Annotated in this window: 44 protein-coding genes, 1 tRNA gene, 1 pseudogene and 1 riboswitch (1 of these 47 cut by a window edge); of the genes and pseudogenes, 23 read left to right on the top strand and 23 right to left on the bottom strand. The window is 59.7% G+C overall.

Going from position 1 to position 57,671, the window contains the following annotated elements:
• A protein-coding gene (ettA, locus tag HUS57_RS06570; RefSeq protein WP_173932062.1) for an energy-dependent translational throttle protein EttA crosses the window boundary here: on the bottom strand, positions 1-1,595 show its 5' portion. The gene continues 55 nt to the left of window position 1, outside the view; only the first 1,595 of its 1,650 coding nucleotides appear in the window; it begins with the start codon at positions 1,593-1,595; the stop codon falls past the left edge of the window.
• Between the two features lie 143 nt (positions 1,596-1,738).
• On the opposite strand from ettA, the gene HUS57_RS06565 reads away from it, so the two are divergent.
• Both HUS57_RS06565 and HUS57_RS06560 read left to right on the top strand, forming a co-directional pair.
• Entirely contained in the window at positions 1,739-2,674 is a 936-nt protein-coding gene (locus HUS57_RS06565; protein ID WP_246727758.1) for an alpha/beta hydrolase, read from the top strand.
• Between the two features lie 98 nt (positions 2,675-2,772).
• Positions 2,773-3,945 (top strand): CaiB/BaiF CoA-transferase family protein, encoded by a 1,173-nt coding sequence (locus HUS57_RS06560; RefSeq protein ID WP_173932060.1) that lies wholly within the window; start codon positions 2,773-2,775, stop codon positions 3,943-3,945.
• 67 nt (positions 3,946-4,012) lie between these two features.
• Here the strand turns inward: HUS57_RS06560 and HUS57_RS06555 are convergent, their stop codons facing one another.
• On the bottom strand, positions 4,013-6,151 hold the full coding sequence (locus HUS57_RS06555; RefSeq protein WP_348640561.1) for a PBP1A family penicillin-binding protein: 2,139 nt from the start codon (positions 6,149-6,151) through the stop codon (positions 4,013-4,015).
• Between the two features lie 720 nt (positions 6,152-6,871).
• Here HUS57_RS06555 and HUS57_RS06550 point away from each other — a divergent pair.
• Both HUS57_RS06550 and HUS57_RS06545 read left to right on the top strand, forming a co-directional pair.
• Positions 6,872-8,200: an aspartate aminotransferase family protein gene (locus HUS57_RS06550; RefSeq protein ID WP_173932058.1), complete on the top strand. Its 1,329-nt coding sequence runs from the start codon at positions 6,872-6,874 to the stop codon at positions 8,198-8,200.
• Between the two features lie 58 nt (positions 8,201-8,258).
• Positions 8,259-9,509, top strand: coding sequence for a Zn-dependent hydrolase (locus HUS57_RS06545; protein ID WP_173932057.1), 1,251 nt, complete (start codon positions 8,259-8,261; stop codon positions 9,507-9,509).
• A gap of 105 nt (positions 9,510-9,614) precedes the next feature.
• Here the strand turns inward: HUS57_RS06545 and HUS57_RS06540 are convergent.
• The 4 genes and pseudogenes from HUS57_RS06540 to HUS57_RS06525 all read right to left on the bottom strand — a co-directional run bounded on the left by HUS57_RS06540 (position 9,615) and on the right by HUS57_RS06525 (position 15,717).
• Positions 9,615-11,691: pseudogene (locus tag HUS57_RS06540) on the bottom strand (ABC transporter ATP-binding protein).
• Between the two features lie 78 nt (positions 11,692-11,769).
• Positions 11,770-12,927, bottom strand: a complete 1,158-nt coding sequence (locus HUS57_RS06535; RefSeq protein ID WP_173932056.1) for an ABC transporter permease — start codon at positions 12,925-12,927, stop codon at positions 11,770-11,772.
• Between the two features lie 11 nt (positions 12,928-12,938).
• On the bottom strand, positions 12,939-13,976 hold the full coding sequence (locus HUS57_RS06530) for an ABC transporter permease (RefSeq protein ID WP_210256057.1): 1,038 nt from the start codon (positions 13,974-13,976) through the stop codon (positions 12,939-12,941).
• A gap of 88 nt (positions 13,977-14,064) precedes the next feature.
• On the bottom strand, positions 14,065-15,717 hold the full coding sequence (locus tag HUS57_RS06525; protein WP_173932055.1) for an ABC transporter substrate-binding protein: 1,653 nt from the start codon (positions 15,715-15,717) through the stop codon (positions 14,065-14,067).
• Positions 15,718-15,939: 222 nt separating this feature from the next.
• A riboswitch (cobalamin riboswitch) is annotated at positions 15,940-16,146 on the top strand.
• Between the two features lie 122 nt (positions 16,147-16,268).
• Between HUS57_RS06525 and HUS57_RS06520 the strand changes: the two genes are divergently transcribed.
• From HUS57_RS06520 to HUS57_RS06500, 5 genes are read left to right on the top strand one after another with little or no spacing between them, the layout of a single operon-like run.
• Positions 16,269-18,173, top strand: coding sequence for a TonB-dependent receptor (locus HUS57_RS06520; RefSeq protein WP_173932054.1), 1,905 nt, complete (start codon positions 16,269-16,271; stop codon positions 18,171-18,173).
• Positions 18,170-19,069, top strand: a complete 900-nt coding sequence (locus HUS57_RS06515) for an ABC transporter substrate-binding protein (RefSeq protein ID WP_246727757.1) — start codon at positions 18,170-18,172, stop codon at positions 19,067-19,069. The genes HUS57_RS06520 and HUS57_RS06515 overlap by 4 nt, the downstream gene beginning before the upstream one ends.
• Positions 19,066-20,058, top strand: coding sequence for an iron ABC transporter permease (locus HUS57_RS06510; protein WP_173932053.1), 993 nt, complete (start codon positions 19,066-19,068; stop codon positions 20,056-20,058). The genes HUS57_RS06515 and HUS57_RS06510 overlap by 4 nt, the downstream gene beginning before the upstream one ends.
• Positions 20,058-20,894 (top strand): ABC transporter ATP-binding protein, encoded by an 837-nt coding sequence (locus tag HUS57_RS06505; protein WP_173932052.1) that lies wholly within the window; start codon positions 20,058-20,060, stop codon positions 20,892-20,894. The genes HUS57_RS06510 and HUS57_RS06505 overlap by 1 nt, the downstream gene beginning before the upstream one ends.
• Complete coding sequence (locus tag HUS57_RS06500; RefSeq protein ID WP_173932051.1) at positions 20,891-22,066, top strand: energy transducer TonB; 1,176 nt, start codon at positions 20,891-20,893, stop codon at positions 22,064-22,066. The genes HUS57_RS06505 and HUS57_RS06500 overlap by 4 nt, the downstream gene beginning before the upstream one ends.
• A gap of 1,005 nt (positions 22,067-23,071) precedes the next feature.
• Here the strand turns inward: HUS57_RS06500 and HUS57_RS06495 are convergent.
• The gene (locus tag HUS57_RS06495) at positions 23,072-25,132 is read right to left on the bottom strand and encodes an OmpA family protein (protein WP_173932050.1); all 2,061 of its coding nucleotides are present in this window, start codon (positions 25,130-25,132) and stop codon (positions 23,072-23,074) included.
• A 115-nt stretch (positions 25,133-25,247) separates the two neighbouring features.
• Here HUS57_RS06495 and HUS57_RS06490 point away from each other — a divergent pair, with 115 nt between their 5' ends.
• The 3 genes from HUS57_RS06490 to HUS57_RS06480 all read left to right on the top strand — a co-directional run bounded on the left by HUS57_RS06490 (position 25,248) and on the right by HUS57_RS06480 (position 26,576).
• Positions 25,248-25,691, top strand: coding sequence for a YcgN family cysteine cluster protein (locus HUS57_RS06490; protein WP_173932326.1), 444 nt, complete (start codon positions 25,248-25,250; stop codon positions 25,689-25,691).
• Positions 25,688-26,101 carry a nuclear transport factor 2 family protein gene (locus tag HUS57_RS06485; RefSeq protein ID WP_173932049.1) on the top strand — a complete coding sequence of 138 codons (414 nt, stop codon included), beginning with the start codon at positions 25,688-25,690 and terminating at the stop codon, positions 26,099-26,101. The genes HUS57_RS06490 and HUS57_RS06485 overlap by 4 nt, the downstream gene beginning before the upstream one ends.
• A 115-nt stretch (positions 26,102-26,216) precedes the next feature.
• Complete coding sequence (locus tag HUS57_RS06480; RefSeq protein ID WP_173932048.1) at positions 26,217-26,576, top strand: hypothetical protein; 360 nt, start codon at positions 26,217-26,219, stop codon at positions 26,574-26,576.
• A gap of 99 nt (positions 26,577-26,675) precedes the next feature.
• Here HUS57_RS06480 and HUS57_RS06475 read toward each other — a convergent pair whose 3' ends face one another.
• On the bottom strand, positions 26,676-27,401 hold the full coding sequence (locus HUS57_RS06475) for an SIMPL domain-containing protein (RefSeq protein ID WP_173932047.1): 726 nt from the start codon (positions 27,399-27,401) through the stop codon (positions 26,676-26,678).
• Positions 27,402-27,509: 108 nt separating this feature from the next.
• Here HUS57_RS06475 and HUS57_RS06470 point away from each other — a divergent pair.
• The 4 genes from HUS57_RS06470 (at position 27,510) to HUS57_RS18135 (ending at position 31,321) form a co-directional block, all read left to right on the top strand.
• A tRNA-Ile gene (locus HUS57_RS06470) sits at positions 27,510-27,586 on the top strand.
• 881 nt (positions 27,587-28,467) lie between these two features.
• Positions 28,468-30,075 carry a DUF262 domain-containing protein gene (locus HUS57_RS06465; RefSeq protein ID WP_173932046.1) on the top strand — a complete coding sequence of 536 codons (1,608 nt, stop codon included), beginning with the start codon at positions 28,468-28,470 and terminating at the stop codon, positions 30,073-30,075.
• A gap of 273 nt (positions 30,076-30,348) precedes the next feature.
• Positions 30,349-31,050, top strand: coding sequence for an isoaspartyl peptidase/L-asparaginase (locus tag HUS57_RS06460; protein WP_348640557.1), 702 nt, complete (start codon positions 30,349-30,351; stop codon positions 31,048-31,050).
• A complete protein-coding gene (locus HUS57_RS18135) occupies positions 30,932-31,321 on the top strand; it encodes an isoaspartyl peptidase/L-asparaginase (protein ID WP_348640556.1) in 390 nt (129 codons plus the stop codon). The genes HUS57_RS06460 and HUS57_RS18135 overlap by 119 nt, the downstream gene beginning before the upstream one ends.
• Positions 31,322-31,362: 41 nt before the next feature.
• Here the strand turns inward: HUS57_RS18135 and HUS57_RS06455 are convergent, their stop codons facing one another.
• Positions 31,363-34,035 carry a tetratricopeptide repeat-containing sulfotransferase family protein gene (locus tag HUS57_RS06455; RefSeq protein ID WP_173932045.1) on the bottom strand — a complete coding sequence of 891 codons (2,673 nt, stop codon included), beginning with the start codon at positions 34,033-34,035 and terminating at the stop codon, positions 31,363-31,365.
• Between the two features lie 306 nt (positions 34,036-34,341).
• Between HUS57_RS06455 and HUS57_RS06450 the strand changes: the two genes are divergently transcribed.
• Both HUS57_RS06450 and HUS57_RS06445 read left to right on the top strand, forming a co-directional pair.
• Complete coding sequence (locus HUS57_RS06450) at positions 34,342-37,608, top strand: autotransporter outer membrane beta-barrel domain-containing protein (RefSeq protein WP_173932044.1); 3,267 nt, start codon at positions 34,342-34,344, stop codon at positions 37,606-37,608.
• A gap of 411 nt (positions 37,609-38,019) precedes the next feature.
• Positions 38,020-38,559 carry a hypothetical protein gene (locus tag HUS57_RS06445; protein ID WP_173932043.1) on the top strand — a complete coding sequence of 180 codons (540 nt, stop codon included), beginning with the start codon at positions 38,020-38,022 and terminating at the stop codon, positions 38,557-38,559.
• Positions 38,560-38,648: 89 nt separating this feature from the next.
• On the opposite strand, the gene HUS57_RS06440 is transcribed toward HUS57_RS06445, so the two are convergent.
• Positions 38,649-39,242: a hypothetical protein gene (locus tag HUS57_RS06440; protein WP_173932042.1), complete on the bottom strand. Its 594-nt coding sequence runs from the start codon at positions 39,240-39,242 to the stop codon at positions 38,649-38,651.
• A 9-nt stretch (positions 39,243-39,251) separates the two neighbouring features.
• Here HUS57_RS06440 and HUS57_RS06435 point away from each other — a divergent pair, with 9 nt between their 5' ends.
• Positions 39,252-41,384 carry an autotransporter outer membrane beta-barrel domain-containing protein gene (locus HUS57_RS06435; protein ID WP_173932041.1) on the top strand — a complete coding sequence of 711 codons (2,133 nt, stop codon included), beginning with the start codon at positions 39,252-39,254 and terminating at the stop codon, positions 41,382-41,384.
• A gap of 67 nt (positions 41,385-41,451) precedes the next feature.
• Here the strand turns inward: HUS57_RS06435 and HUS57_RS06430 are convergent, their stop codons facing one another.
• The 4 genes from HUS57_RS06430 to pyrC all read right to left on the bottom strand — a co-directional run bounded on the left by HUS57_RS06430 (position 41,452) and on the right by pyrC (position 44,508).
• Positions 41,452-41,676, bottom strand: coding sequence for a DUF378 domain-containing protein (locus HUS57_RS06430; RefSeq protein ID WP_173932040.1), 225 nt, complete (start codon positions 41,674-41,676; stop codon positions 41,452-41,454).
• A 73-nt stretch (positions 41,677-41,749) separates the two neighbouring features.
• Complete coding sequence (locus HUS57_RS06425) at positions 41,750-42,616, bottom strand: NAD(P)-dependent oxidoreductase (protein WP_173932039.1); 867 nt, start codon at positions 42,614-42,616, stop codon at positions 41,750-41,752.
• Positions 42,617-42,670: 54 nt separating this feature from the next.
• The gene (locus tag HUS57_RS06420) at positions 42,671-43,369 is read right to left on the bottom strand and encodes an orotate phosphoribosyltransferase (RefSeq protein WP_173932038.1); all 699 of its coding nucleotides are present in this window, start codon (positions 43,367-43,369) and stop codon (positions 42,671-42,673) included.
• An 89-nt stretch (positions 43,370-43,458) separates the two neighbouring features.
• The gene (gene pyrC / locus HUS57_RS06415) at positions 43,459-44,508 is read right to left on the bottom strand and encodes a dihydroorotase (protein WP_173932037.1); all 1,050 of its coding nucleotides are present in this window, start codon (positions 44,506-44,508) and stop codon (positions 43,459-43,461) included.
• Between the two features lie 156 nt (positions 44,509-44,664).
• Between pyrC and HUS57_RS06410 the strand changes: the two genes are divergently transcribed.
• The 3 genes from HUS57_RS06410 to HUS57_RS06400 all read left to right on the top strand — a co-directional run bounded on the left by HUS57_RS06410 (position 44,665) and on the right by HUS57_RS06400 (position 47,244).
• Positions 44,665-45,051, top strand: a complete 387-nt coding sequence (locus HUS57_RS06410) for a YciI family protein (RefSeq protein ID WP_173932036.1) — start codon at positions 44,665-44,667, stop codon at positions 45,049-45,051.
• Positions 45,048-46,304 carry an RNA polymerase sigma factor gene (locus HUS57_RS06405; RefSeq protein ID WP_173932035.1) on the top strand — a complete coding sequence of 419 codons (1,257 nt, stop codon included), beginning with the start codon at positions 45,048-45,050 and terminating at the stop codon, positions 46,302-46,304. Before HUS57_RS06410 ends, HUS57_RS06405 begins: the two co-directional genes overlap by 4 nt.
• 481 nt (positions 46,305-46,785) lie before the next feature.
• Positions 46,786-47,244 carry a peptidylprolyl isomerase gene (locus HUS57_RS06400; RefSeq protein WP_173932034.1) on the top strand — a complete coding sequence of 153 codons (459 nt, stop codon included), beginning with the start codon at positions 46,786-46,788 and terminating at the stop codon, positions 47,242-47,244.
• A 138-nt stretch (positions 47,245-47,382) separates the two neighbouring features.
• On the opposite strand, the gene HUS57_RS06395 is transcribed toward HUS57_RS06400, so the two are convergent.
• The 7 genes from HUS57_RS06395 to HUS57_RS06365 form a co-directional block, all read right to left on the bottom strand.
• Entirely contained in the window at positions 47,383-47,679 is a 297-nt protein-coding gene (locus tag HUS57_RS06395; RefSeq protein WP_173932033.1) for an HlyU family transcriptional regulator, read from the bottom strand.
• 80 nt (positions 47,680-47,759) lie between these two features.
• A complete protein-coding gene (locus tag HUS57_RS06390; RefSeq protein ID WP_173932032.1) occupies positions 47,760-48,182 on the bottom strand; it encodes a secondary thiamine-phosphate synthase enzyme YjbQ in 423 nt (140 codons plus the stop codon).
• A 188-nt stretch (positions 48,183-48,370) separates the two neighbouring features.
• The gene (locus HUS57_RS06385; RefSeq protein ID WP_173932031.1) at positions 48,371-49,120 is read right to left on the bottom strand and encodes a carbonic anhydrase; all 750 of its coding nucleotides are present in this window, start codon (positions 49,118-49,120) and stop codon (positions 48,371-48,373) included.
• Positions 49,121-49,261: 141 nt separating this feature from the next.
• Positions 49,262-51,259, bottom strand: a complete 1,998-nt coding sequence (gene rpoD, locus HUS57_RS06380) for an RNA polymerase sigma factor RpoD (protein WP_173932030.1) — start codon at positions 51,257-51,259, stop codon at positions 49,262-49,264.
• A 288-nt stretch (positions 51,260-51,547) separates the two neighbouring features.
• A complete protein-coding gene (gene dnaG, locus HUS57_RS06375) occupies positions 51,548-53,464 on the bottom strand; it encodes a DNA primase (RefSeq protein ID WP_173932029.1) in 1,917 nt (638 codons plus the stop codon).
• Positions 53,465-53,575: 111 nt separating this feature from the next.
• Positions 53,576-53,800: an NINE protein gene (locus tag HUS57_RS06370; protein WP_173932028.1), complete on the bottom strand. Its 225-nt coding sequence runs from the start codon at positions 53,798-53,800 to the stop codon at positions 53,576-53,578.
• Positions 53,801-53,858: 58 nt separating this feature from the next.
• A complete protein-coding gene (locus HUS57_RS06365) occupies positions 53,859-54,308 on the bottom strand; it encodes a GatB/YqeY domain-containing protein (RefSeq protein ID WP_173932027.1) in 450 nt (149 codons plus the stop codon).
• Positions 54,309-54,589: 281 nt separating this feature from the next.
• Between HUS57_RS06365 and carA the strand changes: the two genes are divergently transcribed.
• Positions 54,590-55,789 (top strand): glutamine-hydrolyzing carbamoyl-phosphate synthase small subunit, encoded by a 1,200-nt coding sequence (gene carA, locus HUS57_RS06360; RefSeq protein ID WP_173932026.1) that lies wholly within the window; start codon positions 54,590-54,592, stop codon positions 55,787-55,789.
• Positions 55,790-56,082: 293 nt separating this feature from the next.
• Here carA and HUS57_RS06355 read toward each other — a convergent pair whose 3' ends face one another.
• Together HUS57_RS06355 and HUS57_RS06350 are read right to left on the bottom strand one after the other, a co-directional pair.
• On the bottom strand, positions 56,083-56,595 hold the full coding sequence (locus HUS57_RS06355) for a DUF2937 family protein (protein WP_173932025.1): 513 nt from the start codon (positions 56,593-56,595) through the stop codon (positions 56,083-56,085).
• 23 nt (positions 56,596-56,618) lie between these two features.
• A complete protein-coding gene (locus HUS57_RS06350) occupies positions 56,619-57,503 on the bottom strand; it encodes a neutral zinc metallopeptidase (protein WP_173932024.1) in 885 nt (294 codons plus the stop codon).
• Positions 57,504-57,671: the final 168 nt, after the last annotated feature.

The following is a 57,671-nucleotide window of genomic DNA, read 5'->3' as shown; positions in this document are numbered from 1 at the left end:
AGACGGCGCACTTTATCCGCCTCGTATTCCTGGAAGTTGCCTTCAAACCATTCGACGTGGCTATCGCCCTCAAAGGCAAGGATGTGAGTCGCGAGCCGATCGAGGAACATGCGGTCGTGAGAGATGATCACAGCGCAGCCAGCAAAATTCTCCAGCGCATCTTCAAGTGCCGCCAGCGTTTCAGTATCAAGATCGTTTGTAGGCTCGTCGAGCAGGAGGACATTGGCGCCTTCCTTGAGCAACTTGGCCATGTGCACGCGGTTGCGCTGGCCGCCTGAAAGCGTTCCGACCTGCTGCTGCTGGTCGCCACCCTTGAAATTGAAGGAAGAGCAGTAGGCACGAGAGTTCACCTCATGCTTGCCGAGCTTGATGACGTCGTTTCCGCCCGAAATCTCCTCCCAGACCGTCTTATCTGGTGCGAGTGTATCGCGACTCTGATCGACATATCCAAGCTTCACCGTATCCCCTATTCGGATCGAACCGGAATCGGGCTGCTCCTGCCCGGTGATCATGCGGAAAAGCGTCGTCTTACCGGCGCCGTTGGGGCCGATCACGCCGACGATGCCACCGGGCGGCAGCTTGAAGGAAAGATCCTCGATCAGGAGACGGTCGCCATACCCCTTGCTCAACCCTTCCGCCTCGATCACCACATTTCCCAGACGCTCGCCAGCGGGAATGATGATCTGGGCGTCTCCGGGCCGCCGGTCGCTTGCGGCCTGCACCAGTTCGTCATAGGCGCGGATTCGAGCCTTGGACTTAGCCTGCCGCGCCTTGGGGCTTGCCGAAATCCATTCCCGCTCGCGGGCCAGCGCCTTCTGGCGGGCAGCCTCTTCGCGGCCCTCCTGCTGCATGCGCTTGGCCTTCGCCTCAAGATAGGCCGAATAATTGCCCTGATAGGGAATGCCGCGGCCTCGGTCCAGCTCCAGGATCCAGCCTGTGACATTGTCGAGGAAGTAGCGGTCGTGGGTGATGATCAGCACGGCCCCGGGATATTCGCGCAGATGCCTTTCAAGCCAGGCAGTCGTTTCCGCATCGAGATGGTTGGTCGGCTCGTCAAGCAGAAGCAGGTCTGGCTGGCGCAGAAGGAGCTGGCAGAGCGCGATCCGCCGCTTCTCACCGCCGGAAAGCTTCGTCACATCCGCGTCGCCGGGCGGGCAGCGCAGCGCTTCCATAGCCATTTCCACCTGGCTTTCCAGGTCCCATAGATTCTGGCTGTCGATCTGGTCCTGAAGCTTGGCCGCTTCCTCGGCCGTCTCGTCCGAGTAGTTCATCATGAGCTCGTTGTAACGGTCGAGGATGGCCTTCTTGGCAGCCACGCCCTGCATGACATTGCCCAAGGCGTCCAAAGACGGATCGAGCTGCGGCTCCTGTGGCAGATAGCCCGACGTCGCCCCCTCGGCAAGCCAAGCCTCGCCCGTGAACTCCTTGTCGAGCCCAGCCATGATGCGAAGCACGGTAGATTTACCCGCGCCGTTCGGCCCCAGGATACCGATCTTGGCGTCGGGGTAGAAGGACAGGTTGATGTTGTCCAGGACCTTCTTGGCGCCATAAGCCTTGCTCAGCCCGGACATGTGATAGATGAATTGACGTGCCATGGGGCATACCGCTCCGTGGATGAAACTGAATGGTGAATGGGAGCGGCAAAAGTAGTCATGGCGTAGCCGCTGACCATTCACCACCATTACCAATCACCGGTAAGGTTGCGGCGTATGTAGGCGAAAGCCGTCCGGGGAGCAATGTGGCATTCGACACTGCAACGAAGCTGAGCACGCCAACAGGCGCGTGCCTGCAACTTTACGCCTGCCAAGCGCGGCAGAAGGCGCGAGCAGTCGTCCAGATCAATCACGGCCTTGCCGAACATGCCGGTCGTTACGGGCCCTTTGCTGGTTTTCTTTCAGAACGCGGCTTCCATGTCGTTGCGCACGACCATCGAGGGCATGGCCACACAGTTGCGCCGGGTGCGCCGATGGGCTCATTCGGCCAAGGAAAGGCGGCCGCGAGCCATGTGCTGGAGGACGTGCTTGCGGTGCATGGGCATATTGCCGCTACCTATCCGGGACTGCCCGTCATTCTCTTCGGCCACTCCATGGGCGCGATGATCGCGCTTACTTTTCTTGCCAGGCATTTCCCTCCTGTCGCGGCGGCGGCGCTGTGGAACGTCCCGATCACCACCATTCCAACGGCGCGTGCCGCAAAAATTGTGCTTTCATGGGAGCGGCTCCGCCTCGGATCGGATGTGCCATCCCGGCTGATGCCGCTTTTCACCTTCCACCGCTGGGCGGAAAGCCTGCCTGACGCCCGCACGCAATTCGACTGGATCTCCAGCGATCCTGTAACCATCGAGAAGTACATCGCAGACCCGCTCTGCGGCTGGCTGCCCAGCATCGGAATGTGGAACGCCATTTTCGACTTCAATCTTGCAATCACCCGCCGGCAGTCATTTGCCGCGGTCGACAAGACTCTGCCCATCCAGCTAGCTGGCGGCGGTGCGGATCCTTCCACCGGGAATGGCAAATCCATAAAAGAGCTCGAGAAGCGGCTGCGCCGAAAAGGCTTTTCGAATCTGGAAACAAGGATTTACCCACATATCCGGCACGAATCTCTCAATGAGGTCAACCGGACAGAGGTGATGGATGATTTTGTACTCTGGGCTAAACAGGCGCTGCGCGGCTGATGATCCTTGCGGGTCCATCACCCATATGGCAGATGGCCCGCACTTCTGTTAGTGAGCCCCTGCCGCCGACCGGCAATGCTTTCAAGGAGTTCTAGACCATGACACAACCGCCGCTCCAAGGCGTCCGCGTGATCGAGCTTGCCCGTATTCTTGCCGGACCTTGGGCAGGGCAACTCCTGGCCGATCTTGGCGCCGATGTAATCAAGGTCGAAAATCCCGATGGAGGCGACGACACCCGCAAGTGGGGACCGCCCTTCGTCGAGGGGAAGGACGGCGACAACCTGTCGGCAGCCTATTACCACTCGACCAACCGCGGCAAGCGCTCCATCGCCCTCGATTTCAGCCTTGAGAAGGACCGCGCTGTCCTTCTCAAGCTGATCGCAACGGCCGATGTCCTTATCGAAAACTTCAAGCTCGGTGGACTGAAGAAATACGGTCTCGACTATGAGAGCCTCAAGTCCGTGAATCCCCGCCTCGTCTATTGTTCCATCACCGGCTTCGGCCAGGACGGACCCTACGCGCCACGGGCAGGTTACGATTTCATTATCCAGGGTATGTCGGGGCTGATGTCGATCACGGGGCCGGCCGACGGCGAGCCGCAAAAGGTTGGTGTGGCCGTAACCGACATTTTCACCGGGCTTTACTCTGTAATCGCCATTCAGGCTGCGCTTCGCCACGCCGAGCAGACCGGACAGGGGCAGCACATCGACATGGCCCTTTACGACACTCAGATTTCCGTACTGGCGAACCAGAACCTGAACTATCTCGTTTCCGGCACGGCTCCGGTGCGCATGGGCAACGCCCACCCCAACATTTCACCTTATGAGGTCTTTGAGGTCGAGGACGGCCATTTCATCCTTGCAGTCGGTAATGACGGGCAGTTTGCACGTTTCTGCAACGTGACGGGCCTGGAGGAGCTGGCCACAGACGCACGTTTCTCCACCAATGCCGCACGCGTGGCCAACCGTGCCGAGTTGCGGGCTCGACTGGCTCAGCACCTCAAGACCTTCGCGCGGGATGTGCTGCTCAAGCAGCTTGAGGAGGCCGGCGTGCCCGCAAGCCCCATCAACACGATCGCAGAGATGTTCGACGACCCGCAAACGGCTGCCCGAGGCATGCGTCTTTCGCTCGACGACGGGCGCGGCAATATACTGCCATCGGTCCGCGCGCCAATCGTAATGTCGCAGACGCCGCTAACCTACGAGCGCCCTGCCCCAAGGCTCGGCGAGCACACGGAAGAGATACTGCGCGAGCTGCAAGACGAGGGATGAAGACCGCAAGTCTCTGCAAGTTCGGCATCCGGCGCTAGCCATCAACGTCATACCGAAAAAAAAGCGATCAGCGCTGGCACAGTCTACGCGGACCGCCGCCATAGGGCTGGTAACTGCAGTCGGCTGGCCGGAACGACCGATAATACCGCGAACAAGCGCGGTAGTTGCAAGAAAGAAGTTGCTGCTGGCCGCCGACGGCCTGAACCGGCGCGGCACGCTCGGCTTCGGCGGCCGCCGGCGGTATTGGGCATAACCGGCGGGCGCCTCCACCATAGGGTTGGTAGGTGCAATCCTCCGCACGGAAGGAGCGGTATCTGCGCGAACAGGCATTGATATCGCAAGCAGCCCCGCGCCATACCGCGGGGGCATCCGCCGCCGCCCCTTGGGGTGCGAAATCTGCAAGACCGCTATCGGCCGACACGATGGAGGCACCGCCTGAAGAGGCTGATGGGGGAGGCCGGATAGCATCGCCCTCCTCGCCTAGAACCTGCATCGCCTCGGCCATGAAATCATGCCAGATCCTGGCGGGCAGCCTGCCGCCCGTAACTTCCCGCATCGGCGCGTCGTCATCATTGCCGACCCAGACGCCAGCAACGAGGGACCGCGTGAAGCCGATGAACCACGCGTCGCGAAAATTCTGGCTTGTTCCCGTCTTGCCCGCCGCGAAACCGTCAAGCGCTGCGGCCGTGCCGGTGCCCTGCTCCACCACGAGCTGCAAGAGCCTCACCATATCAGCCTGATACGGCCTGACATCGGTCTCGACAGGCTTCGGCGGCCCAACGCTGAATGCCCGCGGCTGACCCTCGGCCCGGAAGGAAGCGATCCCCCAGGGTTCGATTGGAGCCCTGCCCGCCCTCACCGAGGCATAGGCTCCGGTAAGATCGAGAAGGTTCACTTCATAGCTGCCCAACATAAGGCTTGGTGTCTCGCCTAATGGGGCGTCGATCCCCAGTTCGCGCGCCGCGGCTATGACGTTCTCCAGACCAATCTGTTGCGCCAGCCAGACCGTTGCCGCATTGAGGGAGCGGGTGAAAGCTTCAGCGAGCGTAACCGGACCGAGATAATCATTGCTGAAATTCTGAGGCTCCCAATTGTCTATCTTTATCGGTGCATCCTCCACGATATCGTCCAGCGAATAGCCTGCCTTGAGCGCCGCGTAATATGTAAAGAGCTTGAAAGCCGAACCGGGTTGGCGCTGCGCCGTGACGGCACGATTGAAGCTGCTCTCGTCATAATCGCGGCCGCCTACCATTGCCACGACGCCGCCATCCGGCCGCATCGCCACAAGTGCGGCCTGGGAAGCGCCGGCCGCTGCGCCCTCGCTCTCCAGAAGCTGAACAACAACCCTTTCGGCGATCTCCTGCAGGCGCGGATCGAGGCTGGTTCTGACCCGGATCGTTCCCCGATAAGGCCCGGCGATCTCGCGCGCGGCTTCACTTGCCCAATCGGCAAACCAGCTTCCCGAGCGTGCCATCGGTCTTGTAGGATTCAGTTCGGCAAAATGGCGCTTTGCCTCCTCAGCCACGGAAGAATCGATCTTGCCATCGGCCACCATGGTGGCGAGCACCATTTCCGCCCTTCGCCTTGCCGCCTGGGGATTTTCCAGCGGATTGAGCTGCGAAGGCGCGCGGATGAGACCTGCAAGCAGCGCCGATTCACCGGCATCCAGATCACCCACCTCCTTGTTGAAGTAAACACGGGCCGCCGCCGGCACCCCGGTAGCGCCTGCACCCAGATAGATGTTGTTGAGGTAGCGGGTGAGGATTTCACGCTTGCCGAGCCGGCGCTCAAGCCACAGGGCAATCACGGCTTCCTGCACCTTGCGCTTGAAGGTGCGCTCCTGTTCCAGGTAGCTGATCTTGACGAGTTGCTGGGTGATCGTGCTGCCACCCTCCACGATTGTGCCGGCTTTCAGATTGTTGAGCGCGGCGCGGCCAATGCCGATAGGGTCGAGCCCGAAATGCTCCTCAAAACGCCGATCTTCGGCGCTGATGACGGCATCGACAAGATGTCGCGGAAAATCATCATAGCTGGCATAGGCGCCCTGATAGGGACCATGGCTGACGAGTTCCTGTCCGTCCGAGGCTTCCAGCACCACCACCGGTGCCAGCGACCCGTCCGCAATCTCCTGCCATGGAATGTCGTGCAGCGCCCACACGGCCAAGCCAATCAGCGCAGCCGTGGCAACGACCAGGGCAGCCGCAATTCCTCGCACGGCCCGCAAAACGACGCTGCCTCGCTTCGCCCGTTGGTGTGGGGGCCGGTTTGCTGCCTGTCGCTTCTTCCTGCTCGCGAGCCGGTCGGCTGCGCGCCTCCATGCTGCAGCAATGTCATGACGAAGAGCGGCGCCGAACTGCCTCAAGGCACCCCGGGTCTCGGCAAATCCTGCCTCCTCATCGGCGCGGAGATGGCCGGACCGGTTGAGGCGGCGTGCTGCCTTACCCCCTTCGCTGTGCGAAGCACCGGTCCTTCCAGCCATGTCATTGCCTCCGTCGCCCAGAATGTCAGTGCAATGACAGCAACGAGAAACAGGCCGCTTTGTTCAGTTCCAGGAACCACTCATGCGAAAACGCAGCCTTTTTTCCCCAGGTGCTGGGGGATTTCCTCCGGCTTCAGGGATCACAATTACAAGGCTCCGCAGAAACCATGACAGCGGCCACATTTCACCAAAGGCACTGCTGAAGCGCACCGGGTTGAAGCGGAGGAAGGCATTTCCTCATCTCCAGCTCGCGGGTGCTGCTCCGCGAAGCTTCTGGTCCAATCATTTAGGCCAACCTGGCGCGCGCAAGCTGGGGGATGAACCTCTAGAATAGTATTGACCGTCCTCCTGGCGACGATAACCTTGTCTGACGGTTAGTTCTTTTTCGCAGCTATCTGCGCACGTACCAAGCGTGACCGGGACGATAGAGAGGAAGGAGGCTTGGTGATGTTGGACCGCCTCGGCACAAAGCCGAACGATCTTCGCGCATTCTGGATGCCGTTCACCGCGAACCGGCACTTCAAGCAAGCTCCGCGCATGCTGGTCTCGGCCAAGGACATGCATTACACGACCGACGATGGCCGCAAGGTTCTGGATGGCACGTCAGGCCTTTGGTGCGTCAATGCAGGGCACTGCCGCCCGAAGATCACGGAGGCGATCCGCCGCCAGGCCGGCGAGCTCGACTATGCGCCGGCATTCCAGATGGGCCATCCGATCGTCTTTGAATTTGCCAACCGCCTCGTGGACATTGCACCCGAAGGCATGGACCATGTGTTCTTTACAAATTCCGGTTCAGAATCGGTAGAAACAGCGTTGAAGATCGCCCTCGCCTATCATCGGGTGAAGGGAGAAGGTTCGCGCACCCGGTTGATCGGCCGAGAGCGGGGCTATCACGGGGTCAATTTTGGCGGCATTTCGGTCGGCGGCATCGTAGCCAACCGGAAGATGTTCGGCACGCTGCTTGGAGGCGTCGACCATTTGCCGCACACGCATCTCATCGAGAAGAACGCATTTTCCCGAGGCGTACCGGAACATGGGGCTGAACTTGCCGACGAGCTTGAACGTCTCGTTGCCCTGCACGATGCTTCCACGATTGCTGCAGTCATCGTCGAACCGGTGGCAGGCTCTGCGGGCGTACTGCTGCCTCCAAAAGGTTACCTGAAGCGGCTGCGCGAGATCTGCGACAAGTATGGCATCCTCCTGATCTTCGATGAAGTCATCACTGGTTTTGGCCGGCTTGGAACTCCCTTCGCATCCGATTACTTCGGTGTGGTGCCGGACATCATGACAACGGCGAAAGGCGTGACCAACGGCGTCATCCCGATGGGCGCGGTTTTCGTTAAGAAGGAGATCCACGACGCCTTCATGACCGGCCCGGAGCACATGATCGAGTTCTTCCACGGCTACACCTATTCGGGCAACCCGATCGCCTGTGCCGCCGGACTGGCTACGCTGGAAACCTATAAGGAAGAAGGGCTGCTGACGCGTGGCGAAGAAATCGGCCAGTACTGGGAAGACGCGCTGCATTCCCTCAATGATGCGCCGCACGTCATCGACATCCGCAATATCGGCCTTGTCGGCGCGATCGAGCTGGAGCCAATTCCCGGTCAGCCAACCAAGCGTGCTTTTTCAGCCTTCCTCAATGCTTTTGAGAGTGGTTACATGATCCGCACGACAGGCGACATCATCGCCCTGTCTCCGCCCCTCATCATCTCCAAGGCACAGATCGACGAGCTTGTCGATCATGTCAGAAAGACTCTGAAGGCCATAGACTGAGATACCGGCGGCCGGCTCTCCGGAGCCAGCCGTCCCCGCCCGAGAAAGAGATCGTGGAATGGCCGCTCACGGCGAGAATCTGCGGATCAATGCCGACCGCCTTTGGGACACGATCCATGAAATGGCGAAGATCGGTCCGGGTGTGGCAGGCGGCAACAACCGCCAGACGCTGACAGATGCGGATGCAGAAGCGCGCGCGCTATTCGCAAGATGGTGCGAGGAGGCCGGAGCGACCATTTCGATTGACGCAATGGGTTCCATGTTCGCCCGCCGCGAGGGCACCGAACCCGGCGCATTACCCGTCTATGTCGGCTCGCATCTCGACACCCAGCCAACCGGCGGGCGCTATGACGGCGTGCTCGGAGTGCTGAGCGGGCTGGAGGTGGTGCGTACGCTCAATGATCTCGGCATCAGGACAAAGCATCCTATCGTGGTCACCAACTGGACCAATGAGGAAGGGTCGCGCTTCGCGCCCGCCATGCTCGCCTCCGGGGTCTTTGCCGGCGTGCATGATCTTGAGTGGGCCTATGCCCGGCAGGATGCAGATGGCAAACTTTTCGGTGAGGAATTGGAGCGGATCGGCTACAAGGGCAACGAGCCCGTAGGTGCGCGCAAGATGAAAGCCTTTTTCGAGCTGCACATCGAGCAAGGCCCGATTCTTGAAAGGGAAGGAATTGACATCGGTGTCGTCACGCACGGTCAGGGACTCTATTGGCTGCAAGTAACCCTCACCGGCAAGGAGAGCCACACCGGGACGACGCCGATGCACAGGCGGCGCAATGCAGGGCTCGGCATGGCGCGGATCGTGGAACTCGTGCACGAGGTGGCGATGGACTATCAACCCGATGCCGTGGGCGCAGTCGGCCATATGGAAGTCTATCCCAACTCGCGAAACATCATTCCTGGGTGTGCGGTCTTCACCATCGATATTCGTTCCCCGAGCAAGAAGGTGCTTGACGCGATGAACTCACGCATCCGCCAGGGCATCGAAACCGTGTGCGAAGCCATGGACATTTCCCATGAGGTGGAACAGGTAGGCCACTTCGATCCGGTCACCTTCGATGAAGACTGCGTGAAAACGATCCGCGCTGCTGCCGAACATCTTGGCTATTCTTTTCGGGACATCGTGTCCGGCGCGGGTCACGATGCCTGCTGGATCAGCCGGGTTGCGCCCACCGCGATGATCATGTGCCCCTGTGTGAACGGGCTTTCCCACAACGAGGCGGAAGAGATTACCAAGGAGTGGGCGCAGGCCGGGGCCGATGTTCTGTTTCATGCCGTGGTGGCGACGGCGCAGATCGTCGACTAGGTCAGTCACCTTTCTCTACCTTGCTGTTGCTTGCGCAAGGCTCTCCGCTGCCACGCGTAAAAGCTCCGCCGTTTGCAGCAACCGGCTCGCGAGAAACAGAAATGCTTAAGGCTTCCTGCCCGTCCGGATTACCGGTTCCATCTTGGAGAGGACTTCATCTGTCAGCCAGCAAAGGCTCCTGTGCCCGTCGCCCAGATCCTTGAAGGGCGGTAGACAACGCTCGCACAGCCTATTGGGCACCAGGTGCTTGTAACGGCAGCGGGTCTGGAACGGGCAGCCGGAGGGCGGGTTCACGGCGGAGGGGATGTCCCCCTCAAGTACGATGCGTTTCTTGCGCACCGATGTATCGGCGATCGGAATGGCCGAGAGCAGCGCCTCGGTGTAGGGATGGTAGGGCGGCGCAAAGATCTGGTCAGTCGTGCCATGCTCGACGATATGGCCGAGATACATGACCACGATCCGGTCAGCCAGATAGCGCACCACCGACAAATCGTGGCTGATGAAGAGCATGGTGGTCCTGTTCCTGCGCTGAATATCCATCAGCAGCTCAGTCACGGCGGCCTGAACGGAAACGTCCAGCGCGGAAACTGGCTCATCGGCGACCACCACGGCTGCATTGCCTGCAAAGGCACGGGCAATCCCGATGCGCTGCTTCTGGCCGCCGGAAAGCTGGCGTGGCATCCGGCTGGCAAATGCGCGCGGCAGCTTGACGAGGTCCAGCATTTCCAGCATCCGGCGCTTCCGCTCCCGGACTGTCTTTCCCACCTTGAATTTTTCCAGGGTGCGCATGATCTGGGCGCCCACGGAATGGCTGGGATTGAGCGTGTCGAAAGGATTTTGGAAGACCATCTGAATGCCGGCGACCACCTCGCCTCGACGCTCCTCCACCGGCGTCGACTGGATTTCGGCATCGCCCATGGTGACGGTGCCGCCCGTCGCGGTCTCAAGGCCAAGAAGCACCTTCGCGAGGGTTGTCTTGCCACAGCCAGATTCACCTACAATCGCGAGCGTCTCGCTCTGCCGTGCTTCAAGACTGATGTTCTCGTTGGCTTTCACGCTGCGGCCTTCCCCGCCGAAGACAGCGCTTCCCGCCACTCGGTAGTATTTCTTCAGATTACTGACCTTCAGCATCATGGAGCCAGGCTTTACCGGCTCGCGCGGCACTTTCCCGCGCGTGGGGTACCCCGCCCAGTCGATCTCGCCAAAGCGTATGCAACGGGAAAAATGCCCCGCATCACCATCCATTGCCAGCATCGGAATTTCCGCCTGATCGCATAGGCCCTTCACGGTGTAAGGGCAACGTGGAGCAAAATTGCACCCCCGCGGACGCTCCTGTGGCAATGGCAACTGACCGGGAATTGCGATCAGGGGCCGCTCGTTCTTGTCCGCTCCCGGCAGGGGGATGGCGCGTGCGGTCGAATACATCCCTGACCCTGCCCGTTTCCACCGCCTCGCCCGAATACATCACGGTGACACGATCGCATGTCTCCAGGATGAGCCCCAAATTGTGCGATACGAATATCATCGACATCCCGTATTGCCGGCTAAGCCCCTTTACGAGGTCCACGATGCCCGCCTCGACGGTGACGTCGAGCGCCGTAGTCGGCTCATCAAGAAGCAGCAGTGAAGGCTTCGACAAGAGCGCCATAGCGATGACGACGCGCTGCTGCTGGCCCCCGGAAAGCTGATGCGGATAGGCGCGCATGATGCGCTCGGGGTCAGGCAGGCGCACCGCTTGCACCATCTGGAGTGCCCTGTTCCACGCCTCCCGCCGCGAAACCTTTTCGTGGACGAGCGGCACCTCCATGAGCTGGCGGCAGATCTTCATGGCCGGGTTCAAGCTGGCCATCGGTTCCTGATAGATCATGGCGATCTCGTTGCCGCGAATGTGCCGCAGCTCCTGCTCGCTCATTTCGGCCATATCCCGGCCTTTGAACCTGACCCGGCCGCCAACGATCCTTCCGGCAACGGACAGATCGCGCATGATGCCGAGAGCGACGGTGGACTTGCCACAGCCGGACTCCCCAACGATACCCATTACCTCACCGGGCATGACCGTGCAGGAGAAGTTTGTCACGGCGGGAAACTCGCCGCCCTTGGTGAAGAAGGAGATGGAAAGGTTCTCAATCTCCAGCAGGGGAGCTTCCATTGCCGAAGCGCCTTCGCTGATGGCTTCCTTCATGACATGGCTTTCATTCCGCTGGCGGAGCTGGATGCAGGTAAGAGTTCAATTTAACGCCAGGTTTTCTCCTTGCCACCGCTAGTCCTTCATGGATTGTTCGCGCAGAGCATCAGCCACGAGATTGAGGCCGAGCACGAAAGACATCAGCGCCATCACGGGCGGCAGTGCCGGGTGCACATCGGCCCGGAGCAGGCGGCTCGATTCCTTGATTGCAGTGCCCCAGTCCGGGCTTTCAGGCGCCAGTCCCAGGCCGAAATAGCCGAGTGCTCCGAGCAGAATGGCCGTGTAGCCAATCCTCAGGCATGCATCCACGATCAGCGGCCCGCGCGCATTGGGCAACACCTCCCACAGCATGATGTACCAGGGGCTCTCGCCTCTCGTCTGGGCGGCGGCAATATAGTCGCGCGTCCTGATGTCCATTGTGAGTCCGCGCACGATGCGGAAAACGCCCGGACTCGAAGCGAAGACCACGGCGACGAAAATATTCAGCTCGTTCGGCGCAATCGAGATGATGCGCAACGGATCGGCATCGAAGACGAGTCCGGCATAAATCCAGCCGCCGATAAGAAGGGTTGCGCCAAGCTGCACGGCAAGAAGCCCAGGCCGGCTGGCATAGCGCGTCCAGAACAGCATCACGAAGAAGGCGATCGGAAAGACCAGGAAAACGCCGCCGAGCCATTGGGGAATAGCAGTCTCGCGAATGCCCGGCGTGACCAGCAGGTAAAAGAGCAGGATCACCGGAAACGCCAGCACCAGATTCGCCAGGAAGGAAAGTACGCCGTCGACCCTGCCCCCGTAATATCCCGCCGGCAGGCCAAGCATCGTGCCGACCATCAGCGAAAAGAGGGTCGCCGCAGGCGCAATCACCAGCACGATCTGGCTGCCGAAGACCACGCGGGAGAACACGTCGCGAGCGAGCCTGTCGCCGCCAAGGATAAAGGGTAGGCCGGACTCAGGCTCTATGGTCCCAGGCGCGGCATTCTTCATGATCACGATCTGCCTCAGCGGATCGAAGGGCGCGATGATATCGGCAAAGACGGCCGTAAAAAGCCAAAAAAGGCAGATGGCAAGCCCCGCGACACCCACGCCCGTTTCGAGAAGCTGCCCGTAAAGGCCGAGGCGCTTTCGGAATTTGAAGCTCGGCAGGAGGATGGCAGCGAGTGCAATCCATACGGGCAAGAACCGCGCGATCATGGCGGCCGCAATGGCGGGGAACCCGATTGAATCCAGGTGCATCCCGCCTCTCCCTATTGCACGCGAATCCGCGGATTGAGAACTGCATACCCAACGTCGGAAACGAGTTGCGTCACCAGCACCACGAAAACGGAGATCAGGGAGCAGGCAAGCAGCAGGTCGATGTCGTTGTTGGATGCCGCCTCTATCAGTGTGAAACCGAATCCCTGGTAGCGGAACATGACCTCTACAATGGCGACGCCAGTCAGCAACCATGGAAATTGGAGCATGATGACGGTGAAGGGTGCAATTAGCGCATTTCTGAGCGCATGCCTGAGAACCACGGCACGAAAGCTCAGCCCCTTGAGCCGCGCCGTGCGGATATATTGCTGTGCCATCACCTCCACCATGGAAGCGCGGGTCATGCGGGCGATATAGCCGGTGCCATAGGTGGCCATTGTGATAACCGGCAAAGTGAAATTGTGGAAGGTGACGCCCTGATGCGTTGCGGATGCCGCAGAGCCATTGAGCCAGCCAAGCCAGAAGGCAAAGATCACGGTGAAGATGACGCCGGAAATATACTCCGGCGTTGCCGCTGTCGTGATTGACGCAATAGATAATGCGCGGTCGGTGCGGCTGCCCTCGCGCATACCTGCCAACACGCCGATGATAAGCGACACCGGCACCATGACCGCCATTACCCAGAACATCAGGACGCCCGTCGCACCCAGCGCCGGAAAAAGCTTCTGTGCGACGGGGACCTTGAACTTCGTCGAACAACCGAAATCGCCCTGAAGAACGCCGGAGAAGCGCGCCGACGCCGGCTCGCGGCAATAGGGAAAACGGGGAACGGCTTTGCCTGTCTCAGCGTCCAGGTTCGGCTGCTTGGGCAGGACGCCAAGCCACTGTCCGTAACGCATAAGGAAATTCTGGCGGTAGCCGTTGCGTTCAAGCCATCGCTCCTGGTCCTCGATAGAGGCGCGCATGTCCATCTGGCTGATCGCAAGCCTCCGCAGGTTTGGCTCCAGATTAACCAGAAAAAAAACGATCAGCGTCAGGCACAGCATTGTCAGCGCCATCACGCCGAGACGTCGGATGATGAAGCTCTGCACCGTTTCCCCTGCCCCTCCTCGGGGCGCTCAACGTTCTTCATCGATGCGCGGCGCCGCCTGCGGCAGCCGTAAGGTCCGCCGGTCCGGCTCACGCCTCCTCAAGCCAGACGTCATGCAGGTCAATCTCAAACGATGGGTGCACGCCGTAGTTTTTCACCGCTGGTACGGCATGGTTGTATAGCTTGCGCCAATAGGGCTGGATGATGATGCCCGCATCCTGAATGTGCTGCTGGATGTCCTTCATGACGGTACGACGCTTATTTGGATCAGGGATGGTGAGCGCTTCATCGATCAGCGCGTCCAGATCCGGGTTCGAGTAGGCTGCCTCGTTCCAGGACGAACCTGAACGGTAAGCGAGAGCCACCGTTTGAATACCAAGCGGCCGCATGCTCCAGTTCGTCATCGACCAAGGGTATTTTGTCCAATCGTTCCAGAAGGTTGATCCTGGAAGAACGGTGCGCTTCACCTTGAAACCCGCCTCCCGGAGCTGTGCCGCAATCGTATCGCCGGTGTTCTTGTGCCAGTCCTCGTCTACCGTGATAAGTTCATGCTCGAAATTCAACTGGCCGGCCTCTTCCATAAGGGCCCTCGCCTGTTCCACATCGCGCGTGATCGGCGGAAGCTCAGCATATTCCGGGTGAATGGGAGAGACGTGATGGTTCTCGGCCGGGCTGCCCGCATTGTCATAGCCGAGAGCCAGGACCGTTGGATTGTCGACCGCGAGTTGCAGGGCTCTGCGCACCCGCTGATCGTCATAGGGTGAATTTTCGACATTGGTGCGGGCAAGGATGGTCGCCGCAGTTTCGACCTCGTTCCTTACCAGGCCGAGCCCATCCAGAATATCCACGAAATCAGCGCTGGTCTCGTAATTGGCATGGACCTCGCCCGCCTCAAAGGCCGAAACCATCGCTGAAGGATCGGTGCCGTAGTCGATGAACTCAACCCCATCGAGATGAGGCTCGCCGCCCCACCATGTGCCGTTTTCACGGCGCTTCAGCACCACCCGATCACCGACCTGGTAGGAAACCAGTTCGAACGGGCCCGTTCCAATCGGATTGGCGACAAAGTCGCGTCCGGTCTCATCGAAGCTGGGATGGACGAGCAGGCCGGGATAATCGACGAAGCCGGCAATCAGCGAAATGTCCGGTTCAGCCGGCAACAGCCTCACCGTATAGTCATCCACCTTCTCGATGGCGCCGGCGCGCGCCTTCCCTGTCTCCGGGTCGATAAGCGTGGCGACGCGGGTGGCCATGGAGTTTCCTTCGACGGATTGGTCACACCAGCGGTTGAGATTGTACATTACGTCATCAGCGTTGAAACCGTCGCCATTGTTCCAGGTGACGCCTTGCCGGACGTGCAGGATATATTCGGTAGCGTCCTCGTTGACCTCCCAGCTTTCGAGAAGGCGGCCCTCGAAGGTGAAGTCGCGCGTGTACTTCACAAGCGGCTCCAGCGTCTGGCGCATGGCATTGGCAATCTCCGACCAGTCGGCCGTCATCGGGTCCTTCGGGTCCTTGATCCACATGGCGAGCCTCAGGACGCCGCCTTTCCGAGGCTCGTCTGCCCGTGCGCTCACGGGTGCGGCAAGGCCGGCCATTGCATAGGCCCCGGCGGTGGTAGCGCCGAAGATGCTGGCGAGCGCCAGGAATTCGCGCCTGTCCATCCTTCCTGAACGTACCTTCTCACCCAGTGCGGCAATCCGCGACGGGACTTCGCCCCTGCCACTTCTGAAAAACTTCATCGCCGCACCCTCCCGTTTTTCTTCTTTTGTACTGTGTTCGCTTGCTCTGTTTCGAGCATTTCGCATCACGATCTTGTTGTCAAAAACATCTTTGAGCGTCTGCCGCCAAAGTTCCTCCTGTATTCAGTTCAGCGCGCGCTGAAGTCATCTTTCCACATTCTGCATCATCGAACGAGCCTAGTCCGCCTTCATCCAATTGACGCCGCCGAGGGGGCTTGATACTGCGTCCGATGTACCAGAGGTGCCCGGCGGCCTTTCAGGCGGCAGGGTTAAAAGGGAACGTGGAAGGGCCTTTTCGCCCCAACCGCGGCTGCTCCCGCAACTGTGAGCGCGGAGGTCTCCTCGAATGCCACTGGGCCTTGGGCCCGGGAAGGCGAGGATGCCGGGGAAGCGCGAGCCAGGAAACCTGCCTCGGGTCGTCACCGTCCGGATGCGGGCAGCTTCCGGGGCTGTGGTTTTCGCAGTGGTGACGAACAAGTCATCGCTGGCGGAGACGGGCCGCAAAAAGGCCGACTCCCTCCAGCATAACGGGTTCAAGCGCGGAGGGGATAATGACCGCTGCTAACAGATTATTCATCGGCGCTTCGGCGCTCGCCATTGCTCTGGTCGCAGGCACTGCCGGCGCACAGGACCACGACCTAGGGGTGATCGTGGTCACGCCCAATAGGGCGCCCGCAGCGCTTGCGGAAACCGGTTCGTCCGTCTCGGTCATCAGCCGCGAGGAGATCGAAGAGCAGTCCATGCCGCTCGTGACGGACTATCTCGACCTGCTGCCTGGTGTCTCCACCACCTCGCCGGGCGGGCCGGGCACGGAGACAAGCCTTTCGCTCCGCGGTGCGCCGCGCCGCTATGCCAAGACGCTCTTCAACGGAATCGATATTTCCGATCCGACCAACACACAGGTCCAGACCTCCTACCAATATCTTCTTTCAGGCGGCATCGATTCCATCGAGGTCCTCAAGGGTTCGCAAAGCACGCTTTACGGTTCGGAGGCTATCGCCGGCGTCATCAGCCTTTCAACGCTCGGCGACATTGATCCTGGCGTCAGCCACATCATCGCCGGTGAAGGCGGCTCCTTCGGCACGGCACGCGCCGGATACGGGCTGCGCGCAGCCACCACGCAATCCCGCCTGTCCTTCAATGCGACCGGCCTGCACACGGACGGGTTTTCCGCCGCCGCATCCGGCACCGAGCGCGATGGCTACGAGAACATCACGATGGATATTGCCGGCGAGCATGAATTTTCAGACATGTTCTCCGTCTTCGGCTCCGCGCTGTTCATTGATGCCGAGGCCGAGTTCGACGACGCATTCTCCATCCCGCCGCAGGATGATCCCTTTCACGCCAACCGAAACAAGAGCCGCCAGCTTGCCGGTCGCGCAGGCTTCAACATCGACCTGATGGATGGGCGGCTCAAGAACACCTTTGCCGTGCAGGGTCTTGCGCTGAACCGCGATATTCATACCGAATCGTCGTTCGGTCCGTACAATGCCGACTATAAGGGCGAGCGGTTCAAGGCGGAGTATCAAGGCTCCTTGGAGACCACGGAGTGGCTGACGCTCCAGTATGGTGCCGATTACGAGCGACAGAATGCGCAGTTTACTGACGATGCCGGTTCGCTGCCCATCAATGCTTCCGCCAACAATACCGGCTTCTGGGGGCAAGGCTTGCTGACGCCCGTCGAGGATCTAACGCTCACCCTCGGGCTGCGCCATGACGAGCACAGCAGCTTTGGCGGGGAGACAACCTATCGCGCCTCCGCATCCTATCTGTTTTCTGCAACCGACACGAGGCTTCACGCTTCCTTCGGCACGGGCTTCCGCGCGCCAAGCCTTTATGAGCTCTTTGCGCCACCATTTTATGTCGGCGGTGTGCCGATCGGAAATCCGAATCTTCAGCCGGAAACGAGCACCAGCTTCGACATCGGGCTCGAACAGCGTTTTCTAGACGGTCGACTGATCGCGGATGTAACCTATTTTCAGCTTCGAATTGACAACCTGATTGACTGCATCGACGTCGTGCCATTCGAGTGCCAGTATATCCAGATACCGGGCACTTCCACTGCGCGCGGCGTGGAAACTTCGCTCAGTTATCACGTGAACGATCGGCTTTCCCTCGCCGGCGCTTACACATACACCCATTCCGTTGACCAGACCGGGGCCAGGCTTCCGCGTGTACCGCGCCATTCGATAGGCCTTATGGCTTCGTACAAGCCGGCGGAAAAGTGGACCATTTCTGCTGCCGGCAAGATCGCCATCGACACGGTGGACACGGATGACGCCGCACTGGACGATTACTTCCTGCTCAACGCGAAGGTCGCCTACCATCCCACCGACCAGACTGAGCTTTACCTGCGGGTGGAAAACCTGCTTGATCAGGATTACCAGACCGCACGCGGCTTCAATACGCCAGGCTTCTCGGTCTTCGCGGGTTTCAAGGCCAGGCTGGGCCAATGATGACAAGCTGCCGGAAACACGCTTCGCTTTTTTCCGGCATGGCTCTTTACGCCGGTGCGACTCTCGTCGCGCCGGCTTTGCTTTGGCCGCAGCCGGTCCTTGCTGGCGCACGACCCCCTGCCCGCGTCATGTCGCTCAATCTTTGCACCGATCAGCTAGCCATGGCGCTGGCAGCACCGGGACAGCTGGCATCCATCTCCTTTCTGGCGCGCGACCCGACGCTTTCCCCCTTGTACCGGCAGGCGCAGAACTTCCCTGTCAATCGCGGCCTGGCCGAAGAGGTGTTCCTGGCACAGCCCGATCTCGTCGTCACCGGAACCTACTCACTTCACAACACGACGGGTCTCTTGCGGCGGCTGGGGTTTCGCGTAGAGGAGTTCAGTTTCATACAGACTGTCGAGACAATCCCTGAAGAGATACGCCGCATGGGCAAACTCCTCGGCCACGAGGCAGTAGCGGAGACGTTGGCCGCGAGCTTCGAGGCCGAGCTTCAGCAGGTTGCGGCTCATCAGTGCCCCTACCGCCCTGTCGCACTGGTCTATGATCAGAACGGCATTGCCCTTGGGCGTGGCACGCTGGCCGATTCCGTGCTCTCGGTTGCGGGGTTCCGCAATCTTGCCGCCGAAGCAGGGGTGGAAGGCATGGCACCGTTTCCTCTGGAACTGGTCGTTGAAAAGAAGCCCGACCTCATCATCACGCCGTCAGGTTATGAAGATGCCCCTTCTCTCGGCGACCGTGTTCCGCACCATGCCGCTCTGCAGATGCTTAAGGACAGCCGCATCGGTCCCTTCGTCCCGTCAAGTGCCTGGTCATGCGGCGGCCCTGCGGTCATTGAGGCCGTGAAGGTCCTCGCGGAGCTGCGCGACGAGATCGCTTCATGCAGCGAGGCGCAATGAGACCTGCCGTTCTCAACCCGTCGCTCGCCGTTCTGGCGCTGGTCCTTTTTCTTTCCTCCATGGCTGTGGGTCCAGCGGATCTTGGTCTTTCCGAGAGCATTCGCGGCCTTTTCGCCGGCGGCGGCGAGGCAGCGGCGATTATCATGCGGGAGATCCGCCTGCCCCGCGCGCTTCTTGGCCTTGGCATCGGCTTCACCCTTGGAATTGCAGGCGCAGTGTTGCAAGGTTTCTTGCGCAATCCGCTGGCAGAGCCGGGCATTATCGGCGTCTCGGCGACGGCCGCCTTCGGGGCGGTGGCAATCTTCTACACCGGCCTTGCGGGCGCATCGCTTTACTCGCTCCCCCTCGGCGCTCTCATGGGCGCTCTTCTGGCGGTCATCGTCCTGATAGCCTTGGCGGCGCGCACCAATTCCACCCTCACCTTGATTCTGGCCGGTGTCGCGCTTTCCAGCCTTTCCGGGGCGCTCACCTCGCTCGTGCTCAATCTTTCGACCAATCCATTCGCCAGCTATGAGATCATCTTCTGGCTTCTCGGTTCGCTGAAGGACAGGTCGATGGAGCATGTGATCCTGGCTGTGCCACTGATGGCAGCAGGCTGGATCCTGATCGCCATCTCGGCACGCGCAGTAGATGCACTATCGCTCGGCGAGGAGGCAGCGGCCAGCCTCGGCATACATATGGGCCGCGCCCGTCTCTTCGTGATCCTCGGAGTCGCGCTTGGCGTTGGTGCGGCTACTGCCGTGGCCGGAACGATCGGCTTCGTCGGTCTTGTCGTTCCGCATCTTATCCGTCCGCTCACCAATCGGTTGCCGAGCCGGCTGCTCCTGCCGGCTGGGCTCGGCGGCGCGGCGCTCCTGCTTGCGGCAGATGTGGCAGCACGCCTGGTTCTGCCGGCGGGCGAACTTAATGTAGGTGTGCTGACGGCGCTCATCGGCGCGCCGTTCTTCCTCTGGCTGGTCGTTCGGGCGGGACGGGAGGTGTTCACCTGATGCGGCTTGAAGTCGGACAACTCGACGTTTCCCTTTCCGGCCGCCAGGTGCTTCGCGGTGCAGGCTTCTCGCTCTCAGCGGGCGAGGTCGTTGGACTGCTTGGCCCCAACGGAGCGGGAAAGTCCACCTTGATGCGCGCCCTTGCGGGGCTGGTGACGCCGTCGGCGGGCAGCATGCGCTTCGGCGGCGAGGACCTGGCCGCCCTCGCGTCGGCGGGCAGCATGCGCTTCGGCGGCGAGGACCTGGCCGCCCTCGATCCTGCCCGCCGCGCGCGCATTCTTGCCTATCTGCCGCAGACGCGCACCATCGGCTGGCGGCTTTCCGTGCGCGATGTGGTGAGCCTCGGCCGCCTCCCCTGGCGCCGCTTCGGGGCGCGTCCCACTCACGAGGATGCAAAGGCAGTAGAGGCGGCATTGAAGCTGATGGACATTGCCGCCCTTGCCAACCGTCCCGCGACGGAGCTTTCGGGCGGTGAGCAGGCACGCGTCCTTGCAGCGCGGGCGGTCGCACAGGCGACGCCGCTCCTTGTCTTCGACGAGCCGGCATCCGGCCTCGATCCTGCGCACCAGATAATGATGATGGAGGCTCTGCGCCGTCTTGGCACAGAAGGGCGGGCCGTGTTCGTCTCTCTGCACGACCTGACATTGGCGGCGCGATGGTGCGACCGCGTAGTAATGTTGAAAGAAGGCCGGCTGGTGGCCGAAGGTGCGCCCCATGCAATCTTGACCGCCGAGTGCCTTTCTTCCGTCTACGGCGTTAAAGCCCATATCGCAAAAGCGGCCGGCGGCATGATTCTCGTTCCCACCGGTCTGACACGAGGTGACACCGGTCCATGATTGCCTGGCCGGAAAAGGATGGCATCAACGGGGAGGTTGAGGCCGAGCCGGTAGAGCCGCATCAACCGGATCCCGTTACGGACACTGGGCCTCCGGTCGAAGCGGATATCTTTGATCCCGACACAAGTTCCGGTCCGCTGTCCGCTGCGGCGGTGCCGCTCGTCCGCCCTCCCGTCCGGCGCGGCCGACCGGTCGCCCTTGCATTTGCACTTGTCGTCTCCGTGACGCTGCACGGGCTGGCAGTGGCATTTTTCGCGGGGACCGCCGCCCGTACCGGGCTGGAGGCGGGAAGCGATGCAATCAGCGTCGCAATCATTGTGCAGCCCGCCCCTGCCGTGCTCGCAACCAGCCCGGACGCCGCCGCTTCAGTGGCTGCGGAGATGGAGACAGAGCTTTCCGCCGATGAAACCACCGCACCCGAGCCGGACCTTCCCATCGAAGAGGCTGGCATCGCAGCGGACGAGGAACCGGCTCCCATAACAAGTCCGGAACCCTCTCCGCCAGAGGCGGCCGAAACTGCGGAAGCCGTACCGCAGGAACCGGAGGCTATGCACCCGGAGGCGGTTGAAGCGGGCGAAGTTCCGCAGGAGGAGAGCACGGCGGCTATGACGCTGGGCTTTTCCGATGTGGCAATGGAAACTCCGCAAGAGGATGGGGAGGAGCTCTCAACCGTAGTCCTGCCGCGGGTGAATGTGCCGACACCCACTCCGCGGCCGGCACGGCCGCGCCAACAATCACCTAAGGCAGCGGCCGCTCAGGATATCCCCGCCAACGCCTCCAGTCGCCGACAAGCGGCGCCTGCAGCCGGAAGCGCGCGAGCGGCAAACGGCATTACACGACAAACGCTCGCGCCTTCGTCGGGAAGCAGAGGCGAAGCGACGGCTGGCGAGGAAGACGCCTATAAGCAGCGGCTTTTCCGCCACGTGGCTCGTTACAAGCGCTATCCGAGAGAAGCTGCGCGCCAAGGGATCACGGGCGATACAAGCCTCGCCCTCACCATCGACCGGCAGGGACGGCTTGCCGGGGCACGCGTTGCCAGGAGTTCCGGCCATGGCATTCTCGATGAGGAAGCGATGGCCATTGCGCGGCGTGCCTCCCCCTACCCCCGTTTGCCCGAGGGGATTGGAGGCCCAAACTATACCTTTACCGTCACTCTGCGTTTCAGCCGCTAGGCGAGGATCGATTCCGCGATGAATATGTTGGACGCTTGTCCGACAAGGGAATAAGCTACGTGGCTTGGGACTGGCAAGCCAAACCCCCGACCGAGCTCTGCCCCATCAGGGTATCGATTCAGTGGAAGGAAGCTGGCTGCCAATGTTCCGCCGTTAAGGAGATGCGCTTAGCAATGCGCTGGAAATCATGGACAAGCATCCCAAATACGAGGGGTTCTCCTGCGGGAGACTGATGACGAGCGTATTCGCCGGTTTTGCCCTCGCCTGCACTATCATCCTCATCGTCCCCTCACAAACCTTTGCCCAGACGGGCATTTCAAGCATCAACTCCGGGTCCCGCTCCCTCTGGCCGCAATGTCCGCCCGGCTCTGTGCTATTGGGTGGAAATTGCGTACGTCCGCGTACCCCCGAGCTATGCCCACCAGGGACAATCGGCCATTATCCGGCCTGCCGGCCGGTTGTACGCCAGCAATGTCCGCCGGGAACGCAAGGAATTTATCCCTCCTGCCGGTCGGTACTTCCTTCGCCGAACGGCATCTTTCCTTCCCTTCGGCTGCCCTGATTAGAGCGGGATGAATTAGGTTTTGGCGTAACCGGCATTTGCGAAGTATTTTGCATTGTCGGCCGGACATCCGAGTTGGGGATGTGGCCGGTGATCTTGCAACCGTTTGCGCGTGTTGACCGCTGGCCTCGTCGGGCAGGTGGTGCTCAGCTTGGACAGGAACTGTTCGACCTGGCTGTGGCCTGCCTGGTGCCGCGACATCCTTCCTACTGCGCCGCCACGCCAGGTTCGCGAAGACCATCGGATACGGCCGCCATCCTTCCTGGCCTCCTTCCTTAGCCACCACGGTGAATCAGAACTCACCCAAAGAGGAACCTAAGACAATTCAGTCTCTCTTCATCCGGCTAGGAGGTTGCCGGAGGGGTAAGCAGTGAAACAGACAAGAAAAGCCCGGCCGGTGAACACCGTCCGGGCTGCCTTTTACTCAGAAAGAGCAGAAAGGTTTATTGGGCGCTTGCCACCGGGGCGACGAGCGGGGTGATCCGACGCACCGCCACGCGCCGGTTCTCACGCGAGGCCGCTTGCGTGTTCACCTTCAGATATTGTTCCCCGTAACCTTGCGTAACCAGGTTCTCCGGCGGCACGCCGTAGACATCCGTCAGTGCTTCGGCCACTGACTCCGCCCGTCGGTCCGAAAGAGCAAGATTGACGTGTTCAGGCCCAACTGCATCGGTATGGCCCTCGATGAGGAAGGTTTCCCCCGGGTTGCGCTCCAGCAACTCCAGCATAGCTTCTGCGAGCGACTCCAGCTTCGGGATTTCCCTTTCCTCGATTGCCGCTGAACCGAGAGCAAATTCTATCGTGTCTAGATCGATCCGCCGCACTATGTCGCGCACCCGGGCGGAGTAGCGGACCTCGTCCAGCGTATAGAGGCGGCGCACCGGCTCTACAGGCGGCAGGCCGAGGAAGGTGTAATAGCGACGCGGATCCTGCACCCTTTCAGCCTCCAGGATGTATTCGCTGACCGGAATGGTGAGCCGCAGCGGCGGCAACTCACGGGCTGGATCGCGGAATCGCCTTGGCTCGCGCAGCCGCTCTTCCGGGACATAGACCATAACATACTCACGCCCATCTGCCGTCACGCGCACACGGCGCACCACGTCTCCGTAACGGTTGCGGATGGTGATGACGCGCGTTCCATCCCTCCGTTCAACGACCTCGCGCAGGTAGCCGCCGCGCAGTTCCTCATACCGGACATTATCGCCCCGGCGTATGATGCGGTCATAATCGGGGCTGCGTACGAATTCGCGATCGCCCCATTCAATGATCATGCGGTCATCGTCGTATCGACGGAGGACTCGTGCGTCTTCCCTGGGCTGGAAGAACTCGCGGCGCCTTTCGCGGCGAAGCTCGGGATCATCTCCGAGGTCTATACGGCGACCCTCCTCCTGCAGGATTGCACGCAGTTCCTCACGCACTTGTTCGCGGTCGACCAGATTTTCCTGGGCTTCCTGATCCGTTTCCGGGGGAGCCACCTCTTCAGCCTGCTGGGGCTGAGGCTCTTCCTCCACTTCCGGCTGAGGAGCGTCTTGGCTGGAGGGTTGCTCGCTAATAATCTCCTTCTGGCTGTCGAGAACGGGAGCGGCGTTTTCCGGCAGCACGCCTTCTTCGATGGCCTCCTCTGTAGCATCGTCCAGAACGGGCTCTTCGGTCGGGGCGGCCTCTTCCGGTCCTGCGTCCTCTATCGCGGGACTTTCCTGTGCCTCACTCTCGGGTTCGGTCTCCTGCGGCGCTGCTTCGGCAGGGACTTCCTGTTCCTCATCGGCATCGGCCGGTTGCCCGGCAGGCGGCTCTTCAGCCTCTGGTGCAGCTTCCGCAGGCGCCTCCTCCACCGGAGCCTCCTCCTCAGCGGGCGCCGCTTCCTCAACGTCATCTATCGTTACGCACTCGCCGGCAGCAGAAAGTTCGGTGCCAGGAGGACAGGCATCCTCGCCGGGCTCTTCAGCCTGAGGCTCGGCAGGAGCGGCTTCAGCAGGCACCTCCTGCTCCTCGCCACTTTCGGCCGGCTCGTCGGCCGCTGGCGGCTCTTCCGCTTCCGGCGCGACGTCTACCGGCGCTTGCTCCGCGGGAGGCGCGGTCTCCTCGCCTTCATCGGCGGGAGAGGGTTCCTCGGCCTCCGGCGCGGCTTCCTCTGGCGCTTGCTCAGGGGCCGGTTCAGCAGGCGCCTCGCTCTCGGCTTCAGGTTCAGGCACGTCCGGTTCTTCCGGTGGAGCGGCCTCTTCGGGCGCACCGTCTTCCGCCTCCGGGACATCTGCCTCAGGTGGTGGCACTGCGTCCTCAAGGACCACACAGCCGCCATCCTCACCCGTTGCAGTTCCTGGCGGGCAATCGTCACCGGGCTCACCATCATCGCCGGGTAATTCAGCCTGCGCCACTATCAGTGGCAACCCCACGCTGCGCGGACGCTCAACGTCAGATGGTGCCTGCGCGGCAATTGCGGGAGCTGGCGCGGCTATCAGCAGGCACAGCGCGGTTCCGGCGAGAAAATGGCGGGATGATGTCATCTCTGATCGCTCCTGGGAGTCCCTTCCAGCAATTAAGATCGAGAAAAGGCTTTGGTTCCCGCAACTCCGCTTCCGCCGGCTTGACCTCGCCCCCGGCCCGCGCCACATGCATCCCATGGAACCTTTCTGGAAAAGCAAACCCTTGCTCGCGATGAGCGATGCCGAGTGGGAGTCGCTCTGCGACGGCTGCGGCAAGTGCTGCCTGGCAAAACTCGAAGATGAAGACACCGGCGAAATCCTCTGGACGAGCGTCGCTTGCCGCCTGTTCGACTCTGCTACATGCCGATGCTCCGACTATTCTGGACGGCTCGCCCGCATCCCCGATTGCGTACAACTTACGCCAGAAAACGTTTTCGAGCTTGGCTGGCTTCCCAGCACCTGCGCGTACAGGCTGCTGGCGGAAGGCAAGGAACTTGCATGGTGGCATCCGCTGGTCTCCGGCGACCCGGAAACCGTGCATAAGGCGGGCATCTCCGTGCGTGGGCGCACGTCAGCGCATGAGGACGAGCTGAGCGAGCCGGAGGACTATCTGGCGCACCTTCTGGAGAGCGAACCGTGAGTGAAGCAGAAACAAGGGCGCTGATCGAAAGCGCCTTTACCGCCTTCAATGCGGGTGAGTTGGAGGCACTGGCAGCCCGGCTTTCCGAAAACGTTGCGTTCGACCTGCCCGGGATTGGTCGAATCATCGGGCGCGAGATCTTCCACTGGCATCTTGGCAGGCTCTCCCGACACTTTCGTGCTCAAGCCGCCGATATCGCCATCATGACCGCACCCGGCGGCGTGCGGGCAGCCACCGAGTTCACCTTAAGGGGCAACTATCTAGCGACCATGGAAGGCCTCCCGGGTGCAGAAGGTCAGGGTTTTGCGCTTTCCGTCGGCGTCTTCATGGACATTGACGACGATGCCGGCCTCTCCCGCCTCACAATCTGTTTTGATCCTGGCGCTTTGCGGACCGCCCTTCAGGGCTAGTGATCCCCACATTAACACACCATGAATGGCCAGTTCGTGCCCGGTTCAGATGCGCTCTGGCAGGATCGCGTCATTCGCTTCGGCGGTAGGCATCTTGACAGACGGGAGTACACATATGTTTCGCAAGATCAGGGTTGCAGCCATTTCGGCAATTCTGGGGCTCGGCACCCTGGCAGGCGCGCCTGCCACAGCCCAGGCAGATCGCATCTATTTCAGCATTGGCGGAAACGGCGCGCAGGGCGGCTTCTTTGTGGGCCATCGTCCGGGCTGGCATCCGCCACATCGCGGAGCGCATCGGGTACGCGCCTGCACCCCGGACCGCGCCGTCGAGAAAGCTCGCCGCCTCGGCCTGCGCAAAGTGCGCGTGACGCGCGCCGACCGCCATACGATCCGTGTTTCCGGCCAGAAGCACAGGCACAGGGCGCAGGTCGTCTTCTCACGCGCTCCCCATTGCCCGGTGCTGCGCTTCATCTAGGCTTCCTGGGGAAGCACAACTGAACGTTCGAAACGTCCGACCTCGGGGAGCAAGATCACCAAGGCGCCGCACACAGCGGCGCCTTTTAAGTGCTGCTTCCTACTGATCGAGTTCGAAGGTGACGTTAACCTGTACCTGATAAGTATTTTCTCCTGCCTGCACCGGCACGGAAGCGTCTGCAGCCGCTTCCATCCGCATGACCCTGGCACCGAGTGGCATGGGAGGAGGCGCGCCGTGCGTCTGCTCGGTGATTTCCAGAACATCGCCGAGCTTGACGCCGGCAGCCTGTGCGAGCGTGCGCGCGCGCGATAGCGCGTCCTCGACGGCGCGCTTGCGCGCCTCGCTCAGCGCCTCGCCCGGGTCGTCATTGGTAAAGGAAATGTTGCCGCCCTGGTTGACGCCAAGCGTCACCGATTCGTCGATGATCGCGCCTACCTTCGAAAGATCGCGCACACGCACGATCAGCCCGTTCGTCACCTGGTAGCCGACGATGCGGGGTTGCGCCTCCCCATTTCTTTCATTGGGATAGACGTAGCGGGGCTCCACAGCCAGGCCGCTCGTCTGCAGGTCACGATCTTCCACGCCGCTTTCCTGCAGCGCGCCGATGACACGCCGCATAGCTTCGTTATTGGAATCCATTGCCTCGCGGGCTGTTGCCGCTTCCCGCATGACGGAGAGGTGGATCACCGCCATGTCCGGCGTCAGCGTTGCTTCCCCCTCGCCCGTGACCGAGATCTTGGGCCGCTGGGCAATCTCCTGCGCTCCGGCGGGAACTATAGCTAGAACGAAAGCGGCCAAAGCCAGCGGAAGAAAGGAACGCGTCATCGCAATCTCCTGTTTTTCGAAGAAGGTTCGGCAGTAACGTGTATTATGAACGGATTGCGGCGTCACTGTCTTGTGCCGGATGCGAAAACCCACTAATTGAACCGCACCGGGCCCGTAGCTCAATTGGTTAGAGCCGGCGGCTCATAACCGCTTGGTTGGGGGTTCGAGTCCCTCCGGGCCCACCAGAATGCAATAAGTTCATTGCGTTACATGGTGGTTCGCCACACCGGTTTGCCAGACGATACCTCTCCGCCTCGAATCATCCGCACCTGAACTCGTGCGCAGGCACCGGTACCGGAGGGATTGCGTGACCTTGATCGATCCAGACCGTTAATTTTCCGCCGATCATCGGGTTTGCAGTTTGTCCTCGTCGTCCCTTCTCAGCAATAGCGCATTCAAAGGACAAAATCATGATGGGCCTCGTCGGCGGCTCCTCTCTATGCATCTATTCTTGTCTATTATTATACTTTAGATTTACTGCAATTCTTGAAAAGAATAATAATTTTACTACATATATATAAAGAAACAACAATGGAGATGCCCAATGACAGAGGAGCCAAGAAGACGAGAATCCAAAGACGAGCGTGCTCATAGAGTTGCAACCCAGATCATTGCTGAGGAACGCCGAGCGCGTGAAAAGAAAACTGCGCGACTTCGTGCATTGAGACTTGCCGCAGAACGAGTAGCTGACCAATAAATTCCCTGGCGCGTATTACACATTCGCCATTCGATGCGGCGCGATGAGCAAAACTGCCGCCAGAGGCGTTCCGCTGACCAACCCAGCCATTGCCATGTCCCGTCCGGTACCAATTCCCGCAAGAAGTGGGCCTGAGAAAAGCAGGAATGACAGGCCTGCCATCTTCTATCGGAGTGCGAGCAGGCGATCAATCTTTTCGAAAGGTACTAGCCACTTTGTAACGGCGTCTGCGCTTCCAAATGCCCGAATCCCCTTCAACCAATGCGCTTGTTCATGAGCCGGCTATAAAAACGGCGGTTGTTAACCCTATTGGTAGTTTCGTGCCGTATCGAAGATCTGTGCCGGGGGTTTTTAATATGGGGGTTACCGGTGGAAGCACGCACAAAAACTATCGAAGGTTGGCTGTCAATGATCAATCAGGGGCAGCTCGCCTTGCCTCGATTTCAACGGCACGAAGCCTGGAAAGCCGACCAGATCGAGGGTGTGCTGGAAAATATCCTGCGCCTGCCCTCCTTGCCCATCGGGGCACTTCTGACACTGGAAGTCGGGAACGAGGAACTGTTCCATTCGCGCCCCATTGCCGGGGCGCCACCCCTCAACGGCCGGCCGCAGATGCATCTGCTGGACGGCCAGCAGCGCATGACGGCGATCTGGCGCTCCCTGAACGACAACTATGACGATTTATCCGTCTATCTGGTAAATGATGATAATGACGACGAACCCCAAATCCGGACCAAGAAGCGGTGGTATCGAAAAGGCGTCCGTTATCCGGTCTGGCTAAACGACCCTGCCCAGGGACTTGCCGCCGGTCTGATTCCCGTCCACGTTCTCTGCCCCGGTTCTAGCGGCGAGCAGCGCATGAATGAATGGTGCGCGCAAGCAGGGGTCGACCACCGAATCATGATGCGCCTGACGAAGCTGCGCGCAAGGGTGGCCTCCTATCCCATTCCGTTTCTGTCGCTGCCAGTAGAAACCTCTCCGGAGACAGCGCTCGACGTGTTCATACGGATGAACACATCCGCCTCTCCGCTCAAGGACTTCGACATCGTCGTGGCGCAACTGGAAGGAGCGGTTGGGAACTCCCTGCATAGCATGATCGAGGATCTTCGCCACGATGTGCCGGCTGCGCGCGAATTTGGCAATATGGAAGATCTGGCGCTTACCGTCGCAGCCCTGCTTCTGGGAAAACCGCCGCTGAAGAGAACGTATCTCGACAAGGACTTCGGCAGGGAACTGGCCCGTGTCTGGCCCTCCGTACGTTCGGGGATCGAGCGCGGCATAGGCTTTCTTCGGGACGAGGCGATTTTCTCCGAAAAGTTGCTGCCGACCGAGGTGGCGTTCTATCTCGTCTCTGCGCTATGGGCGCGTGTGCCGGAGGACGGGCACGATGTCGAAGGTCGAGCGCGCACATTGATCCGCAAGACCCTCTGGCGCGCCAGTTTCACTGAACGCTATGCCAAGACGGCTGCGACGCGAGCCTATGCCGATTACATGAAGCTATCTGCGATGATCGCCAATCCGGAAGCGACTGAGATGCCGGAGCTCTTTGACGAGACGGCAAACCCGCTACCCTCCCCTGAGGAGCTTGCGCGCGCTTGCTGGCCAGGGCGACGGGATCGCTTGTCACGTGCCATCCTGGCAGTTTCTCTCCATGGAGGCGGATATGATTTCGCGGATGGAGCAAAAGCGAATGCGGATAACATTGCCCGCCGCGAATACCACCATCTATTTCCGGTAAGCGTGCTTGGCGTCGAGCGGGACAGCCCCTATGCCAGCCGCGCCCTCAACTGCGCGCTGATCACCTGGCGCACGAACCGCAAGATCGCGGCGAAAACGCCAAGAGAGTATCTGCTTGCCAGGGCCGCCGGAGCACCTTTGGGCGAGTCAGAGATCAGGAGCCGGATGGAAAGCCACATGGTTCCCTATGATGCGCTGATAGAAGGCGATTACGACAATTTCATCGCCCAAAGGGCATAGCGCATTCACGATGCGATGGTGAGGCTGTGCAGGGGGGAAACGCTCAGCCAGCCGCAATTCCTCCTTGGAGCCGCCTGATTCTCCAGGCCGCGCCCGTGCGATGGAATGAGCCGTGCCCAACTATCCCGGAAAGCGCTCTTTCCGGGATTGCATCCATGAAGTGCCTGCCAATCTCATTCGAGAAATCTATTTGCCGATAACGTAACAAGCCTGGCTTTTGCGGACTCCAGCCTGGCACATTATCGATAAGAAGCATTTGAAAGAGATAGCGGCATGAAGCAGAAGTTTGCCCTTGGCATCCACGGAGGTGCCGGCACGGTCCTGAAATCACGGATGACACCTGATCTTCAGGCGCAGTATGAACGCGGCCTCGCGGCAGCACTGGAAGCCGGCCATACGGTGCTTGCCAATGGTGGCACCGCGCTCGATGCAGTTACCGTGGCGGTTTGCGCTCTGGAGGACGACCCCCTCTTCAACGCCGGTCGCGGATCGGTCTTCACGAGCGCCGGCAAGCAGGAAATGGACGCTGCCATCATGGACGGGGCAACGCGTCGCGCTGGGGCGGTAGGCGGCATATTCGGCCCACGCAACCCCATTCGCGCTGCACGCGCGGTGATGGAGCGTACGGACCATGTCTTCATGATTGGCGAAGGGGCGGTTGCGGTTGCGCGGGAGGCGGGCGTAGAGTTCGCGGACCCCGATTACTTCTACACCGAATCCCGTTGGCAGTCGCTTCAGCAAACGCTTGCAATGCGCGCTCGGGGCGAAAGCGATGACGATCCGGCGCGCCGCCACGGGACAGTGGGCGCGGTGGCGCTCGACCAGCACGGGACGCCGCCACGGGACAGTGGGCGCGGTGGCGCTCGACCAGCACGGGAACCTGGCCGCCGCCACCTCCACCGGCGGGATGACAGCCAAGGCCCCTGGGCGGATCGGCGACACCCCGGTCATCGGCGCAGGCACCTTCGCCGATAATGCCACTTGTGCCGTCTCCTGCACCGGGCATGGCGAGGTCTTTATCCGTTTCTCCGCTGGGCATGAGATCCCAGCGCGGATGCTCTATTCCGGTGAGAGTCTCGAACAGGCCGCACGGCATCTAGTGATGAACGATCTTGCATCCAACGACGGGTCGGGCGGCCTCATCGCAGTCGACCGGCAAGGGAACATTGCCCTGCCCTTCAACTGCGAAGGCATGTATCGTGGCTTTGTGATACACGGGCAGGACCCGGTGGTCGCCATCTACTGAGCGATCTCGCAACCAATGCTTCGCAGGACCGGCCAGCTTCCTCAGCGTCCTTCTCCAAGGGCCTTCAGGAGGGGCCTTATGCGGCTGCGATAGCCGCGCGCCCGGCCGACGGAACTCTTGAAAAGAGGTTCGCGCACCTGTGTAGCGCTGGCGGTGTAGACTGGACGCATGGTCTCATGGAAAGTGAGGCAGCGCGGGTCCCATTCAAGCTCGCAGGCTTCAAGGATTCGTCGCGCCTCACCTTCCAGGTCCGCCACCAGTTTTTCATAACGCACCTCGACGATACGGCTAGGAGGCAGAACCTTTTCCCAATGAGCCATCAGCTTCTCGTAGCGCCGATAATAACGGCCGAGTTCACCGAGGTCGTAGGTGTAGTTGAGCGAGCCGGAAAACAGCTTGAAGAAGCAGGAAAGGCACGTGTCCACCGGATCGCGCACAACGTGGATCATCACTGCCTCGGGCAGCATCAGATGGATAAGCCCGGCAAATAGAAAATTCGCCGGCATCTTGTCCGTCACCCGCGCCGCACCGCCAGCGTGCGTGCCAAGGCTTGCCAGATAACGCGTGCCCAGCTCTTGCAGCCCGTCGCCGGAAAGCAGGGGGACAAATTCCGGATAGGCCAGCGCCTTTCCATCACTTCCGCATACCGCCCGAGCCAAGGTCGGAAGGATGTCGAGTTCGCCGGCACCCGTCACATCTTTGTGGCTTGCCAGGATCTGCTCAACAAGCGTTGTGCCGGAGCGTGGCATTCCGAAGATGAAGATCGGCAATTTCGATGGGTTTCCTGCGCTGCCAAGGGAAGCGATGCGCTTCGTCGTGAATACCTTCTCGATCCGGTCGAAAAGGCCAAGCGTCGCCTCTTCGTCGTAGCTGACCAGTGCCCGCTTTGCCCGATTGCCTGCGAGCACGCGGTCAAAAGCGCGGCGATGATCGCCGGTGTCACGAAGTGCCTTGGCGAGTGCAAAGTTGAGGTAAATTCGATCGTCCGGAGAACGTTTATCGTCGGCAGACAGAGTTTCCATTACCTCGATCAATGGATCGTCCGGTGCAAACGTCATGCAATCAGCCAGATTCACATAGGTGCCCGCATGTAGCGGCTCGAATTCCACAGCTTTGTTAAAGGCATCGCGCGCCTCCTCGATCCTGCCGAGCACCCTTAGCGCATTGCCGGCATTGTTCCAGCTCTCAGCCGCATCCGGTTTAAACTCAATCGCGCGCCGGAAACACGCAAGCGCGCTTTGCGGACGGCCGCGCTCCATGGCAACCCTTCCCATGAGGTTCAGCGCCTCATGGCTTTCCGGCGCTAGAGCCAGCGCCCGCTCAGCCGCTTCGGCGGCTTGCCCGACCTGTCCACGTTCAAGGAACAGGCTGCCCTGCTGAACATTAAGGCGGGCGGTGCCGGGTGCTATTGAAAGTGCTCGCTCCAACAGGTTGGCCGCCTCGTCGAGCCGACCCAGATCCCGTAGAACCAGCGCAAGATTGCCAAGGCTCGTAGGATCACGGCGATCTTCGATAAGCGCTTGCCGGCAAACGCTTTCAGCCTCCTCCAGCTTGCCCAGCTCACAAAGCGTCGTACAAAGATTGTTCTTGGCCTCGCGGAAATGCGGGTTAACCGCCAGCGCACGGCGATAGCTCTCCTCCGCCTCCTCGCGCCGCTTCAGCATTCTCAGCACATTGCCGCGGTTGTTGTAAGCCTCTGCAAAAGCGTCGTTTATGGCAATTGCCTGGGCGTAGCATCCGAGCGCCTCCTCGAAACGTTCAAGCTCGTAGAGCGCAACCCCCAGATTATTGAGAGCGGCCGCGTTTTCCGGCTCCAGTGAAAGGGCGCGGCACGCGGAAGCTTCTGCAAGATCCGCGCGCCCGCTGCGACGATAGGCTTCGGCAAGGTCGCAATGATAGCGCGCGACGGCGCTATCGAGTTCTGTCGCCCGCTTCAGATGGGAAATAGCTGCCGGGAACCTGCCTTCCTGGAAAGCCACGATGCCTAGCATATGCTCTGCATCGGCGAAATTTGGCACCATTTCCAGCACGCGCCTGCACAAGGCTTCCGCGGCGCGAAGCCTTCCGGCCCGGCAATGCTGCCTCGCAAGCAAGAGTGCTCCTTCAGGCGTGAGTTTGAGGGACGCCGGTCTTGATTGTGGGGGACCTTCACCGCTGGCCACTGCAAGTGCTCCGGCGCGTTCCCGGCTCTTCGCGGCTTCCTCATCCTCCCCCAATGCGTCAAGCACCTCAGCAAGCTTGTGCCATGCTGCTGCCCAATCCGGCTTGAGAGCGACAACGCGGCTATGGCAGACCTTAGCCTCCTCGTAATTCTTCGACCGGAACAACGTATCGCCCAAACTGGCAAGAGTCTCGGCATCGTTCGGCCTTAGCTTGACCGCGCGACGGCCCGCGGTGACCGCTTCCCGTAGACGCCCGGCGCGCCGGCATATTTCAGCAAGATGCGCGTGGTAGAGCGCTTTCTCAGGAGCAAGCGTGGCGGCCCGCTTCATATGCCCGATTGCCTCGGCGAACCTGCCGGACTGATATTCCACCAGAGCAAGCAGGTGAAGCGCCTCCGGCTCGTTTGGCCGCATTGCAAGAATCTCGCGGCACTGAGCCTCTGCCTGCATTAGCCGTCCGGATAGCCGATGCTGCTCGGCAAGTACGAGCGCCTCGCGCAAAGAGCGCGCCCCTGATGGTCCGGCGATGGTGATATTCGCCCAACGTCCCACGGCCCTCTCCAATCCTGTTGTGTGATTTTTTGGGACGCGTGAACCAGAGAATCTATCCCTCTAAAACTTAACCAACTCCAACCGTCTATGGTAAACGTAAACGAAATCTTAACGAATACGGCTAAACATCACGGTGTTGCCGGCACATATATCTCGCAGTTTTCTTGTTTATTGAGCCATATTTCAGGCTCTGATTATCTCGCGTCGCGCAGCAGCGTCCGCGGGATCTCGTTTCGGGATTGCGGGTGCGATAGCTGCCCGCAAGGAAAGCCAATTATTTCCATAAACACTTTTCGGATGGCGGAAATGAATTTCAGCAGCAACAGAATTGCAGTTGTGCAAGGCTGGCGCACCCGTCTTTTCCTGGCGACGACATCGCTGGTCGGCGGGACCTTGCTCAGCGTAATGGATACAGCGCCCGCCTTGGCGCAATGCGTCATCAGCCACACGGGCACCACAACAGGACCAGTGAATAATGGCGCGCCTATCAACTGCATTGAAATCGATTCCACCACTGTCGGCGGCGACGTGGTGAATTTTAGTATCATCAATACTCCGGGCGGCCCAAGCGGATTGGAAGTAGGAGTTTCGGTCCGGAACGGCTCTCAGGTGGACGGGAAAGTGGATAACCCCGGCACGATCAACGCGCTCTCCCGCGGAATTCAGGTGGACGCAACCTCCACCGTTCTGGGTGCTGTGAGCAATGGCGGTGATATTGAGGCCAGCCAGGCCGCGATCGAGATATTGGGAACCGTCGAAGGCGGCATCCTCAACAGCGGCAATCTGCAAGGCGGCGGGCTGGATGACGGGATATTCGTCGGGAGCGGCGCCATCATTCATGGCGGCATCCTCAATACCGGCCAGATCAATGCCGAGGAGCATTCAATCCGAATCGACGGCGCTAGCGAAGTTACGGGCGGCGTCGTGAACGACGCCGGCGGAGTCCTGGAAAGCAGATGGGGCATCCGCGTCCTTTCAACTTCCGGCACTATCCCGATCTTCGATGGCGGCATTGAAAATCATGGCGTCATCACGGCCATGCAGACGGGCATTTCGGTCAGCCAAACCGACGCCTTTACCGGTGACATCAGCAATACGGGTAGCCTTGCCGGAAATTATGGAATTACCGTCTTAGATGTGGGGAGGTTCGAAGGTGGCATCATCAATCAAGATTCCCTCTCGGCCATCCAGACGGCGATCTATCTCAGCAACATCGACACGTTCGAGGGCAGCATCCTCAACGAAGCGTCCATTTTCGTCGCAGACGGGCCCGATGCCGTCCACATCGAGAATGTAGCCGCCTTCACCGGTGACATCGTCAATAACGGTGCAATCACCGATGCCATGCAAGCTATCTCCGTCAATGGCTCCAACCTGGCGGGCGCGATTGTCAATGACGGGACGTTGATTGCCTTTGAGGAGGGAATTCATGTCAGCGGCGGCTCGACCATTGCCAACGGCATCTCCAATAACGGCATGATCATTGGCGACGTGGCAGGCATCGTCGTCGAGGACTCAGCCCTGAGCGCCATTACCAATAACGGCTCTGTCACCAGCATCGGCGGCATTGCGATTGATCTTTCCGCCGCAAACAATCTCGTTCTCATCGAGCAGCAGGACGGTCTTCTTTCCGGCGACCTCTTGCTATCGACGGGCAGCGGCACGGGGCTTGCCGTCACCGGCGGGGTCATCGAGGGGAACATTACCGGCCAGATCGATACGGTCGACATCTCCTTCGATCTTGGTTCCGGCACTTTCAGCTATGCATCCGACTACGTCATTACCGGCATCGGCGACCTAGGCGTAACTTCCGGAACCGTTGAACTTCAGGGCACCTCCGATTCAAAGACCATCAGCGTTCATGGCGGTACGCTCGTCATAGACAACCTTGCTTCCACCTCGGCCGAATCGACGATCTTCTCGGATGGAACGCTTGTAGTGGGAGACAGTACAACCCCCGCAGCAAAGCTTGTCAGCGGCGGTACGGTCCAGATTGATGAAGGCGGCTTTCTTGGTGGCTATGGCACAGTCGAAGGGAATGTCGACAACCGGGGCACGGTCGCGGTTGCGGACGCGCTTGCGCGTTTTGCCGGAGAACCGGGTGGCATTTTCACGATAGACGGCGCACTCACCAATTCCGGCACGCTCAACGTTGGCGGCGCCACCGTTGGCAACATGCTCCTCGTTGCCGGCGACTATGCCGGCGCGGACGGCGTACTGAACCTCAACACGGTCCTGGGCGACGATAGCTCGGCGACAGACATGCTGATCGTGCAGGGCGCAACTTCCGGAGCCACTTCAGTCAGGGTATCGAACAGGGGAGGCACTGGAGCCCAGACGGTGGAAGGCATCAAGCTCATTGACGTGGAAGGAGCTTCCGACGGCACCTTCACCCTGATCGGTGACTATGTGCATGAGGGAGAGCAGGCTGTCGTCGCCGGCGCCTATGCCTACATGCTCTATCAGGGCGGGACCAGCACTCCCGAGGATGGCGACTGGTATCTGCGTTCCCAATTCATCGACAGTAACGAGGACGGAGAAAAAGAACCGATCATCCAGCCGGGCGTGCCAACCTATGAGGCGTACGGGAATATCCTGCAAGGCTTGAACAGTCCGGGCTCGCTGCGGCAACGCATAGGAAACCGCACCTGGATCTCCACTCCCGTTCCCGTTATTCGTGATCTCAAGACCTGGCCGCCCGCGGAGCCTCCGGCAGAAATGCTCGTCGACGAATATGGCCTCTGGTCGAGGATCGAAGGCTTCCGTGGCGGCTTCAAGCCGAGCCGCACCACGAGTGGCACACATTACAAGGAATCGGTCTGGAAGATGCAGGTCGGTGCCGATGCGCCTCTGCGTGAGGAGCCCGGCAGCAGCCTCATAGGCGGGTTTGGCGCCCATATTGGAACGATCGCCGCTGATGTGCTCGCAGGCAGCGACAGCGGGACGATCGAAACTGTAGGATACGGCCTCGGGGGAACGCTCACATGGTATGATTACAGCGGCCTTTATGTAGACGGACAGACCCAGCTCACATGGTACGAAAGCGACCTATGGTCGAAGCGGGCGGATGTCGGCCAACTGGTCGACGACAATAGGGGCTTCGGCTACGCATTAGGTATCGAGGCAGGAAAACGCTTTCAACGTGAGGGCGGCTGGTCCGTTACGCCGCAGGCGCAGCTCTCCTACTCGGAAGTCTACTATAGGGACTTTGAGGACGTTTTCGGCTCCGCCGTGTCCCTGGAGCGCCGCGGCAATCTTGTAAGCCGCTTCGGAGTTGGCGCAGAGCATCAGCATGAGTGGCGGGATGTCGCGGGCCGGATAAGCCGCTCGCATTTTTATGGAATCGCGAATCTCTATTACGATTTCAGCGACGGAACGCGCACCGATGTCTCAGGAGTCAATTTCGTCAGCGACAACGATTCCTTTTGGGGTGGGCTGGGGTTCGGTGGTGCTTACAATTGGGCAGACGGCCGCTATACTCTTTACGGTGAGTTCGAAACGAAGAGCAGCCTGAACAATTTCAGCGCGAGCTACACTCTCGGCGGAATGGTCGGCTTGCGCATCCTCTGGTAGCGGCAGACCCTTCCTATGCCCGCCGGCCAGTGTCGGCGGGCAGCTTCGATAAGCCTTTCCGGCACTTCCAGGCAAGTGCTCCTCCGGCCTGGTACAATCATCCATTATACGTATACAGAGAGACATTTCACACCGGTATATAAGTTCCTGTGGAGATAGAATACGAGAGACGGAACAAGGTTAGACGACGTCTGGACTTCGGATGTAGCGATCGTTATTGATTTTATGGCAAACCCATTTTCCTGCATCAGGATTGATGCCGAAGCTCGTATCGTCCATGCAAATCTAAAGTTCCCATACGCATACTCGTAAACGATTTTAGCTGCAGGTAGTTTATCGCTCGGAGGTCACATGAATTGGGTCTTTCTTGGCGCCCGGCTGCGTATGCGGTCCGTGCGAAGGCATTGGTTGTTGGCAACTACTGCGATGATTGGTGGCGCAGCGGTAAACGTTCTCGGGTCAGGAGCCGCAGCAGCCTGCCCAGATGGCGCACTCTCGGTCGATACGACATTGATTGGTGAGACGATTAACGGCGACTTCATCAATACGGCGACCGTCGACTGCGTGCAGGTCATCAATTCCAACATCACCGGCAGCCTGATCAATGACTTTACTGGCCGCGTGAACACAGCCACCTCCTCCCCTACTGCCACGGGGGATGATGGGATCGACATCATGGGCAGTTCCATAGGCGGCAAGGTCACAAACCACGGTACGGTGGAAGCGGAGCAGAATGGCATCCGCATCTCCAGGTCTGATGTGGCGGGCATCGTCAACGGCACCAGGGTGCCCAGCACCAATGACGGCATGATTATCGCCGCCGTGCATGGTGTCTGGCTGGAAAACGGCACTAATCTCAGCGGTGGCATCCAGAACTATCGTGTGATCGAGGGCGTTGCAGGAAACGGAATACGCCTTGAGAATTTCGGGACCTCACCGGAGGGATCCTGAACGAGAGGATATCGCTGCCAGCCACCATATCAGGCACCCATGGCATCTGGATAAGCGGCAATGCGGGAAGCAGCTTTTCCGGCGGAATTTCAAACGGCCATCTCATCATCGGAACCAGCGGCGCAGGCATCCGGATCGCCAATCTTCCGATTTTCACCGACGGCATTTTCAACGATACCAACAGTTCGATAATCGGCGCCACGCATGGCATCGACATTACCGACCCTACCCGCGATACGACGATTTTCGAGGGCGGCATCCGCAATCATGGTCTGATTGAAGGCCTGGGCACCAGCACAGCCGGAATCAATATCTGGGACGTTCGCGATTTCACCGGCGGGATTGTCAACGAGGCAGATGCCACGATCAAAGGTCATGACGGTATCGTCATAGGTCATACCAGCTTCACTGACGGTGTCGACAATCGCGGCCGCATCGAAGCCGATCCCGATGGCATGGGCATCCACATCAATCACCGGGCGACCTTCAGTGATGGCATCCGGAATTCCGGCATAATCAGCGGTTCTACCGGCATATTGGTGGAAGGCGGCGTTCCCCATTTTGATGGCGGCATCATCAACAGTGGCACGATCACTGCGGAGAAAGTCGGCGTCCATATCGAAAACATTCACAATTTTCATGACGGCATCGTCAACGAAGGCAGCATCGCGGCCAATGAGCATGGCATCCTCGTGCGCGATGTCGACCAGTTCCTTGGCTACTTTACCGGACAGAATGCAACCGGCTTCGTGACGAATAGCGGCACGATCACCGCGGATAAGGCGATCGCGATCGGAATAGACCACGCAGTGATTGTCGAAAATTCAGGGGACATCACGGGCGCGGATGCCGCGATAGACCTGACAGGTATGGGCGCAGCTTCCACGCTAGAGCAACGGAGCGGCAAGATTTCCGGCGACATCCTGCTCTCCGCCTATGCCGACCAACTGAACATTTATAGCGGGGGCATCGACGGCAACATCGTCGGACAGGGGCTTGCCAACATCGACTTCATGGTAGAAGAAGACGATATCTTCACCTATGGCGCCGGCTACGCCATCACCGGCATCGACAATATCTCGATCCACTCCGGCACCGCGCTCATCAACGGCACGTCCAGTTCCAACACGATCGACGTATTCGGTGGGAACCTGGTGATAAACAGGCTTTCAACCGTGGTACATGGAACGATCGTACGTGAGGGCGGCGTGCTGGCGGTTGGCGATGCCAATCATCCGAGCGCACGATTGTTGAGCGGCGGCAAAACTGACGTCAAAGCCGGCGGTATTCTTGGCGGCTACGGCACGGCCATAGGTCCGGTAGAAAATGCCGGGATAATCGCAGCCGCCGACGCTCTCCCCCTGTTTGAAGGAGGGCCGGCGGGAAACTTCACCATTGACGGCAACCTGACCAATAGCGGCACGATCATGCTCAATGGCGGTGCCCTCGGCAACACCGTCACAATCGAAAGCGACTATATTGGTCTGGATGGCTTGCTCACCCTTAACACAGATCTGAGCGACGCCGCAGTGACGGACAGGCTCAATGTGGCCGGTTCCACTTCGGGAAAGTCATTTGTGAAGGTCAATCATGTCGGCGGTCAGGGTGAGCCCGCGGATGAGATCAAAATCATCGATGTCGGCGGTCTCTCGGAAGGCGAATTCAGGCTCATCGGAGATTATGATCTGAGTGGGCAGCAGGCGATCATCAATGGCGCCTATGCGTACATGCTCTACCAGGGCGGCATCGACACTCCCAATGACGGCGACTGGTATTTGCGCTCCGATTATTACCAACCGGGCGTTCCGATATATGAAGCCTATGCCAACACGCTGCAGGACCTGAACGGATTGGGGACATTGCAGCAGCGGCTCGGCAACAGGACCTGGTTCAACAGGTTCTCTCCCGAAGCAATGCCGGTGATGGATCTGAAGAGCTGGCCGCCTGCAATACCGGATGAGATCTATGAAAGCGCCGTGGTCGAAAGCAGCGGCCTCTGGCTCAGACTGAAAGGCAGCGCCAGCCACTTTATTCCGAAAGAGAGCACCGCGGGGTTCGAATTCTCCCAAGGTATATGGAAGGCACAAGCCGGCGCCGACGTGCTGCTACAAGAAGGGGATTATGGGGTGCTGCTCGGCGGTGCCAGCGTTCATTACGGAACTGGCAAAGCCGACGTCGAAGCCATCCACGGCAAAGGCTCCATCGACACAATCGGCTATGGCGGTGGCGCAAGCCTGACATGGTATGGGCCGTCCGGGTTTTATGTAGACGGCCAGGCACAGGTGAGCCGCTATGAAAGCGACCTGGGCTCAGAAGCGCTCGGCACAAAGCTAGTGGAGAACAATAAGGCCATTGGCTACGCGCTGAGCGTTGAGAGCGGGATGCGCTTTGATCTGGCGGCTCTTTGGTCGGTTACACCGCAAGCCCAGCTTTCCTTCTCCTCGGTGGATTATGATGATTTCTCCGGCCCCTTCGACACACTGGTAAGCCTCGCCGATTCAGAGAGATTGACGGGCCGGATCGGCATCGCGGCGGAACGCACGAATGATTGGCAGGACGCGGATGGTAAGCTCGCCCGCGCCCAGCTCTACGGCATTGCAAATATCTATTACGATTTCCGCAACCGCTCCCATGTCGTGGTTGCCGATGTAGACTTCGTTACTGAGGAGCAGACATTGTGGGGTGGCCTCGGAATGGGCGGCACTTACAACTGGGCGGACAACCATTACTCGGTCTATGGCGAGGCTACCGCCAAGAGCAGCTTTGCACACTTCACCGACAGCTATCGCGTCGGCGGCAGCATCGGGTTCCGCGCCACGTGGTAGTGATTGCGTAAAGCCGGTTCGGGCCCGAACGGGCCCGAACGTCTACGGAAACGAACCACTTCGGTGCTTAGTGGCGTTGGGCAATTACTTCGTCTTCATTGAAGGTCCGGAACAATGGCATTAGTTGCCACAGGGCTGACAGACCTACCAGTATGTAGACGATCCGGGAGAGAATAGCTTCCTGACCGCCGAAAATCGCAGCAACCAGATCCACCTGGAAAAGTCCTACCAGCAGCCAGTTCAGCCCGCCAATAATGATCAGAAGAAGAGTGATGATGTTGACTGCGCGCATGTTCATCCTCCATTCGATCGACGTAAGAAAACGAACATACCCATTAAAAGTTCCCTGAAAGCAGGCGCCTCCTTTATACTTCCAACCTCCGTAGTCTTGTATTGACTTTCTCCAGAACAGCGTCTGGGACAAAGAAATCGCTTGCAAGCACATCCACACCTGGCGCGTAGCCGGAGAAATCCGTGATGCCCTCCTCCCGCAATACAACTTCATCGATGAAGAAATTTCCCGTGCACTCGGTTGCCGGGCGGCAGAGGATCGCATGGGCTGCGTCCGCCACGATTTTCGGGGAGCGGCTGATGCGTGCCATGGCCTCGCCACCGAGAAGGTTGCGTACCGCAGCCGTGTCTATGGCGGTCAGGGGCCAAAGTGAATTAACGGCAATACCATCGGCAGCGAACTCCGCACTCATGCCCAATGTGCACATGGACATGCCGAATTTGGCCATGGTGTAAGCGACGTGGTTCTTGAACCACTTGGCCTGCATGTCAAGTGGCGGGGAGAGATTCAGAATGTGGGGATTTTCCGATTCCTTCAAATGGGTGATGCAGGTCTTGGAAACGAGGAAAGTGCCGCGCGTATTGACTTGATGCATCAGGTCAAAGCGCCTCATTTCCGTTTCCAGCGTCCCCGTAAGCTGGATCGCGCTTGCATTGTTGACGCAGATGTCGATGCCGCCAAAGCGCTCGACCGTCGCGGCGACTGCCTCTTTCACCTGCTTTTCATCGCGAATATCGCAGATGACTGCCAACGCCTTTCCGCCTGCAGCCTCTATCTCATCTTTCGCGGTGTGGATCGTGCCAGGCAGCTTCGGGTGAGGCTTGTCCGTCTTGGCCGCGATCGTGACGTTGGCGCCGTCACGCGCGGCACGAAGGGCAATGGCCAATCCGATGCCCCGGCTGCCACCTGAGATGAAAAGGGTCTTTCCCGCTAGCGACATTTCCGATCCTCCGGTTTTGAGGATCAGCCTTGCCCGCTTTTACGTGTACGTCAACTATTCTCGCTTCAACTCGGCAATGCCGCCATGCTTTGCAGACCATTGCAGAGGCGCGTTGAGGAAGCTTTCAGCCGCATCCAGCGCCTCCGTGCCGAAATGATTGTCGCGCCGGCAGACTCTTAGAACATCCCACCAGGTGGTAAGATAGTGGAGCCGCATGCCGGCTGCTTTTAAACGGTCCGGCGCTTCCGGAAAAATGTCGTAATAGAAAACGGCAAAGGTGTCGGTCACATTCGCACCCGCGTTCCGGATCGCTTCCGCGAACTTGATCTTGCTGCCGCCATCGGTCGTAAGATCCTCCACCAGCAGCACCCGTGCGCCCTCCGCCAGATCGCCCTCGATCTGCGCATTGCGGCCAAAGCCCTTCGGCTTCTTGCGTACATAAAGCATCGGCAGAGCCAGCCGGTCCGCCAGCCAGGCAGCAAACGGAATGCCGGCTGTCTCCCCCCCTGCCACGATGTCAAACTGCTCAAAGCCTGCGTCGCGCAGCACGACGGAAGCGCCGAAATCGATTATGGCCGAGCGGATGCGCGGGTAAGAGATCAGCTTTCTGCAATCGATATAGACGGGGCTCTTGAGGCCGGAGGTGAAAGTGTAGGGTTCGCCTGCGCGGATATGAACGGCTTCGATCTCGATGAGCATCCTGGCCACTGTGTCGGCGATCAGCTCTTTATCCGGAAAGGTGTTGGCGAACATGGACGAGCTCCGTTCTTGATGTTTCTGCCAGGATATTCGGTTCTGTCTTGCTTGCTCAGGGCACCGCGGGAACGTCACTGCGGCAAATCTCAGGAAGCCCCGCTCTCGACGCTCCAGTGGATGGGAAACATTGGATCGAAGACAGTGATGGTCTCGCCGCCCGCGTTGATCTTGCTGGGCACCTCAACCGGTTCGTCATTCCACCTGAGCGTAACGTGCCTTTCATTGACCGGCAGCTTGTAAAAGGATGGACCATTGAGCGAGGTGAACGCCTCCAGCCGGTCGAGCGCACCCTCTTCCTCGAAGACATGCGCAAGGCAGGCGAGCGTGTTGGGCGCGTTGAAAACGCCGGCACAGCCGCAGGCGCATTCCTTCAGCGGATCCACATGGGGCGCGGAGTCCGTGCCAAGGAAGAAACGCCCCTCGCCGGCCGTTGCCGCCTTCCGCAAGGCCAGCCTGTGCGTTTCTCGCTTGGCCACGGGAAGGCAATAGTAATGGGGGCGGATCCCACCCGCCAGGATGGCGTTCCGATTGATGATGAGGTGATGCGTGGTGATCGTCCCGGCCGTATTTTCTCCCGCCGCTTGCACGAAATCGACGCCGTCCTTCGTCGTCACATGCTCCATGACGATCCTCAGTTCAGGAAGCCGGCGCCGCAGCGGCTGAAGTACTCGCTCGATGAAGACAGCTTCGCGATCGAATATATCAATAGCGGGATCGGTTACCTCGCCATGCATGCAAAGCGGCATTCCTATTTCCGCCATGCGTTCCAGAACGGGCATCACCGCTTCGATGTTGCGCACCCCGCTTTGAGAGTTGGTGGTTGCTCCGGCAGGGTAAAGCTTCACCGCGGTCACCAGGCCGTCGCGAAATCCCGCTTCAATGTCATCCGCCCGGCTTCCTTCCGTAAGATAGAGCGTCATCAGCGGTTGAAAATCACTATCGGGCGGCAAAGCGGCCACGATCTGCTCCCGGTAGGCCATGGCGTCAGCGGCGGTAACCACCGGCGGAACCAGGTTGGGCATGATGATGGCACGCTTAAAGTGCGCGGCGGAAAAGGGCGCCACTGCTTTCAAGATCGCAGCGTCGCGCAGGTGCAGGTGCCAGTCGTCAGGCTGGCGGATGGTGAGCGTTTTCATATCGGAGCCGACTAGATAGCCGGATTTTGCTGTAGCGCAAGAGAAAGCAGGCAAATCAGGCTGCTTGTCACCTGCTTCCACTGCGTGAAAAAACCTCGACCCGCCCTGTCGGCATAAGGCATTCTGGATCGTCTTCCACCGAGAGGGATGTACCGGATGCTTTACGCGATACTCTGCTACAATGACGAAGACGCTGTCATGTCCTGGTCCAAGGCCGAGGACGAGGCGGTGCTTGCCAAGCGCAAGCGGGTCGCTCGGGAATGGGTGGACAAGGGCAAGATGGGCCCGGCAATCAGGCTTGTTCCCACCACCGGCGCAACAACCATACGCGCCTCCGGCAACGAGCAGCTCGTGCTTGATGGCCCTTTTGCAGAGACCAAGGAGCAACTGCTTGGCCTTTATATCGTTGATGGCGATAATCTTGAGGAAGTGATCGCCTTTGCCAAGCGGCTGAAAGACGGCGAGGCCGGAACTTTCGAAATCCGCGCCTTGCGCGTCTTCGAAAAAGGCGCATTGCCCGAAACGGCAGATGTGAAATCATGAGCGATCTGGCCTGGATAGAGACCGCGCTGACAGGATCTCGCCCTCAGGCAATGGGTGCACTTCTACGCTATTTCCGCGATCTCGACCGGGCCGAGGAAGCCTTCCAGGAAGCATGCCTGCGGGCCTTGAAAACGTGGCCGGTTAACGGCCCGCCGCGCGATCCGGCCGCCTGGCTCATCTTTGTGGGCCGCAACGCCGCGATTGATCAGGTACGCCGAGGCAGCCGAACGACGGGACTGCCGCCGGACAATGTCATTTCCGAGTTGGATGACGCGGAGGCTGACATGGTCGAGCGGCTCGATGATTCTCAGTATCGCGATGATATTTTGCGGCTCATGTTCATCTGCTGCCACCCGGATCTGCCTGCCACGCAGCAGGTTGCGCTGGCACTCAGAATCGTTTCCGGCCTCACCGTCCGCGAGATCGCCAGCGCGTTTCTGGTCAATGAGAAGGCAATGGAGCAGCGCATCACGCGAGCCAAGCGCCGCATCACTGCCGCAAACGTGCCCTTCGGCGCTCCCGGCGCTGCGGAGCGCGCCGAGAGGCTCGGTGCGGTGGGGGCGATGATCTATCTCATCTTCAACGAGGGCTATTCGGCAAGCGGCGGCGAAGCGCCTGTCCGCGAGCCGCTATGCGAGGAGGCGATAAGGCTGGCCCGTCTGCTCCTGCGGCTCTTCCCTGCCGAGCCGGAAATCATGGGGCTCCTTGCGCTCATGCTTCTTCAGCACGCGCGCACCCCCGCACGGCTCGATGCCGATGGCAATATCGTGCTTCTGGAGGACCAAAACCGCGCGCTCTGGAGCAATGACAAGATCGCGGAAGGCATCGCTCTTGCCGAAAAGGCGATGCGCCACCGCGTCCCCGGCCCTTATCAGGTTCAGGCCGCGATCGCTGCCGTGCACGCCCGTGCGGCGAAGGCAGAAGATACGGATTGGAGCGAGATTGAGCTTCTTTACAAGGCACTGGAACGCATGCAGCCTTCCCCGGTTGTCACGCTGAACCGGGCAGTTGCCGTCTTCAAAACCGACGGGGCGCAGCCCGCTCTCGCGCTCATTGAGCCTCTGGGGGAACGTCTTTCCAGCTACTTCTACTTCCATGGGCTAAGGGGGGCGCTTCTGAAAGAGCTTGGCCGCGATGCCGAGGCCCGCGACTCCTTTGACCGCGCCATAGCGCTTGCGCGCACGCCCGCCGAAGCGTCGCACATCCGCCAGCAGCTCGATCGTCTTGCCGGCAGCACCGGCAGGGCGCGGTGAAGAAATTCACCTGACGATGCCGACAAGAATGTCAGGATGTCCGGTTTCTCTCCCATCCTTGGCTCTTACCAGAGAGACGGATAATGGCTGAAATAGGAATAGGAGAAATGGAAGAGCCTCCCGCCTCGGCGGCGCGAAATAACGATGCCGCTGGAAAATATTCTGGTGAGACCGCTATAGAACGGTGCGCGAGACCGTCGGTTTCGACTGGCCCCATTATGGCAATTAGCAGGTCCGCAAAAGAATCCGTCAAGGGTTTACATCCAGCACCCTCGCCCTAACCTTAGCTGAAAGCGGCATGAACAGCTCTCATGTCGCGCGTTGCGGCGCGGTTGCGGGTGAGGATGCTGTTCTTCCGCGCCACAACAGTAGGAAACATTGCGTTCTGCCAAGCGCGGATCGCAACTCTCATGCATAGAGCGGGAACACATCCGTCGCCCGTCTATGTCAATCTTCGGCAGGATTTAAGGGAGAGAGACAGATGAGACAGGCCAAAAGCGGCGATGTCGTTCGCGTACACTATAGCGGACGGTTGAAGGATGGAACCGAGTTTGATTCTTCGAATGGCCGTGAGCCTTTGGAATTTCAGGTCGGTGGCGGGCAGATCATCCCGGGATTGGAACGGCACGTAGAAGGCATGGCCGTTGGCGAGAAGTCGACTGTCACCATCCCGGCCGACGATGCCTATGGGCAGCGTGACGAGCGCCAGATCCAGAAGGTGCCCCGCAGCGCTCTGCCGGAGGACCTCGATGTATCACCGGGGACGCGTCTGACAGCGACAACGCGCGAGGGTCAGGAAATCCCGCTCACCGTCGTCGATGCCAATGACGTCGAAATCACCGTAGACGGCAATCATCCGCTAGCCGGGCAGGATCTGATCTTCGATGTCGAGCTCGTTGAAATTGTCGCTTCCGAGCCCGGCACCACTTTCGGCACCTAGAGCGGGATGTCGTTCATTGGAATAGGTGCAGCAGCCCCTTTGGTGTTGCTTCAGCACGCGATCAAATGTGTGCTGCAACGCTTTCGGCGGACCAGTAGCGTTTCGGCCTGCCAGGATTGAGGCCAGCCGAAACAGGGATTATTGCTGGCTGAAGATCCAGTCGCCCTGCTCGTCGATGATTTGCTTGCCCTTGCGCAATGCATGTTCGGCAGCCAGATCCGCGCTGGGAAACCGGTCGGCACGAACGAATCGGTGCTCTTTCACCGTACCATCCACCTCTTTGGAGATGACGCCGCAGGTCTGGTACTGCCCATCTTCAGCGAATGGCGTTGCGCGGATCGTAAAGCCCTTATGCTCCTGCGAGCCGCCAACCACTTCCTCTTTGGACGATTGCCTGCTCCCGCCGCCGCCAAAAAGCCGTTTCAGAAATGACATGGCGCTCTCCTTTTCCTTTCCATTTATGTAGCGCGAAAGCGCAGATTCGAACAGAAACAACAGCCGGCACTGTACAAGGCTCAGGAAAAATGCAGGACCACATGGCGCTGATGCTCTCCTGTCCGATGCTCGTAGAGATAGATGCCTTGCCATGTGCCAAGCACCATCCGACCGCCTGCAACGGGAATGCAGATGGAGGTTTGCATGAGCGATGCTTTGATGTGGGCCGGCATGTCGTCCGGCCCCTCGATCCGATGTGTTATCCAGTGCATGGACGGATCATCTGACGGCGGCACGAGCCTGCGAAAAAATTCGTCCAGATCCCGTTTCACATCCGGGTCGGCATTTTCCTGGATGAGGAGAGAGCACGAGGTGTGCCGCACGAAGACGGTCAGCAACCCCTCCCGCTCATCCTGCCGACCGACAAAATCCACCGCCTCGCCGGTGAACTCATATAGACCCGGGCCAGAGGTACGGATGGTGAGGGTGGTCTGGCGTGACATTCCTTTCCCTTATGCAGCTTCCGGAGCAATATAGAGCGCAAAGACCAACCGGCGGAAGCTACTGCCGGGAAACCTAGATCATTTCAGGATTTCATGGAGAGTCTGAAATGATCTAGGTCTTTTATTTCGCAACTCCGGAAAGAACACCGGTACGCACTTTTCCCGGAATTGCACAACGTTCCACCGGCTCAGTCCGACGTCAGAATGAAGCGCCGGTTTGGCCGCCGGATTGGCCTGGCATTCATGGAGTAGATGGCGGTGAATTTATCGATATCGGCGCCATTCACCTCAACCGGCTCCCGCGCGACCATCCAGACAACATCCTCGCTGCAGGGAGGAGTCGTCAATGATCCCGCATAAAGCCAGTATTCCAGCGTTGCGGGCAAAAGGCCGCTAGGGTCAATTTTGTTGAAGGAAGCTTCACCATGCTGTTCCTTGGGAAAGGCCTCCGCAAGCTGGCGGAAAGTTTCGTTGTTGCGGCCGGGCACAAGGAAAATGCCGAGCGCTTCTAGGGACCCCGTTCTTGGATTCTTGTGTACGAAATGCACCTCCATCGGGAAGGACTGGCCCCTCACGCTGTGCTCGCTCGGCGCATGGAAGTGGAACTGCAGCAGTTCGTAGCTTTCCTCTCCGCGCGAGAGCGTGCCTCCATCAACCATGTTGATCTGGATAGTGTGGCCGTTATTGACCATCACGCCCCTACCCGGCTTCCAGCCAAGTGCGATGTCCGGGAGGTCTGCCTCTATATCGCCGGAGATATCAACCGGAGATTGTTGCATGCCGGCGGAACAGGCGAGGTTATCCGGGTCAAGCTCCCCCCAGTGCTCAGGGCCTGCCTCGCCTCCATAGGTCCAATGTGCTCCGGCAAGGCCGGTTTTCGTGCAAATCGGGCAGGCACCCGCAGCGATAAGCCCCCTGATGAAGTGACGACGTTTCATGAGGGTACGTCCTTGGTGCTGTACAATGCCCCCACAGAACCAACTGTAAAAGCCAAAAATGGGCTGAAATGGAGGCAGAAAAAGCGAGACCGGGCATCGCGCCCGGTCTTCAACTATTTATGATTAATAGCTTTTCGACTATTAGCTGTCTAGGAAGCTCCTCAGCTTTCTCGACCGGCTCGGATGTTTGAGCTTGCGAAGCGCCTTGGCCTCGATCTGGCGAATACGTTCGCGAGTCACCGAAAACTGCTGGCCCACCTCCTCCAACGTGTGATCGGTGTTCATGCCAATGCCGAAGCGCATCCTGAGGACCCGTTCCTCGCGTGGGGTAAGAGAGGCCAGTACACGTGTGGTCGTCTCGCGCAGATTGGCCTGGATAGCTGCATCGATCGGCAGTACCGCGGACTTGTCCTCGATGAAATCGCCGAGATGTGAATCCTCCTCATCACCAACCGGCGTTTCGAGCGAGATCGGCTCCTTTGCGATCTTCAGAACCTTGCGCACTTTCTCAAGCGGCATGGCGAGCTTTTCCGACAGTTCCTCCGGCGTCGGCTCGCGGCCGATCTCGTGCAGCATCTGGCGACTTGTGCGCACGATCTTGTTGATCGTCTCGATCATGTGCACTGGAATGCGGATGGTGCGCGCCTGGTCGGCGATCGAACGCGTGATCGCTTGCCGGATCCACCACGTCGCGTAGGTGGAAAACTTGTAGCCTCGCCTATACTCGAACTTGTCCACGGCCTTCATCAGGCCGATATTGCCTTCCTGAATGAGATCAAGGAATTGCAGGCCGCGATTCGTGTACTTCTTGGCAATGGAGATCACGAGGCGCAGATTCGCTTCCACCATCTCCTTCTTGGCGATGGCAGCCTCGCGCTCGCCCTTCTGTACCTGATTGACGATGCGGCGGAACTCGCCAATGGAAATTCCCGTCTCCTGGGCAAGGTTCTGAATTTCCGAGCGAAATGCCTCGATCGCTTCTGCGTCGTTCTCGACAAATACCTTCCAGCCCGGCTGCGGGAGCTGAACCACCGTAGCCGCCCAATTCGGGTCGAGCTCCGAGCCTTGATAGGCCTTTAGGAAATCCTCGCGCCGCACGCCGTGGCTTTCGGCAAGGCGGAAAAGCTTTAGCTCGTTTTGAACAAGGCGCTTGTTGATGTCATAAAGCTGCTCAACCAGCGTCTCGATACGCTGGTTATTGAGCGACAACGACTTGACTGCTTTGATGAGCTCGTCCTTCAGCTCCTTGTAGCGGCGCTCCTGCCCAGCCGAAAGCTTGTCAGCATCCGCCAAGCTCGACTCCACCTTCTGATCCTGCAATTTGCGCAGCTTCACATAGGTATCGGCGATAAAGTCCAGCGTCTCCATGACGCCAGGCTTGAGCTCGGCCTCCATGGCAGCAAGCGAAAGATTGGCCTCATCCTCTTCCTCGTCGTCATCCTCCGAGGAAGATTCAGCACCAACATTGGTGACATCGTCATTGTCGTGCGTACGGCGGGACTTGTCGTCCGCTGGCTTGGAATCCTCGTCAGGACGGGTCACCACCGGTGCCTGCTTGGCTTCCGGCCCGGCATAGGTCGCCTCAAGGTCGATGATCTCCCGCAGGAGAATCTTGCCGTCATTAAGCTCGTCGCGCCAGATGATCAGCGCCTGGAAGGTGAGCGGGCTTTCGCACAGCCCGGCAATCATCGTCTCCCGGCCTGCCTCGATGCGCTTAGCAATCGCAATCTCGCCCTCGCGCGAAAGCAGTTCGACGGATCCCATCTCGCGCAGGTACATGCGCACGGGATCGTCCGTGCGGTCCGTCGGCTCCTTCTTGGCTGCGGGCGTAATCGCGGTGCTGCTGGCTTCGGTTAGTTCCATGGAACTTTCCTCGGCCTCTTCACTTTCATCGCCTGCTTCGTCATCATCCTCGACGACGTTGATGCCCATTTCCGAGAGCATCGCCATGGTGTCCTCGATCTGCTCGGAGCTCACCTCACCTGAGGGGAGCACCGCGTTCAGCTCGTCCATGGTCACATAACCGCGCTTCTTCGCGGCCTTGATCATCTTCTTGACCGCGTCGTCGGAAAGGTCGAGCAGAGGACCGTCGCTGGTCTCGCGTTCGGTTTCGACCTCTTCCTTTTCCTTTGTCGCCATGCCTTCCATTCTCCACGCACATGCCGCTGGCTAGTGTCGCCTCAAGCGGCACCTGCTGCCTTCGCTCCGCTGGCTCTAAGCGCTGCCGCGTTAAAGCCCGATTAACCCTGACATCTCCAGCGACCTTCCGGCCAGTTCCATGTCGGGGAGTTTCCTATGCTGCTGCGGATCCACTGAACCGCTTTTCGAATCGATCCTGATTCCCTTATTCAGCGTCAACGTCAAGCAAATCTGCCATGATTCTCGACAGAAACGCGAATCAGTGCCTCCCTCGTACAACCCGGACCGCTAGGAACGCTCGGCGCGCCCGGATAATAGCCCAAAGCCCTCAATCAGCGCTTCGGTCGCCTGAACGTTGCGAAGCTGCGCCTGAATCTCTACGAGATGACGGTAGTTCTCTTCCGTTGGCTCGTTTGCAAGCGCCTGCTCGGCCGCCTTGAGTTCCTTATGTAGAAAGCCGGCGCTCAACTGCAAGTGCAAGGCCTGCTGGAAGGCTTCGCGCGCATCCTCAAGAGCGGCCTCGGCCAGCGCCGGCCATTGGCGCGCACGTCGCACCAGCGCCTCGGCACGCTCAAGCGCCTCGCCCGCTTCGGATGCTTCGATTACTTCCCTCAGCGCATCTCGATCATGGCCGGGATTATGGGCAATGGCATCAAACAATGCCGTTCGGAGCTTCCTGAGATCGGCGCTTTCGAGCGGCATCTTCTCAACGGAATCAAAAAACTCATCAATCAGAACAGGATGGTTTGCCAGCGCCACCATGATGGCTGCTTCGCGCAGCGGCATGATGCCGCCCGCAGACTTCACCAGAGCGGAACGGGCAAGACTCTCGGAAACAGCCAATCTTCCTGCCGCGATGCCGGGCCGTCCCGGCGGCCTGCTCCCGAAGCCTCCGCGACGGCCGCTCCACGCTCCCTCACGTGGCGTGCCGAAGAAATTCTGCACACGCTCGCGCATGTCCTGCGCATAATGCCGGCGTACGCTTTCATCGCGGATGCGGCTTGCAAGGGATTTTAATGACTGCTCCAGTTCGGCCCGCCGCTCGGGGGTGTCGAAAGTTCGGCCGGCGGTCTCGCGCATCCAAAGAATGTCCGCAAGCGGCCGGGCTGCTGCCACCACTGCATCAAAGGCATCCCTGCCTGCCTCGCGCAGCAGGTCGTCCGGGTCCTTGCCTTCGGGCAACAGGGCGAAGCCGAGGGAGCGGCCCGGCTGTACCAGGGGCAGCGCCAGATCGGCCGCCCGCCACGCTGCGCGCAGACCTGCTTCGTCCCCGTCGAAACAGAGAACGGGTTCGTCCGCCATGCGCCAGAGGAGCTCAAGCTGGCGTTCCGTCAGCGCGGTACCAAGCGGGGCGACCACATTCTCGATCCCGGCTTGGGCAAGCGCGATCACATCCATATAGCCTTCGACAGCGATCACGGTCCGCTCACGGGCGGCCTTCCTCGCTGCCGCTTGATTGTAGAGAACGCTGCCCTTGTGGAAGAGCTCCGTGTCGGGCGAGTTCATGTATTTCGCCAAGGCATCCGGCGCGAGCGCCCGCCCGCCGAAGGCGATCACACGTCCGCGCGCATCCTCGATCGGAAACATGATGCGGCCACGGAACCAATCGTAGGATACCGGAATGTCCGGCCCGTGTCGGACGAGGCCGCAAGCTTCCATCTGCTCCTTCGTCACCCCGCGTGTGGCCAGATGCTCCTTCAGTGCGTTGCGGCTATCGGGGGCAAAGCCCAGCCGGAAGAGCTGTTGTGTTGCGGAGGTGATGCCCCGCCCGCGCAAATAGGCCCGCGCCTCAGCGCCTTGCGGCCCCTGCAAGCAATCCTGGAAGAAATGCCTGGCCATCTCCATCACATCCGTGAGGCTGGCCCGCTCCTTCTCCTTGCGCTCCGATTCTGGATCGTGCGCGGGCATAGGGACCCCCGCCATATCGGCCAGCCGCTCCACTGCTTCGGGAAAACTCAGGCCCTCAAGCTCGGTCAGGAAACGGAAATGGTCCCCCGAGACGCCGCAGCCGAAGCAGTGATAACGTCCCTTGCGATCCTCGCAATGGAAGCTCGGCGTCTTCTCACCGTGGAAGGGGCAGCAGGCCCAGTAATCGCCCCTGGCCGCGTTGGTCTTGCGCTTGTCGAACGTTACACGCGTGCCGACCAGCCGGCTGATGGGAAGCCGATCGCGAATTTCATCGAGGAAATCGTTGGAAAAGCGCATGGCCAAGCTCTTTCGGAACACAGGATTACACACGACGGCGCGCCCTGTCCCCTCCGGCGCCAGAGATTCACAGGCAGGACACGTCGTTTGCAGGCAATACCGGGAAAGCGATCAGGACGGATTGCCCTCGATCCTGTCAACACGCAACTCAAGATTGGCCTGGCGGATCATGGAAGGAAGAAGGAACAGATCGATGAGTTGGCCGACACCGAGAAGCCCCAAGGTCAAGAGCCATAAAAGCCCAGTCCAGGGCCTTCCAAGATAGAAGCGGTGCAATCCGCAGAAGCCGAGGAAACAGCACAGCCAGAGGATGAAGGCTACAGGGCCGGACTTCATTGCCTGTACTCCTGCCATTCATGATCGGTTTCGCGCTCGATCCTCGAGCGCGCTCCCGTTATCGCAGCATTTCCCTCATGATGCTACTGGCTTTGCCCAGGTCGACCTGGAGGGGAAACTTTTCCTTGAGAGCATTCATGCAACGGCGCATATCACGCAATCCGCCAGCCCCCACTTCATTTACCACCTGAGCGCAGATCTTCTTCATGTCCTCCTCGCCGAGCTGCCTTGGCAGACATTCCAGGATGATCTCGATTTCCCGGCGCTCCTGCTCCGCAAGCTCCAGCCGGCTGGCTTCCTCGAAGGCGCGCGCCGAATCCTCGCGCTGCTTGACCATGCGCGTTAAGACTTTCGCGATCTCCTCATCGCTCAACGGATCTTTTCCCGCCATGCGATTTGCGGCATCGCGATCCTTGATGGCCATTTGGATGAGGCGTAGCGTCGAGATTCGGCGTCTATCCTGGATTTTCAAAGCTTCACTCAATGCCCGAGCGATTTTCTCGCGCATGGTCTTATTACTCCCGTAACGGCACTAAAAGGACGCCTCTCGCACGGGCGAGACTGATTCTTTTGCCTATGCCCTCGAAATCGAGAAGCGAACATACCCACCAAAATTCTGGAAGAAGAATTGACCGCTTATTGGGTGTCCTTTATTGTCCGCGCCTTGCACGGACATGGTGTGTGCCTGGCAGCGAAAATGCGGATCTGTTTTACTCCGCATATTGCGCGGCGATATGGCGCGGCGTGCGTTATCTTTCAAGGCCTCGATGCGTTAAGATGGAGTTTCTTATGGCAACTACCGCGCCCTGGAATGAAGCCAGGCCGACGGCGCTTCTCGTTCTTGCCGACGGCACGGTGATCGAGGGCCGCGGCTTCGGCGCAGCCGGTACAGCCGTCGGCGAGGTGTGCTTCAACACGGCGCTCACCGGCTATCAGGAAATTCTGTCGGACCCATCCTTTGCCGGACAGATCGTCACCTTCACCTTTCCGCATATCGGCAATACCGGTGTCAACGGGGAAGATTTCGAGGACCTCCACCCCGCCGCCCGCGCAGGCGCCGTTGGCGCAATCTTCCGCGCCGACATTACCGAGCCTTCCAATTACCGTTCTACCGAGCATCTGAACGCCTGGCTGAGCCGGCGCGGCATCATCGCGCTGTCTGGCATAGACACCCGCGCGCTCACGGCCCTCTTGAGGGGCAAGGGTGCGCTCAATGCCGCGATTGCTCATGCTCCCGACGGCCGCTTCGATATTGAGGACCTGAAACGTCAGGCCCGCGAATGGAGCGGTCTTCTGGGGCTCGACCTGGCGAAGGAGGTGACCTCGGGTCAATCCTCCACATGGACAGAAACGCCGTGGATCTGGAACGAGGGCTACGGAACCGCCACCAAGCCCCCCATCCACGTGGTCGCCGTTGACTACGGCGTGAAGCGCAACATCCTGCGCCTTCTTTCAAGCCTTGGCGCCAAAGTAACCGTCGTGCCGGCGACTTGGACCGCTGACGACATCCTTGCCATGAAGCCTGACGGTGTGTTCCTGTCCAACGGCCCTGGCGATCCGGCGGCAACCGGCGAATACGCCGCACCCATGATACGCAAACTTCTGGAGACTGGCATGCCGCTTTTTGGCATCTGTCTCGGACACCAGCTTCTGGCGCTGGCGCTCGGCGCCAAAACCGTCAAGATGCATCAGGGTCACCACGGCGCGAACCATCCGGTCAAAGACTTCACCACCGGAAAGGTGGAGATCGTATCAATGAACCACAGTTTCTCAGTCGACCGCGACAGCCTGCCGGAAGGCGTCGAGGAAACTCATGTCTCGCTCTTCGACGGTTCCAATTGCGGAATCAGCCTTGTTGGGCGACCCGTCTTCTCGGTCCAGCACCACCCTGAAGCCTCGCCCGGGCCGCAGGATTCACATTATCTCTTCCGCCGGTTCATCAATTTCATCCGCGAGAGGAAGGGCGAGCCGGCGCTCGCCGAACGCTGATACTGGAAAGAAAAAAGGGCAGCTCCTTGTCAGAGCCGCCCCAGTTGTTACCGTGCGTCAAGATGAAGGCACAGTCTGGTAACTCCTTTAACGAGCACGGCGCATTCCATTCTCAAGCCGCGGCAGTATGCCAGGCGGTCTTGCGAATCAGAGCTTTTTTGCCCTGCATAAAATACGGATGCTCGGAAATTCGAAGAAGTGTAGCGCCCCCGCATCTTCATTGTCGGGATGCTTTTTAGCACAGCCGCTTTTAAACTCCTTTTAAGGTTGCTGTCGCCAATTTAGGCAACCCATTAACGGCTTGCGAACCTTTCCGGCCGACGGCGGCGCTGCCGCAGCGGGAAAACAGCCAATCTGATCAGACCGAAGCCTGCAAGAAGCCCCGCCGCCGTCCAAACAAGGCCGTGAGCTGTCAGCGGTACTGCAGTCTCGAAATCGTGCAGCGTCCCCTGAAAAACGTCCTTATCGGGATCGACCATCACGAGGAGCGGCCGGAGGACAGGTGGCAGATCTGCAAGCCGCTGCACCTGGCGGTCAAGATGCTCGGCACGCTCAATGATCCTGCGCATCGAACGGGAGCGGTCCTGGAGGAAAGGCGGTGGAACTTTGTCATAAAGCCCCAGCGCCTCCTCCCGATCAAGGCCATGGCGCACAGCGCCTGCATCAAAATCCGTCACTATCTGGGTAAGTTCCCAGTGGGCACCGTGAAGGCGCTGGCGGTATTGCTGTGCGAACTCCGGCGCCTGGGATGCCACGGCTCCGCCGATGAGGGAAACGACGAGTGCGGCTATTGTTCCGGCCCTCATCTATACGCTTCCGCCTGCATCGTTCAGACATCACCTTCAAAAGTGTCGCAACCGGATACCTGACCGGTTTGATAGCCACGCAGGAACCATCTTTGTCTTTGCTGCGAAGTGCCGTGATTGAAGCTTTCGGGAACGACATAACCTTGGGTGCGCTTTTGCAGCGTGTCGTCTCCGATCTGGAACGCCGCATTCAGCGCCTCGTCGATGTCGCCCTCCTCCAGCAAGCCTCGCTGATCAGTATGGTGCGCCCATACCCCGGCAAAGCAATCGGCCTGCAACTCCACCCGCACAGATACGGCATTCACCTCAGCCTGGCTCATGCCTGCCCGCATGCGATTGAAACGGGGCAGCACCCCAATGAGGTTCTGCACATGATGTCCCACCTCATGCGCAATCACATAGGCTTGCGCGAAGTCGCCTGCCGCCTGGAATCGGCGCGCAAGCTCGTTAAAAAAATCCAGATCGAGATATACCCGATTGTCGCCCGGGCAATAAAAAGGCCCGCTGGCGGCCGAAGCAAAACCGCAGGCGGACTCCACCTGGCTGTAAAAGAGGACGAGCGTCGGTTCCGAATATTCCGCGCCCTCAGCCCTGAAGAGTTGCCGCCATACGTCCTCTGTCTCTGCGAGCACCACTCGCACGAATTGCGAGGTCTCGTCATTGGCGGGGGCCTGCTGTGCGCTCTGCTCGGTTATCGGACCTTGAGCAAGCATTTCCAGCGGATCGATGCCGATGGCCCGCAAGCCTATGAACAGGACGGCAAGTATGATGATGGTCGAAATCGACATGCCGCCGCCGCGCCGCATTGGAATGCGCACAGGTATCCGCCTCATTCCGCCCGGAAAGCTGGCCCGCATGCGGCGGCGATCCTCTACATTGCTGCTTTGACGGCGGCCTCTCCAGCGCATGGCTTCTCCCTCGCGCATGCCCGGCGGCATACGTTCTTGCTAACGCAAGTTAGAGGAAGCCGGTTGCAAAGTCATGTGCCGCAGAGCTGTTGATAATAGTCGAACCACTGCGAAACTGCCGCGCAATAGCCGGAATTTAATCAATTTTTATCGACCTTCCGCATATTC

The sequence above is a fragment of the Chelativorans sp. Marseille-P2723 genome (genome assembly GCF_902809845.1).
GTDB lineage: Bacteria > Pseudomonadota > Alphaproteobacteria > Rhizobiales > Rhizobiaceae > Chelativorans.
The sequence above is the reverse complement of the archived record's forward strand: the minus strand, read 5'-3'. Positions and strand labels throughout refer to the sequence as shown.

What these genes read in the sequence shown, in the direction of transcription:
- HUS57_RS06475 (WP_173932047.1), bottom strand. Translation starts at nt 27,401, where the DNA reads ATGACGCGTTCCTTTCTTCCGCTGGCTTTGGCCGCTTTCGTTCTAGCT.
- HUS57_RS06385 (WP_173932031.1), bottom strand. Translation starts at nt 49,120, where the DNA reads ATGAAACGTCGTCACTTCATCAGGGGGCTTATCGCTGCGGGTGCCTGC.
- HUS57_RS06370 (WP_173932028.1), bottom strand. Translation starts at nt 53,800, where the DNA reads ATGAAGTCCGGCCCTGTAGCCTTCATCCTCTGGCTGTGCTGTTTCCTC.
- HUS57_RS06550 (WP_173932058.1), top strand. Translation starts at nt 6,872, where the DNA reads ATGTTGGACCGCCTCGGCACAAAGCCGAACGATCTTCGCGCATTCTGG.
- HUS57_RS06400 (WP_173932034.1), top strand. Translation starts at nt 46,786, where the DNA reads ATGAGACAGGCCAAAAGCGGCGATGTCGTTCGCGTACACTATAGCGGA.
- HUS57_RS06350 (WP_173932024.1), bottom strand. Translation starts at nt 57,503, where the DNA reads ATGCGCTGGAGAGGCCGCCGTCAAAGCAGCAATGTAGAGGATCGCCGC.
- HUS57_RS06410 (WP_173932036.1), top strand. Translation starts at nt 44,665, where the DNA reads ATGCTTTACGCGATACTCTGCTACAATGACGAAGACGCTGTCATGTCC.
- HUS57_RS06390 (WP_173932032.1), bottom strand. Translation starts at nt 48,182, where the DNA reads ATGTCACGCCAGACCACCCTCACCATCCGTACCTCTGGCCCGGGTCTA.
- HUS57_RS06355 (WP_173932025.1), bottom strand. Translation starts at nt 56,595, where the DNA reads ATGAGGGCCGGAACAATAGCCGCACTCGTCGTTTCCCTCATCGGCGGA.
- HUS57_RS06395 (WP_173932033.1), bottom strand. Translation starts at nt 47,679, where the DNA reads ATGTCATTTCTGAAACGGCTTTTTGGCGGCGGCGGGAGCAGGCAATCG.
- HUS57_RS06500 (WP_173932051.1), top strand. Translation starts at nt 20,891, where the DNA reads ATGATTGCCTGGCCGGAAAAGGATGGCATCAACGGGGAGGTTGAGGCC.
- carA (WP_173932026.1), top strand. Translation starts at nt 54,590, where the DNA reads ATGGCAACTACCGCGCCCTGGAATGAAGCCAGGCCGACGGCGCTTCTC.
- pyrC (WP_173932037.1), bottom strand. Translation starts at nt 44,508, where the DNA reads ATGAAAACGCTCACCATCCGCCAGCCTGACGACTGGCACCTGCACCTG.
- HUS57_RS06425 (WP_173932039.1), bottom strand. Translation starts at nt 42,616, where the DNA reads ATGTCGCTAGCGGGAAAGACCCTTTTCATCTCAGGTGGCAGCCGGGGC.
- dnaG (WP_173932029.1), bottom strand. Translation starts at nt 53,464, where the DNA reads ATGCGCTTTTCCAACGATTTCCTCGATGAAATTCGCGATCGGCTTCCC.
- HUS57_RS06430 (WP_173932040.1), bottom strand. Translation starts at nt 41,676, where the DNA reads ATGCGCGCAGTCAACATCATCACTCTTCTTCTGATCATTATTGGCGGG.
- HUS57_RS06365 (WP_173932027.1), bottom strand. Translation starts at nt 54,308, where the DNA reads ATGCGCGAGAAAATCGCTCGGGCATTGAGTGAAGCTTTGAAAATCCAG.
- HUS57_RS06535 (WP_173932056.1), bottom strand. Translation starts at nt 12,927, where the DNA reads ATGCACCTGGATTCAATCGGGTTCCCCGCCATTGCGGCCGCCATGATC.
- HUS57_RS06440 (WP_173932042.1), bottom strand. Translation starts at nt 39,242, where the DNA reads ATGCTCATTGGCCGCGATGCTGCCTTCGTTGACGATGCCGTCATGAAA.
- HUS57_RS06515 (WP_246727757.1), top strand. Translation starts at nt 18,170, where the DNA reads ATGATGACAAGCTGCCGGAAACACGCTTCGCTTTTTTCCGGCATGGCT.
- HUS57_RS06490 (WP_173932326.1), top strand. Translation starts at nt 25,248, where the DNA reads ATGGAACCTTTCTGGAAAAGCAAACCCTTGCTCGCGATGAGCGATGCC.
- HUS57_RS06480 (WP_173932048.1), top strand. Translation starts at nt 26,217, where the DNA reads ATGTTTCGCAAGATCAGGGTTGCAGCCATTTCGGCAATTCTGGGGCTC.
- HUS57_RS06420 (WP_173932038.1), bottom strand. Translation starts at nt 43,369, where the DNA reads ATGTTCGCCAACACCTTTCCGGATAAAGAGCTGATCGCCGACACAGTG.
- HUS57_RS06520 (WP_173932054.1), top strand. Translation starts at nt 16,269, where the DNA reads ATGACCGCTGCTAACAGATTATTCATCGGCGCTTCGGCGCTCGCCATT.
- HUS57_RS06450 (WP_173932044.1), top strand. Translation starts at nt 34,342, where the DNA reads ATGAATTTCAGCAGCAACAGAATTGCAGTTGTGCAAGGCTGGCGCACC.
- HUS57_RS06460 (WP_348640557.1), top strand. Translation starts at nt 30,349, where the DNA reads ATGAAGCAGAAGTTTGCCCTTGGCATCCACGGAGGTGCCGGCACGGTC.
- HUS57_RS06560 (WP_173932060.1), top strand. Translation starts at nt 2,773, where the DNA reads ATGACACAACCGCCGCTCCAAGGCGTCCGCGTGATCGAGCTTGCCCGT.
- HUS57_RS06545 (WP_173932057.1), top strand. Translation starts at nt 8,259, where the DNA reads ATGGCCGCTCACGGCGAGAATCTGCGGATCAATGCCGACCGCCTTTGG.
- HUS57_RS06510 (WP_173932053.1), top strand. Translation starts at nt 19,066, where the DNA reads ATGAGACCTGCCGTTCTCAACCCGTCGCTCGCCGTTCTGGCGCTGGTC.
- HUS57_RS06495 (WP_173932050.1), bottom strand. Translation starts at nt 25,132, where the DNA reads ATGACATCATCCCGCCATTTTCTCGCCGGAACCGCGCTGTGCCTGCTG.
- rpoD (WP_173932030.1), bottom strand. Translation starts at nt 51,259, where the DNA reads ATGGCGACAAAGGAAAAGGAAGAGGTCGAAACCGAACGCGAGACCAGC.
- HUS57_RS06505 (WP_173932052.1), top strand. Translation starts at nt 20,058, where the DNA reads ATGCGGCTTGAAGTCGGACAACTCGACGTTTCCCTTTCCGGCCGCCAG.
- HUS57_RS06405 (WP_173932035.1), top strand. Translation starts at nt 45,048, where the DNA reads ATGAGCGATCTGGCCTGGATAGAGACCGCGCTGACAGGATCTCGCCCT.
- HUS57_RS06525 (WP_173932055.1), bottom strand. Translation starts at nt 15,717, where the DNA reads ATGAAGTTTTTCAGAAGTGGCAGGGGCGAAGTCCCGTCGCGGATTGCC.